Origin of the sequence: Micromonospora sp. DT46 (assembly GCF_049841735.1) — a bacterium.
Taxonomy (GTDB): Bacteria; Actinomycetota; Actinomycetes; order Mycobacteriales; family Micromonosporaceae; genus Micromonospora; species Micromonospora reichwaldensis.
Window position 1 is genome coordinate 460,011 of record NZ_JBNCKW010000007.1, and the last position, 55,814, is coordinate 515,824.

General features: G+C 72.7%; 53 protein-coding genes (2 of these 53 cut by a window edge). 17 read left to right on the forward strand and 36 right to left on the reverse strand.

Annotation, left to right across the window (positions count from 1 at the left end; translation table 11 throughout):
- From ACLQ20_RS21855 to ngcE, 12 genes are all read right to left on the reverse strand, one after another.
- A protein-coding gene (locus ACLQ20_RS21855; RefSeq protein ID WP_425857491.1) for a prolyl oligopeptidase family serine peptidase crosses the window boundary here: on the reverse strand, positions 1-1,181 show its 5' portion. It extends 913 nt beyond the left edge of the window; only the first 1,181 of its 2,094 coding nucleotides appear in the window; the start codon lies at positions 1,179-1,181; its stop codon lies off the left edge, out of view.
- Positions 1,174-1,593, reverse strand: a complete 420-nt coding sequence (locus ACLQ20_RS21860) for a VOC family protein (protein WP_151453233.1) — start codon at positions 1,591-1,593, stop codon at positions 1,174-1,176. Before ACLQ20_RS21860 ends, ACLQ20_RS21855 begins: the two co-directional genes overlap by 8 nt.
- Positions 1,590-2,897, reverse strand: coding sequence for a hypothetical protein (locus tag ACLQ20_RS21865; protein WP_425857493.1), 1,308 nt, complete (start codon positions 2,895-2,897; stop codon positions 1,590-1,592). Before ACLQ20_RS21865 ends, ACLQ20_RS21860 begins: the two co-directional genes overlap by 4 nt.
- A complete protein-coding gene (locus ACLQ20_RS21870) occupies positions 2,894-3,124 on the reverse strand; it encodes a hypothetical protein (RefSeq protein ID WP_151453235.1) in 231 nt (76 codons plus the stop codon). The genes ACLQ20_RS21865 and ACLQ20_RS21870 overlap by 4 nt, the downstream gene beginning before the upstream one ends.
- Positions 3,121-4,359 (reverse strand): MFS transporter, encoded by a 1,239-nt coding sequence (locus tag ACLQ20_RS21875; RefSeq protein WP_151453236.1) that lies wholly within the window; start codon positions 4,357-4,359, stop codon positions 3,121-3,123. Before ACLQ20_RS21875 ends, ACLQ20_RS21870 begins: the two co-directional genes overlap by 4 nt.
- On the reverse strand, positions 4,359-4,943 hold the full coding sequence (locus tag ACLQ20_RS21880; RefSeq protein ID WP_151453237.1) for a hypothetical protein: 585 nt from the start codon (positions 4,941-4,943) through the stop codon (positions 4,359-4,361). Before ACLQ20_RS21880 ends, ACLQ20_RS21875 begins: the two co-directional genes overlap by 1 nt.
- A complete protein-coding gene (locus tag ACLQ20_RS21885; protein WP_425857496.1) occupies positions 4,934-6,382 on the reverse strand; it encodes an MBL fold metallo-hydrolase in 1,449 nt (482 codons plus the stop codon). Before ACLQ20_RS21885 ends, ACLQ20_RS21880 begins: the two co-directional genes overlap by 10 nt.
- Entirely contained in the window at positions 6,382-7,842 is a 1,461-nt protein-coding gene (locus ACLQ20_RS21890) for an MBL fold metallo-hydrolase (protein ID WP_425857498.1), read from the reverse strand. The genes ACLQ20_RS21885 and ACLQ20_RS21890 overlap by 1 nt, the downstream gene beginning before the upstream one ends.
- A 78-nt stretch (positions 7,843-7,920) precedes the next feature.
- Positions 7,921-8,061 (reverse strand): hypothetical protein, encoded by a 141-nt coding sequence (locus ACLQ20_RS21895; protein WP_192581290.1) that lies wholly within the window; start codon positions 8,059-8,061, stop codon positions 7,921-7,923.
- Between the two features lie 649 nt (positions 8,062-8,710).
- A complete protein-coding gene (locus ACLQ20_RS21900) occupies positions 8,711-9,616 on the reverse strand; it encodes a carbohydrate ABC transporter permease (protein WP_425857501.1) in 906 nt (301 codons plus the stop codon).
- Entirely contained in the window at positions 9,613-10,521 is a 909-nt protein-coding gene (locus ACLQ20_RS21905; protein WP_425857503.1) for a carbohydrate ABC transporter permease, read from the reverse strand. Before ACLQ20_RS21905 ends, ACLQ20_RS21900 begins: the two co-directional genes overlap by 4 nt.
- A 73-nt stretch (positions 10,522-10,594) precedes the next feature.
- A complete protein-coding gene (ngcE, locus tag ACLQ20_RS21910; protein ID WP_425857505.1) occupies positions 10,595-12,013 on the reverse strand; it encodes an N-acetylglucosamine/diacetylchitobiose ABC transporter substrate-binding protein in 1,419 nt (472 codons plus the stop codon).
- A gap of 195 nt (positions 12,014-12,208) precedes the next feature.
- Here ngcE and ACLQ20_RS21915 point away from each other — a divergent pair, with 195 nt between their 5' ends.
- A complete protein-coding gene (locus ACLQ20_RS21915) occupies positions 12,209-13,660 on the forward strand; it encodes an acyltransferase family protein (protein WP_358121704.1) in 1,452 nt (483 codons plus the stop codon).
- Here the strand turns inward: ACLQ20_RS21915 and ACLQ20_RS21920 are convergent.
- Positions 13,632-15,122, reverse strand: coding sequence for a CoA-acylating methylmalonate-semialdehyde dehydrogenase (locus tag ACLQ20_RS21920; RefSeq protein ID WP_425857580.1), 1,491 nt, complete (start codon positions 15,120-15,122; stop codon positions 13,632-13,634). The genes ACLQ20_RS21915 and ACLQ20_RS21920 overlap by 29 nt on opposite strands.
- Positions 15,123-15,139: 17 nt before the next feature.
- Positions 15,140-16,447, reverse strand: a complete 1,308-nt coding sequence (locus ACLQ20_RS21925) for an aspartate aminotransferase family protein (protein ID WP_425857507.1) — start codon at positions 16,445-16,447, stop codon at positions 15,140-15,142.
- Between the two features lie 203 nt (positions 16,448-16,650).
- Here ACLQ20_RS21925 and ACLQ20_RS21930 point away from each other — a divergent pair, with 203 nt between their 5' ends.
- Positions 16,651-17,646 (forward strand): hypothetical protein, encoded by a 996-nt coding sequence (locus ACLQ20_RS21930; RefSeq protein WP_327028996.1) that lies wholly within the window; start codon positions 16,651-16,653, stop codon positions 17,644-17,646.
- Between the two features lie 62 nt (positions 17,647-17,708).
- On the opposite strand, the gene ACLQ20_RS21935 is transcribed toward ACLQ20_RS21930, so the two are convergent.
- The gene (locus ACLQ20_RS21935) at positions 17,709-18,404 is read right to left on the reverse strand and encodes a Tat pathway signal sequence domain protein (RefSeq protein WP_425857509.1); all 696 of its coding nucleotides are present in this window, start codon (positions 18,402-18,404) and stop codon (positions 17,709-17,711) included.
- 378 nt (positions 18,405-18,782) lie between these two features.
- On the opposite strand from ACLQ20_RS21935, the gene ACLQ20_RS21940 reads away from it, so the two are divergent.
- The 3 genes from ACLQ20_RS21940 to ACLQ20_RS21950 all read left to right on the forward strand — a co-directional run bounded on the left by ACLQ20_RS21940 (position 18,783) and on the right by ACLQ20_RS21950 (position 20,936).
- Positions 18,783-19,550, forward strand: a complete 768-nt coding sequence (locus ACLQ20_RS21940; protein WP_327028997.1) for a TetR/AcrR family transcriptional regulator — start codon at positions 18,783-18,785, stop codon at positions 19,548-19,550.
- 212 nt (positions 19,551-19,762) lie between these two features.
- Positions 19,763-20,392 (forward strand): DUF6230 family protein, encoded by a 630-nt coding sequence (locus tag ACLQ20_RS21945; protein WP_151457472.1) that lies wholly within the window; start codon positions 19,763-19,765, stop codon positions 20,390-20,392.
- 1 nt (position 20,393) lies between these two features.
- A complete protein-coding gene (locus ACLQ20_RS21950; protein ID WP_425857512.1) occupies positions 20,394-20,936 on the forward strand; it encodes a DUF6114 domain-containing protein in 543 nt (180 codons plus the stop codon).
- Position 20,937: 1 nt separating this feature from the next.
- Here the strand turns inward: ACLQ20_RS21950 and murD are convergent, their stop codons facing one another.
- A complete protein-coding gene (murD, locus tag ACLQ20_RS21955) occupies positions 20,938-22,284 on the reverse strand; it encodes a UDP-N-acetylmuramoyl-L-alanine--D-glutamate ligase (RefSeq protein ID WP_327028999.1) in 1,347 nt (448 codons plus the stop codon).
- A 91-nt stretch (positions 22,285-22,375) separates the two neighbouring features.
- On the opposite strand from murD, the gene ACLQ20_RS21960 reads away from it, so the two are divergent.
- Positions 22,376-23,725 (forward strand): hypothetical protein, encoded by a 1,350-nt coding sequence (locus tag ACLQ20_RS21960; protein WP_425857514.1) that lies wholly within the window; start codon positions 22,376-22,378, stop codon positions 23,723-23,725.
- A gap of 146 nt (positions 23,726-23,871) precedes the next feature.
- Here the strand turns inward: ACLQ20_RS21960 and ACLQ20_RS21965 are convergent, their stop codons facing one another.
- Positions 23,872-25,806, reverse strand: a complete 1,935-nt coding sequence (locus ACLQ20_RS21965) for a PucR family transcriptional regulator (protein ID WP_425857516.1) — start codon at positions 25,804-25,806, stop codon at positions 23,872-23,874.
- A 127-nt stretch (positions 25,807-25,933) separates the two neighbouring features.
- Here ACLQ20_RS21965 and ACLQ20_RS21970 point away from each other — a divergent pair, with 127 nt between their 5' ends.
- Positions 25,934-26,506: a DUF6892 domain-containing protein gene (locus tag ACLQ20_RS21970; protein WP_425857518.1), complete on the forward strand. Its 573-nt coding sequence runs from the start codon at positions 25,934-25,936 to the stop codon at positions 26,504-26,506.
- Positions 26,507-26,620: 114 nt separating this feature from the next.
- Here the strand turns inward: ACLQ20_RS21970 and ACLQ20_RS21975 are convergent, their stop codons facing one another.
- Complete coding sequence (locus ACLQ20_RS21975; protein ID WP_151455755.1) at positions 26,621-27,043, reverse strand: MarR family winged helix-turn-helix transcriptional regulator; 423 nt, start codon at positions 27,041-27,043, stop codon at positions 26,621-26,623.
- An 87-nt stretch (positions 27,044-27,130) separates the two neighbouring features.
- Between ACLQ20_RS21975 and ACLQ20_RS21980 the strand changes: the two genes are divergently transcribed.
- On the forward strand, positions 27,131-28,129 hold the full coding sequence (locus ACLQ20_RS21980; RefSeq protein WP_425857521.1) for a quinone oxidoreductase family protein: 999 nt from the start codon (positions 27,131-27,133) through the stop codon (positions 28,127-28,129).
- A 102-nt stretch (positions 28,130-28,231) separates the two neighbouring features.
- Here the strand turns inward: ACLQ20_RS21980 and argG are convergent, their stop codons facing one another.
- From argG to ACLQ20_RS21995, 3 genes are all read right to left on the reverse strand, one after another.
- Positions 28,232-29,683: an argininosuccinate synthase gene (gene argG, locus ACLQ20_RS21985; RefSeq protein WP_132238770.1), complete on the reverse strand. Its 1,452-nt coding sequence runs from the start codon at positions 29,681-29,683 to the stop codon at positions 28,232-28,234.
- Positions 29,684-29,789: 106 nt separating this feature from the next.
- A complete protein-coding gene (locus ACLQ20_RS21990) occupies positions 29,790-30,215 on the reverse strand; it encodes a nucleoside deaminase (RefSeq protein WP_151455753.1) in 426 nt (141 codons plus the stop codon).
- Positions 30,212-31,012, reverse strand: a complete 801-nt coding sequence (locus ACLQ20_RS21995) for an LLM class flavin-dependent oxidoreductase (protein ID WP_327029006.1) — start codon at positions 31,010-31,012, stop codon at positions 30,212-30,214. The genes ACLQ20_RS21990 and ACLQ20_RS21995 overlap by 4 nt, the downstream gene beginning before the upstream one ends.
- Before the next feature lie 145 nt (positions 31,013-31,157).
- Here ACLQ20_RS21995 and ACLQ20_RS22000 point away from each other — a divergent pair, with 145 nt between their 5' ends.
- The gene (locus ACLQ20_RS22000) at positions 31,158-31,616 is read left to right on the forward strand and encodes an Lrp/AsnC family transcriptional regulator (protein ID WP_151455751.1); all 459 of its coding nucleotides are present in this window, start codon (positions 31,158-31,160) and stop codon (positions 31,614-31,616) included.
- A 37-nt stretch (positions 31,617-31,653) separates the two neighbouring features.
- Here ACLQ20_RS22000 and ACLQ20_RS22005 read toward each other — a convergent pair whose 3' ends face one another.
- Positions 31,654-32,511, reverse strand: a complete 858-nt coding sequence (locus ACLQ20_RS22005) for a TrmH family RNA methyltransferase (protein WP_425857524.1) — start codon at positions 32,509-32,511, stop codon at positions 31,654-31,656.
- 94 nt (positions 32,512-32,605) lie between these two features.
- Here ACLQ20_RS22005 and ACLQ20_RS22010 point away from each other — a divergent pair, with 94 nt between their 5' ends.
- Positions 32,606-34,477 (forward strand): thiamine pyrophosphate-requiring protein, encoded by a 1,872-nt coding sequence (locus tag ACLQ20_RS22010; protein WP_151455761.1) that lies wholly within the window; start codon positions 32,606-32,608, stop codon positions 34,475-34,477.
- A gap of 159 nt (positions 34,478-34,636) precedes the next feature.
- Here the strand turns inward: ACLQ20_RS22010 and ACLQ20_RS22015 are convergent, their stop codons facing one another.
- Positions 34,637-35,200 carry a dihydrofolate reductase family protein gene (locus tag ACLQ20_RS22015; RefSeq protein ID WP_425857526.1) on the reverse strand — a complete coding sequence of 188 codons (564 nt, stop codon included), beginning with the start codon at positions 35,198-35,200 and terminating at the stop codon, positions 34,637-34,639.
- A 142-nt stretch (positions 35,201-35,342) separates the two neighbouring features.
- Here ACLQ20_RS22015 and ACLQ20_RS22020 point away from each other — a divergent pair, with 142 nt between their 5' ends.
- The gene (locus ACLQ20_RS22020) at positions 35,343-35,951 is read left to right on the forward strand and encodes a thymidylate kinase (RefSeq protein ID WP_425857528.1); all 609 of its coding nucleotides are present in this window, start codon (positions 35,343-35,345) and stop codon (positions 35,949-35,951) included.
- A gap of 217 nt (positions 35,952-36,168) precedes the next feature.
- Here the strand turns inward: ACLQ20_RS22020 and ACLQ20_RS22025 are convergent, their stop codons facing one another.
- The 4 genes from ACLQ20_RS22025 to ACLQ20_RS22040 all read right to left on the reverse strand — a co-directional run bounded on the left by ACLQ20_RS22025 (position 36,169) and on the right by ACLQ20_RS22040 (position 41,064).
- Entirely contained in the window at positions 36,169-38,385 is a 2,217-nt protein-coding gene (locus tag ACLQ20_RS22025) for a transglycosylase domain-containing protein (RefSeq protein WP_425857530.1), read from the reverse strand.
- 145 nt (positions 38,386-38,530) lie between these two features.
- Positions 38,531-39,331 (reverse strand): hypothetical protein, encoded by an 801-nt coding sequence (locus tag ACLQ20_RS22030; protein WP_425857532.1) that lies wholly within the window; start codon positions 39,329-39,331, stop codon positions 38,531-38,533.
- 148 nt (positions 39,332-39,479) lie between these two features.
- Positions 39,480-40,586, reverse strand: coding sequence for an SPFH domain-containing protein (locus ACLQ20_RS22035; RefSeq protein WP_425857534.1), 1,107 nt, complete (start codon positions 40,584-40,586; stop codon positions 39,480-39,482).
- A gap of 4 nt (positions 40,587-40,590) precedes the next feature.
- Complete coding sequence (locus ACLQ20_RS22040) at positions 40,591-41,064, reverse strand: NfeD family protein (RefSeq protein WP_151457518.1); 474 nt, start codon at positions 41,062-41,064, stop codon at positions 40,591-40,593.
- Positions 41,065-41,175: 111 nt separating this feature from the next.
- Between ACLQ20_RS22040 and ACLQ20_RS22045 the strand changes: the two genes are divergently transcribed.
- The gene (locus ACLQ20_RS22045) at positions 41,176-42,492 is read left to right on the forward strand and encodes a serine hydrolase domain-containing protein (protein WP_425857536.1); all 1,317 of its coding nucleotides are present in this window, start codon (positions 41,176-41,178) and stop codon (positions 42,490-42,492) included.
- 195 nt (positions 42,493-42,687) lie between these two features.
- Here the strand turns inward: ACLQ20_RS22045 and ACLQ20_RS22050 are convergent, their stop codons facing one another.
- Positions 42,688-43,497, reverse strand: a complete 810-nt coding sequence (locus ACLQ20_RS22050) for a DUF3097 domain-containing protein (protein WP_425857538.1) — start codon at positions 43,495-43,497, stop codon at positions 42,688-42,690.
- A gap of 228 nt (positions 43,498-43,725) precedes the next feature.
- Here ACLQ20_RS22050 and ACLQ20_RS22055 point away from each other — a divergent pair, with 228 nt between their 5' ends.
- Positions 43,726-44,520: a hypothetical protein gene (locus tag ACLQ20_RS22055; protein ID WP_311413869.1), complete on the forward strand. Its 795-nt coding sequence runs from the start codon at positions 43,726-43,728 to the stop codon at positions 44,518-44,520.
- Positions 44,521-44,527: 7 nt separating this feature from the next.
- Here the strand turns inward: ACLQ20_RS22055 and ACLQ20_RS22060 are convergent, their stop codons facing one another.
- From ACLQ20_RS22060 to ACLQ20_RS22090, 7 genes are all read right to left on the reverse strand, one after another.
- Positions 44,528-45,307, reverse strand: a complete 780-nt coding sequence (locus ACLQ20_RS22060; RefSeq protein WP_151457586.1) for an HAD-IIA family hydrolase — start codon at positions 45,305-45,307, stop codon at positions 44,528-44,530.
- Positions 45,308-45,355: 48 nt separating this feature from the next.
- Complete coding sequence (locus tag ACLQ20_RS22065) at positions 45,356-46,417, reverse strand: ferrochelatase (RefSeq protein ID WP_151457583.1); 1,062 nt, start codon at positions 46,415-46,417, stop codon at positions 45,356-45,358.
- A 113-nt stretch (positions 46,418-46,530) separates the two neighbouring features.
- A complete protein-coding gene (gene fabI / locus ACLQ20_RS22070) occupies positions 46,531-47,298 on the reverse strand; it encodes an enoyl-ACP reductase FabI (protein ID WP_151457584.1) in 768 nt (255 codons plus the stop codon).
- A gap of 35 nt (positions 47,299-47,333) precedes the next feature.
- Positions 47,334-48,038: a 3-oxoacyl-ACP reductase FabG gene (fabG, locus tag ACLQ20_RS22075; protein ID WP_151457585.1), complete on the reverse strand. Its 705-nt coding sequence runs from the start codon at positions 48,036-48,038 to the stop codon at positions 47,334-47,336.
- Positions 48,039-48,780: 742 nt separating this feature from the next.
- Positions 48,781-49,731 carry a VWA domain-containing protein gene (locus ACLQ20_RS22080; RefSeq protein ID WP_425857541.1) on the reverse strand — a complete coding sequence of 317 codons (951 nt, stop codon included), beginning with the start codon at positions 49,729-49,731 and terminating at the stop codon, positions 48,781-48,783.
- The gene (locus ACLQ20_RS22085; protein ID WP_132238734.1) at positions 49,728-50,732 is read right to left on the reverse strand and encodes a DUF58 domain-containing protein; all 1,005 of its coding nucleotides are present in this window, start codon (positions 50,730-50,732) and stop codon (positions 49,728-49,730) included. The genes ACLQ20_RS22080 and ACLQ20_RS22085 overlap by 4 nt, the downstream gene beginning before the upstream one ends.
- Positions 50,711-51,823, reverse strand: a complete 1,113-nt coding sequence (locus tag ACLQ20_RS22090) for an AAA family ATPase (RefSeq protein WP_132238733.1) — start codon at positions 51,821-51,823, stop codon at positions 50,711-50,713. The genes ACLQ20_RS22085 and ACLQ20_RS22090 overlap by 22 nt, the downstream gene beginning before the upstream one ends.
- A gap of 279 nt (positions 51,824-52,102) precedes the next feature.
- On the opposite strand from ACLQ20_RS22090, the gene ACLQ20_RS22095 reads away from it, so the two are divergent.
- The 3 genes from ACLQ20_RS22095 to ACLQ20_RS22105 are packed head-to-tail and all read left to right on the forward strand — an operon-like array spanning position 52,103 to position 54,451.
- Positions 52,103-52,333 carry a hypothetical protein gene (locus ACLQ20_RS22095; protein ID WP_425857543.1) on the forward strand — a complete coding sequence of 77 codons (231 nt, stop codon included), beginning with the start codon at positions 52,103-52,105 and terminating at the stop codon, positions 52,331-52,333.
- A gap of 13 nt (positions 52,334-52,346) precedes the next feature.
- Positions 52,347-52,895 (forward strand): PH domain-containing protein, encoded by a 549-nt coding sequence (locus ACLQ20_RS22100; RefSeq protein WP_327029017.1) that lies wholly within the window; start codon positions 52,347-52,349, stop codon positions 52,893-52,895.
- Positions 52,892-54,451 (forward strand): PH domain-containing protein, encoded by a 1,560-nt coding sequence (locus ACLQ20_RS22105; protein ID WP_425857546.1) that lies wholly within the window; start codon positions 52,892-52,894, stop codon positions 54,449-54,451. The genes ACLQ20_RS22100 and ACLQ20_RS22105 overlap by 4 nt, the downstream gene beginning before the upstream one ends.
- A gap of 25 nt (positions 54,452-54,476) precedes the next feature.
- Here the strand turns inward: ACLQ20_RS22105 and ACLQ20_RS22110 are convergent, their stop codons facing one another.
- Positions 54,477-55,520 (reverse strand): phosphatase PAP2 family protein, encoded by a 1,044-nt coding sequence (locus ACLQ20_RS22110; protein WP_425857548.1) that lies wholly within the window; start codon positions 55,518-55,520, stop codon positions 54,477-54,479.
- A 259-nt stretch (positions 55,521-55,779) separates the two neighbouring features.
- Between ACLQ20_RS22110 and ACLQ20_RS22115 the strand changes: the two genes are divergently transcribed.
- Positions 55,780-55,814, forward strand: the 5' end (the start) of a protein-coding gene (locus ACLQ20_RS22115; protein ID WP_151457646.1) for a thioesterase family protein. It continues 370 nt past the right edge of the window; the window shows 35 of its 405 coding nt (coding positions 1-35); the start codon lies at positions 55,780-55,782; its stop codon lies off the right edge, out of view.

Genomic DNA, 55,814 nt, shown 5'->3' on the forward strand with positions numbered 1-55,814 from the left:
GTGAACCGTACGAGCCGCGAGTGGTGGTCCGGATTGCCGTTCACACTCACCCACGTCGTCGCGGCGGGCAGCGCCAGGTCGGTCACGACGTTGTCGGCGTCGATGACCCGTATCCCCCGGTGGCCGGGCGAGTACGTCTGCAGGACCACGTGTCCGGCGAACGCGTCGACGGTCAGCAGCTTCGTCTCCCGCGCGTCGCCGAACACCACCTCGGTCGGCTCTGCCGGGGCCCCGGCCGGGCAGTGCCACAGCCGGGAGGTCTCGTCACCGGAGTTGGCCAGGATCCAGAACTGCCCCTCCCGGTGGTCGGCCTGGAGATGCGTGCCGGCACGTCGTGCCGGCCCCAGGAGGAACGGTTCGGACCGTGGCGCCAGTGCGTCGATCACGGAGATCTGGTTGCCGACGTGGCTGTCCGACTCGATGAAGACGTACCTCTCACTACGTGACAGGTCGACGGTGAGCCACGACGACTCGTCCGGCTCCTCGTACACCAGGGTCCGCTCGCCCGTCGCCAGCGTGAGACGCCATACCTGGAAGGCCCGGCCGGTGGCGTCCGTGACGAGGTGGAAGTAGTGCTCGCCGGCGGCGTCCCAGGCGCCGCCGTACGTGACCCCGTCGACCTGGACGGGCAGCTCGGAGCCGGCGGCGACGTCCCGGAAACGCAGGTGGAACCGCTCGTCGCCGACAAGGTCGACGGCGTACGCCAGGAGCCGACCGTCCGGCGAGACGTCGTAGACACCGAGCGCGAAGTGCGGCTGCCCGGCTGACAGCGCGGCCTCGTCGAGCACGACCTGTTCGGTCTGTGGCACGGCCTCGCCCGAGTCGGGGTCGACCAGGCTGCGGCAGCGGAGCACCGCCGCGGACCCATCGGCCGTACGGCTGTAGTAGAGCCACTGCCCCTTCGCGACGGGCACCGAGCGCGTGCCCTGCGGCGTCCAGGACCTGATCTGCGCCTCGGCGTCCGCGGCCGTGCTCTCCAGCGGCTCCAGGATCGCCGTGGTGTAGGCGTTGTTGGCCTGGACGACGGCGAAGACCTCGGGGGTGAACAGGTCTTCCATCCACTGCCACGGGTCGCTGCGGGTCTGCCCGTGGTGCCGGGCGAGGTGCTCCCTCGGCGGTGCAGCGGGTGGGTCGACGTCGGCCACCCTCCAGGTCGCCGCGACGCGGGCGCCTTCACTCATAGAGTTCCCTCAGCTCACGCATCTCCTGCACCACCTCCGGCCACAGCTCGTCCGGCCCGGACAGGGCGCCCTCGATGCCGAAGATGTTGCCGAAGGGATCGCGGAACTGGGTGATCTGCCTGCCACCCTGCACGGCCAGCGGCCGGTGTATCTCCAGGCAGCCCCGGTTGGCGAGTTCACGGCGGGCGTCGTTGAAGTCCGCCACCCACAGGTACGGCAGCGGCGAACCGCCGGGAGGATTGCGTTCGTCCGTCGGGGAGAACACGATCTCTACCCCGGCCAGGTCGATCGACGCCGAACGGGGGAAGCGGACCAGCGGCTGCCGCGTGAGGTTGGCCCACCAGTGCGCGATCGCAAGCCATTCCTCGGAGAAGATGACGACGGACGAGACGCGGCTGATCGATACCGTCATGAGGTCCCACCCGGTTCCCGCACCTCGAGCAGTGCCGCTGGCGCCCACCCGGCCACGAGCGCGTTGGCCTGGGATATCAGCACACGTCTGAGGAGCTGCGGTCGGGCGACGCTGAACAGGTCCGCCAGTGTCCGCCGGACGTCTTCGGGATCCGCGTCACGGCTCCACACGTGGGACGACGCGAACACGTCCGCGGCGTACAGCTCACCTCGCAGGATGGCGACGAAATCGTCGAAGCAGAGGGTGAGTCCACACGGGAACCGGTCCCGGGCCGTCTCGGCGGCTTCATACAACGGCACGAACCCGGACCGCGTGACGTCGAGCGCGTACTGGCAGCGGGTACCCGCCGGACCTTCGATGAGGGTGAGCAGGAAGGTCTTGGGCCCGAGGCCGTCGTGGGTGCCCTGCGCCCAGTGCGCGCGCCGTGGACCGCCCGGCGGGTACAGCGTCAGGTCCCTCGCCAGGCCGGGAAGCTCGTCGAGCACGAGTTCGTGGCGGTCGCGTCCTTCGCGGTCGCTTCTCGGCCGTGCGGACAGGGGGAGCACGAGCTCACCCAGCTCCTGTTCGTGGCCGGGCGAGACCCACTCCGCGGCGGCTGCCGGCTTCACGACCACGTCGATGTCCCAGGCGTCACCGGCACGGACCACGCACGGTGCGGCGGCCCCGGGCCCGGAGCCCTGCGCCACCCAACCGTCGAACACCGACCGGTCGACCGCCGGGTGCCGCACGCCGCTGCCAAGGTGCAGCCCGTCGCCATCTGACGCGGGCGCCCGCTCGGCCCCGCCGTGGCGCACCTCGAACACCGAGCCCTCGTCCGAAGGCACTCCATCGGCTCGACAGGGACCGTCGCCGCGCAGGTAGAACGCCGATGGGCAGCCGGTTTCGCGGACCATCAGCCCGGCGGTCGGCAGGGCCGCGGTACTGACCGGCGCTGGCGCCACGAATCGCAGCACGAGGTCACCGACGGAGACGTCGTGGTCGACGTACCCGCGGATCGCGACGAACCCCAGGACCTCGATCGCTTCGGCGGCCACCGCCGGCAGCAGCGGGCTCACCACCACCAACACCTGCCGATCGAGCTCGTGGAGCGTCTGCAGGTCCAGCTGTTCCGGGCGGGCACCGGTGATGACCACCGCGTCGACCGGCGGCATCGCGCCGTGGTCGAGGTGTCTGGGTGGGTGGAACACGTAGCGGTAGGAGTCGGTCCATCCCACGTCATCGAGCCAGGCCGGGTCCACCGCCACCCTGACCCCGCCGGTGGAGTGGACGCGCCAGCTGCGGCCACCCTCGAAGATGGCCTTCACCGCGGTTCTCCGTCAGCCTCGGACAGGTAGACGGCGTGCAGCAGCCGGGTGGCGGTGGCGTCCCGCCAGGATGCGGTGAGCGAGGGCATCTCGTTCGGCTGGGGCCACCACACGGCGACTTCCGTGTCGGCGGGGGCGGGCGCCACCATCATCGGCAGGTCCCTGTAGAGCACCGGTTCCAGGCCGAGGAGACGATTGGCTTCCGGGTGCCGCCCGGTTCCGCTCATCGCCCCACACCCTCGACCGCCAGATCGGGCACCCGTTCCTCCTCCATGCCCAGCCGGCGCAGCCCTGGCAGCGGAAGCACCATCAGGGTCGACACCACCAGGATCACCGTCGCCACCCAACCCAGGGTGGCGGGACCCAGCCTCTCCAGGAGCCAGCCGGCAAGGAGGTATCCCACGGGCATCAGACCGAAGACGGTCAGCTGATCGATGGAGAACACCCGCCCGAGCCGCCCACGCGGGACGGTCCTCTGCAGAGCGGTGGTCCACAGCACCGCGAACGTGGCCAGTCCGAACCCGGTCAGCGCGGAGGCGACGAGAATCAACGCCGGATGCCCGTCCATCGCCAGCAGGACGGTCTGCGGAAGCTGGAGCAGCAGCACGAAGGTCGCCACCCAGCCCGGCGAACGCGTACGGATCGACGAGGCCAGCATCGCGCCCAGGAAGGCCCCGCCCCCCTCAGCCGCCGAGATGTAGCCGAACCAGCCCTCGGGCCCGGTCAGGATGGGCAGCATCACCGCGACGGGTGCCGCCACCATCGCCATGTGCAACGTGCCCTGCAGCATCACACCGGCCATCCACGGCAGCCGGATGACGTACGCGAAACCGTCCTTGATGTCGGCTGCGAGCGACGAGCCCTGGCCCTCCGGGCTGGGCGCTGGCTCGTTCAGTCGGAGCAGCGTGACGATGCTGACGAGGAAGGTGACGATGTTGATTCCGAGCGCCCAGGTCGGGCTGAACGCCGCTGCCACGGCCCCGCCGAGCGCGGCGCCGACGATGACACCGAAGCGGTTCACCAGGGACCGCAGGCCGTTGGCGCTCGCCAACATCTCCTCGGGCACCAGCGACGGCAGGATCGCCCCGTACGCGGGACGGTAGAAACCGCTGCCGATGCCGAGCACCGCGGCCAGCACGCCGAGCACCACCAGCGGCGCGTCGTTGCCGACGAGGATGATGCCCAGAACGGCGGCGGCGCGGATCAGGTCAGAAATGATGATCATGCGAGAGCGGCGGTGCCGGTCCGCCAGGGCACCACCGATCAACAGCGAGACGACGCCGCCCAGAGCCGTCATCCCGAGTACCAGACCCACCGCCTGAGCGGCATCCTCGCGTGGCAGCAGGAACAGCGCGACCGCCACGGTGTAGAGGGCGTCACCGACGACGTTGGTGAGCTGGCCGATCCAGACCCGCCGGAACTTCGGCAACCGCAGCGGAGTGAGAAGGGACGCGTTGAACATCAAGTTACCTCGGAAGTAGCGGGCCGTAGCCGATGCCGCTCATGAAATTCGCCGTTGGCCGTGTCGATCAGCAGGTCCACGCTCTCCTTCAGCGCCAGCGAAGCCCGGATCAGACCTTGGAGCAGCGCAACACCGTCCGGCTGGTGCCAGTCGCCCGGCATGCCACCCGGTTCACGGGACAGAAGACGTTGCGCCAGAACATCTGCCGCCTGATCCGGATCCTCCAGATGAGGACAGACCAGGACGGCGAAATCCGCCCGGTCGAGGGCGCTACGGAGCATACGTTCCTCGATCGACCCGCCGCGCTGGAGGGCGACGCCCCCGCCCGTGTCGACCACCCCCTCGGTGGCCGTGACCGCCTCAGCCAGTGCGCGCACCTCGTAGCGGGCGGTATAGGCGTGCCAAGCGGAAAGGCCACCGCTGGCGTACGCGTCATCGGCGGCCTGCTCGGTGTATCCGAACCTTCCGTACCAGCGCGGAGGATCCTCGTCGAAGCAGGCGACCTCCAGGCCCCGGCGAGCGGCCAGGACACCAGCGACAGTCGACTTGCCTGCGGCAGGTGGACCCACGACCACTATCGCCACGCAAGGGCCCGTACGTTGCGGTAGAGCTCGGCGGCCAGTTCCGGCCGCACCTGCTCGCTGTAGTAGCCGTACAGGAAGCCCACGGGGCTGTCCATCTTCTCGCACAGGTACCACTGGCGCATGCGGCTGACCGCGAGTTCCCAGATGTGGATCCTGCCCCGGAGTACGGCGACAAGGTCCACAGCGTTGACATCGATGCCGGACGGCACGGAGAACAGGCAGTCGCGGAGGTCCAGCGGCTGCTCCTCGAAACGGCCGTTGTTGAAGTTCAACACGAAGGTTCGGCCGTCATCCGCCTCACCGGAGGCGTCGAAGCCGCGCAGGTGGACAGCGAACCTGTGCGGGCCGACCGGCTTGTCGAGATAGGTGTTCTGGGTGATCAGGTGCCGCCCCAGGTTCGCCTGCATCAGCAGCGGAGCCATGAGCTGGAGTTCCGACTCGACGAGAGCCCGGTCCTCGTCCGCGAGCTGTTCGTCGAACAGGGGCAGCAGCGGCTCGGACAGGTCCGGCTCGGCAACGGCCTCCTTGTCACTGGGGGCGACGGGACGCGACGGCTCGGCAGGATCGATCCATTCCGCCTGGCTGTAGCGCACCTCCGTCCCGTCGTCGACCAGCACGGTCTGGCCGGGACTCATTCCCAGCACCCGGGTGGTCAGCGAGAGCCGGCTGGCGATACCGGCCAACTGCTCGAAGTTTCCCCACAGGAACTCACCGTGCTTGGCGGGAACCTGCACGTAGCCGCCACCGCTGAAGGTCACGTACCGGACCGAGGGGAAGCTCGCCACGACGTCGGACAGCACCCCGTGCAGCAGGCGGAGGCCGGTGACCTCAGCGAAGTCGGCACTGCCGAGCGGCAGCATGTTGTCGAACGCGCCGAGGTGACCCGCCGGCGGCACCTGCCCGTTGTGGGTGGCCACGACGATGTCCGGATCGCATCCGCCTTCCAGCGAAGGGGGCGCGATCGACGTGTCGGACTGGATGAAGACTCCGCCGACCCTCTCCTCCGCATGCCGCACGAAGACGCTGGCGACACGGTTCTCCCACATCGGCGCATCCGGGCCGCCCGGGACGAACACCACGTCGACCGCGCCGATCCTCTGCACCGCGCCGAGCTCGACCAACTCGACCTGGCGGCCCGCCTCCTCCAGGGCGCGAACGCACACCTTCGGCATCATCCGTGGCATCAGAATCCGGGTTTCCGGAGGCAGCAGGTCCAGCGAGTTGAGGTGGAAGTGGTCCAGATGCTCGTTGGTGACCAGCACGGCATCCAGCGACGGCATCTTCTCCACCACCACCTGGCGCGCGGGATGGATCTCGAAACGCAGCCTGTCCGAGTGGCCGAAGGAGTCGGTCAGCACCGGATCGACGAGGACACGGGTATCCCCGATCTCCACCAGCCACGACTGGTGGCCCAGGAACGTCAGGGATGCGGGGGACATCAGGCGTTCTCCTTCTCGAGGTACTCGAGCTGCTGCTGGTAGACCCGGCACGACAGGTCCGGCCGTACCTGCTCGCCGAGGGCGTCGTAGAACAGCGCCACCGGCGAGGACAGCGCGTCTCCGTCGAACCACGTGCGCATCGCGATGCCGACGACGTCCCAGTACTGCAGGTCGCCACGGAGTACGGCGGCGAAGTCGACGGCGTGGATGAAGATTCCCTCGGGGTACGCGGCGACAGAGTCGTCAAGCGGCAGATCCGCTGCCTCCTCGAACGCCCCGGCGGCCAGATCGAAGCGAAAGCTGCGGTCCGGACGGGTCAGATACTTGAGCTTGAGGACGAACGGGTGTGCCGACGGCGAAACGGCCATCCGCCGGCCGAAGTCACTGAGCAGCAGGACGCGGCTCAGATACGTAAGCTCGCGTTCGATGCAGGCCAGCGCCGCGTCCTCGGATTCTTCGTCGGCGTTCTCGATGCAGCGCATGGCGATGCTGTCCCGCCTGGCCAGAAAGCTCTCCCGCCGGTGGATCAGCTCGGCGAAGCGGTCATGGTCGACGCCGAGCCACGACAGCTCCCCGACCTTCTCGATGCCGTGCTCACGCACTTCGACGACGTCGCCGGGAACGGGACCCACCACATCCATGTGCCGCACCAACTGCTTGGCCAGGCGCGCCATCTCCTGCTGCTCCGAGAACGGGAACGGGCCCATCTGCTCGTAGTCCTTCAGGAATCCGCCGCCGCAGAGCAGGATGTGTGCCCCGCGGAAGATCTCCGACTGCTCCACCGCCGAGGCGACAACTTCCCCCAGGATGTCCAGGCCCGGAAAGCCCTGACCGCGGTAGCGGACGGCGGTCTGCCCGGCGGGCCGGTAGCAGTCCAGCGACCCGAACACACCGGGCGGGGTCACCTGCGCGTTGTTGCTCATGGCCACCACGCCGGGAGCCGGCAGCCGTCCCGAGGAAACGGCGTCGATGAAGTCGGTGGAGGTGGCGGCGTCGATTCCCAGGAAGACGCCGCCCCGGTCCGGCTCGGACGCGTCGAGCACGTAGACCTGCGACACGCGGCTCTCCCAGAGCACCGTGTCGGGGCCAGGGGGGAAGAGGGTGACGATGACCGACCCGAACCTGGTCGGCTCCCCGAACGGCAACCGGGTGACGGTCAGGCCGAGCGACTCGATGCAGTCGACGACGGTGTCGATCATGGTGGGCCCGACGATGACGGGCGTCGACTTGTCGAGCTTGTTCAGGGAGGGCAGGTGAAAGTGGTCGGAGTGCTCGTGACTGATGATCACGGCAGCAGGCGGTGGCATCCGGTCGACGTCTATCAGTCGCGGCGGATAGATCTCGACCGGGCTCGAGGTGTACTCCTCACCGTAGCGGCGGTACAGGATCGGATCCACGAGGACCGGGGAATCCTCGGCCCCGAGAGCAAAGCCGTTGTGTCCAAGGAAACCGATCTTCATATCGCCTCTTCCAAGGGCTGCGATGGGCACGGTGACCAGGGCGGTGGGCGACGTCAGACGTCACCCACCGCCACGGCACTAGCGGGTGTAGGTGACGGTCCCCATGTGAACGCGGGATCCGCCCGCCTTGGCGGTGGTCGCCTTCGGCGTGACCTTGCCGACGGCCTGCTTCAGCGCGTCGAGGTCGGCCTTGGTGATGGGCTTCGCTTCCTTCTTCATGCTCACCTCCCGTGCGTGGATCGGCAGCGCTCCGCCATGCGGACCCGCAGGTCTTCACGCGAGCAACTGCACCTGCCTGTTCCTTTTCGGAGCAGCCGGAGGCGACCATGGAAGTCTTGCGACGAACCGCTGATCGACTCATGACTGCCTATGGGCGAGTGTTTCATCGATCGACAGATCCCGCTATACCATCAACATCAACAAGGGATCGCGGGCGCGGCGCACCGGCATCGGTGACACCGCCGTACCCGCCCCCACCAGCCAAAAGGGCTCCTGCGGCGCAGTCCGCCACGTCGGCGCCACCGCCGCGACTCAAGCCGTTTACAAGCGTGCGTGTAGTGGCAGCCCGACGCGGCGGGAGCGGCTCGTCCGCTGGACCTCGATCAACCGGAACGTGATCGAGCGGCCGGGTCAGCGCGTCGCGTGGAGGCACACCACGGCCGCTCGTGTGCGCCGGTGTGCCGTGGCACCGCAGCCGCGGTCCGTCGCAGACGTACGACCTCGCCGCGCCGGCGGCGGGCCCGGCCGCCCTCGCCGCGCGGCAGGCGACGTCGCGCGGGAGCGAGCCACGGGGCCGGCGCCCTTCTGCCCGTCGAGGCGGGTGCGGCCGCCGGCGCGCTCGACAAGACCTGATCGGTAGCGGACGCGACTACTTGAGCTGGCCGGCGGTCAGGCCGGACTGGACCTGGCGCTGGAAGAGGATGTAGACCAGCAGCACCGGGACCACCGCGATGGTGAGGCCGGCGAAGAGCTGCGCGTAGTCGCCGGCGTAGCCCTGGTTGACCGAGAGCGCGGCGAGCCCCTGGGCGAGCACCCACTTGGACTCGTCGCCCTGCATGAGCACCTGGGGCAGCAGGAACTGGTTCCAGTGGCTGAGGAAGTTGAAGATCGCGACGCTGATCAGTCCCGGACGCGCCATCGGCAGCATCACCTGGAAGAAGAGCCGGAAGTGACCGCAGCCGTCGACCAGTGCCGCCTCCGCGACAGCCGTGGGCAGGGTACGGAAGAAGGCGGTCAGGAAGAACACCGTGAACGGCAGCGAGTACGCGGCGTAGACCAGGATCAGCCCGGTCCAGGTGCCGAACAGGCCGGCGTTGCGCACCACGAAGAACAGCGGCACCAGGGCCAGGAAGACGGGGAACATCAGCCCGCCGACGAACAGGTAGTAGACGACCTGCTTGCCCCGGAACTCGTAGCGCGCGAAGACGTACGCGGCGGTGGCGCCCATCAGCATGGTCAGGGTGACCGAGCCCGCGACCACCACCAGGCTGTTCAGGAAGTACTGGCCGATGTGTGCACCGCTCCACGCGCGCGACCAGTTGTCGAAGCGCAGCGCGCCGGGCAGCGACCACGGGTCGGCCAGGATCTCCGCGTTGCTCTTGAACGAGCTGATGAACATCCAGAGCAGCGGCAGTACGGTCAGCGCACCCCAGAACAGCAGGAAGCCGTGCGACAGCACGTTGGCGACGCCGAGTTCGCGGCGTACCGGGCGGTCGGCGGGGCCGGGAGGCTCGTCGGGCAGCGCCACGGACGCGGGCTTGTCCAGAGTCGTCACGAGTACTCGATCCTGTCTCGCTTGCTGGCCCGCAGCGCCAGCACCGCCACCGTGAGGGTCAGGAAGAACATCACCACGCCGATCGCCGAGGCGTAGCCGAACTTGGTCTCGCTGCCGAACGCCGTGTCGTACATCCGCACGCCGATGACGTCGGTGGAGAAGTTGGGACCGCCGTTGGTCATCAGCTGCACCAGGATGAACCCGTCCAGGGCGAAGATGGCCAGGTAGACCCAGGCGACCTGGACGGTGTCCCAGAGCAGCGGGATGGTCACCTTCCACAGCGTGGTCAGCCGGGAGGCGCCGTCGAGCATGACCGCCTCGTAGATCTCCTTGGGGATGGCCGACATGGCTGCGCCGAAGAGCACCACGTAGAAGCCGACGTTGCTCCAGATCATCACGGCGAGCACGCACCAGAAGGCGGTCCGCGGATCCCCCAGCCAGGTGGGCGCGCCCAGACCGATGCTGTTCAGGGCGCTGGTGAGCAGGCCCTTGTTCGGGTGGTAGACCTCCTTCCACAGCAGCGCGATGATCACGACGGAGAGCACCTGGGGGAAGAAGTAGACCGTGCGGTAGAACGACGAGCCGCGCACCCCGCTGACCCCCGCCCGGCCCTTGCGCCCGCCCATGTTGAGCATGGCGGCGAAGAAGAGGCCGAGCACGATCGTCAGCACCGGAACCAGCGCCAGCAGGATCGCGTTGTTCTTCAACGCGTTCCAGACGTAGTCGTCGTTCCAGAGCGTCTTGAAGTTCGCCAGCCCGACCGAGTTGGCGTCGGCCGAGTAGCCGAGCCAGTCGGTGGTGGAGATCTGGAACGCCTGCAGGTACGGCGACACGACGAAGATGACGTAGAGCAGCACCGGCGGCACCAGGAAGGTGACGATCAGCGGGTACTTGCCATGTCTCACGATGAGGTCCTACCTCTTCAGCGGCGGTCCGGTGAGGGCGGGGCGGTCCGCCCCGCCCTCACCGGCCGGGGTGTCAGGCGGCCCGCTTGTACTTCTTGATCGAGCTGTCCTGGGCGATCGAGTCCGCGCCCTTCTGGCACTGGTCGAGGAACTCCGCCGGGCCGATCCGCCCGCTGAAGAACTCGCCGCACGCGGCGTCGATGAGGTTGCGCTCCAGCTTGCGGTAGTAGTTGTTGTAGACCCAGTTGAAGCCGTTGCTGCCGGAGGCCTCCAGCGCCTTGACGACCGTGTTCAGCCCGAACGGCAGCTCGACGCCCTCGCTGGCACCGGCCACCACGGTCAGGCTGGAGACCTTCTTGGTGAAGTCCTGCGCGCCCTTCTTGGAGAGCATGACCCGGAAGAACTCCAGGCCGCCGGCGACGTTCTTGGCCTTCGCCGGGACCATGAACGGCTCCCCGGCGGTGCCCCGGACGGCCTCGAACGGCAGCTTGTCGCCGCTGCCCAGGCTCGGGGTCGGCTGGATGGTCATGTTGAACCCGGCCGGCGTGACGTCCTTCTGCTCGCTCTCCAGCCAGGAACCGCAGGAGATGAAGGCCGCCTTGCCCTGGCACCACGCGGTCTGCGACTGCTTGTGGTCGAGGCCGGGCGAGCCCTCGAGGATGAACTTGTCCTTGACGATCTGGTGCCAGGCGTCGGCCGCGGTCTTCATCGCGTCGGACTTCCAGGCGTTGGGCTCCAGGTTGTCGATCGCCGTGGCGACCGAGGGGCCGCCGAACTTGATGGCGGTCGAGATGACCGGCCAGCTCATGTAGCGCGGGTGCGCGCCCGCGTACGTCCAGGGGGCGATGCCGGCGGCCTTGATCTGCTTGCACAGCGCGATGTGCTCGTCCCAGGTCTTGGCGTACTCCCACTTGCGCTCGGTGAAGAGCTTGGTGGAGTGCCAGATGCCGTAGACGGTGTAGGTGTAGTTCATGACCAGGAACTTGCCGTCGTACGAGCCGACCTCGACGGCGCCCGGCAGCAGGGTGTCCTTGACCGTCTTGCCCGGGATGTCGAGGCTCGGGGCGGCCAGCAGCTCGCCCAGGTCGGCGATGGCGTTCTGCGACACCAGGCCGTTGAAGTCGATCTGGTTGGCGCCGGAGTTGTTGACCACGTCCGGCGGGGTGTTGTCGACGAAGCGCGGCTGGAGGGTCTTCGCGATCTCCTGCGTCGCCGAGTGGTTGATCTTCACCTTCGGGTACTTCTCGGTGTACATGGCCTCGTGGGCCTTCGCGTACTCCTCGCCGAAGCCGCCGTTGAAGATCACCACCTCGAGGGGCGCGTCCTCCTTGACACCGAGCGGGTTCTGCTCGCTCTTGGTGCCCTTGTAGGTGCCGGCGTCGCCCTTGTCGTCGTCACCGCCGCCCGTGGCGCAGCCGGTCAGCAGGCCGGCGGCGGGGGTGGCCAGGAGGCCGGCGGCGGCGGTGCGCCGCAGGATGTCACGCCTGTTCATGGTCTCTCCTCGGATCGGTCCGGGCGGTCGCCGGATGGGGGATGGTGACCGCCGCACGAGGCGCAGGGGGAATTTGTCTTCAGTTCGCAATATGTTGCTGAAGAATTTCTACGGCAGGAGGGCGCGGACTTCAACCCCCGGGGACCGAACCGTTATCAGCAGCGGCCAGTCCACGCCTGACGTACCCTCGGGGCCATGCGCCGCCTGCGGCAACTCGCCGCGCGCACCCCCGCTGGTCGGCAACGTTACGTCGACCTGCTCCGGGCGCTCGCGATCGGCATGGTCGTTCTCGGCCACTGGGCGGTCGCCACGATCGGCGAGGACGCCGCCGGCCGGCCGACGGGGCGCTCGGCGCTGCCCGACCTGCCGTGGGCGTACCCGCTCACCTGGGTCGCCCAGGTCATGCCGATCTTCTTCCTGGTCGGCGGGTACGCCAACGCCGCCTCGCTGGCCGCCCGCCGGGCCGCCGGCGTCGACGCCACCGCGTGGCTGCTGGACCGGGGCGCCCGGCTGCTGCGCCCGACGACCGCGCTGCTGCTGGTGATCGCCGGCGGCGCCGCGCTCGCGTCGCTCGTCGGCGTCGGGGCGACGCTGGTGCGTACCGTCGCCTGGTTCGCCACGATCCCGCTCTGGTTCCTCGCCGCCTACCTGATCGTGGTGCCGCTGACCCCGGCGATGCTCGCCCTGCACCGGCGCTTCGGCCTGCTCGTGCCGGCGGCGCTGGCCGCGTTGGTCGTCGCCGGCGACGTGGGGCGGGCGCTGGGCCCGGCGGAGCTGGCGCTGCCGAACTACGTCCTCGGCTGGCTGGCCGTGCACCAGCTCGGCATCGCCTGGCGCGACGCCGACGCCGGGCGTCACGACGCCCACCCGGACGGGACGGGCGGGCACCCGCCACGCCCCGCGGCCGCGCGCGACCGGGCGGGGCCACGTCGGCTGCCGCTGTCGCGGCGCGCGGGCGCGGCGGCGCTGCTGGGCGGCCTGGCCGCGACGGTGCTACTGACCACCGTCGGACCGTACCCGGTGAGCATGCTCAACGTCCCGGGCGAGCGGCTGGACAACGCCGCCCCGCCCAGCCTGGCCCTGCTGACGCTGACCGCCGCCCAGTTCGGGCTGATCCTGCTGCTGCGCGACCCGGCGGAGCGCTGGCTGCGCCGCCCCCGCCCGTGGCAGGCGGTGATCGCGGTGAACGCCGTCGTGCTCACCGTCTTCCTCTGGCACCTCACCGCCGCGATCCTGCTGGTCGGCGCGCTGGACGCGGCCGGGAGGCTGCCGACCCCACCCGCGGGGTCGGCGGCCTGGCTGGCCTGGCGGGTGCCGTGGGTGCTGATGCTGACCGTGGTGCTGGCCGCCCTGGTCGCCGTCTTCGGCCCCGTCGAGGCCCGCACCGGCCGCGCCGGGCAGGGTCGGCCGGCCGGCGGCGGGGCCGCGTCGGGCCGCGCGCCGGCCGGCGGCGGGTGGCGGGCCACCGTGCGCAGCGCGCTCACCGCCGCCGGTTTCGCCGCCGTGGTGTACGCCCTGGTGGTCAACGCCCAGACGCCGAGGGCGGCGCCCGAGCCGCTGGGGCTGCCGGCGGCGGCGCTGGTGGCGTACCTGGCTGGGGCCGGCACCCTGCGCCTGCTCAGGTCTGGGTGGGGAAGCCGAGGTTGACCCCGCCGTGCCGGGGGTCCAGCCAGCGGCTGGTGACCACCTTGCCCCGGGTGAAGAAGCGCACCCCGTCCTCGCCGTGCGCGTGCAGGTCGCCGAAGAGCGAGGCCTTCCAGCCGCCGAAGGAGTAGTACGCCATCGGCACCGGGATCGGCACGTTGACGCCGACCATGCCGACCTCCACCTCGTGCTGGTAGCGCCGGGCCGCGCCGCCGTCGTTGGTGAAGATCGCCGTGCCGTTGCCGTACGGGTTGGCGTTGACCAGCTCCACCGCCTCGTCGTACGAGCCGACCCGCAGCACGCCGAGCACCGGGCCGAAGATCTCGTCGGTGTAGATCGACATGTCCGGGGTGACGCGGTCGAACAGCGTCGGGCCCAGCCAGAACCCGTTCGGGTCCCCGTCCGGCTCGACGTCGCGGCCGTCCACCACCGGCACCGCGCCGGCGGCCACCCCCGCCTCGACGTACGCGCGCACCCGGGCGGCGTGCGCGGCGGTGACCAGCGGGCCCATGTCGCAGCCGCGCCGGCCGTCGCCGGTGCGCAGCCGGCCCATCCGCTCGGCGATCCGGGCGACCAGGGCGTCGGCGACCGGCTCCACCGCGACCAGTGCCGAGATCGCCATGCACCGCTCCCCCGCCGAGCCGAACCCCGCGTTGACCGCCGCGTCGGCGGCCAGGTCCAGGTCGGCGTCGGGGAGCACCACCATGTGGTTCTTCGCCCCGCCCAGCGCCTGCACCCGCTTGCCGGCGGCGGTGCCGCGCTGGTGGACGTGCCGGGCGACCGGGGTGGAGCCGACGAACGACACCGCCTTCACGCCCGGGTGGTCCAGCAGCGCGTCCACGGCCTCGGCGTCGCCGTTGACGACGTTGAGCACCCCGTCGGGCAGGCCGGCCTCGGCGAACCACTCCGCCAGCAGCAGCGCCGCGCTCGGGTCCTTCTCGCTCGGCTTGAGCACCACCGCGTTGCCGCAGGCCACCGCGATCGGCAGGAACCACAGCGGCACCATCGCCGGGAAGTTGAACGGGGAGATCACCGCGACGACGCCGAGCGGCTGCCGCAGGCTGTACGAGTCGACCTCGGTGGAGACGTTCTCGCTGAACCCGCCGCGCAGCGCGGAGGGGATGCCGCAGGCGTACTCGATGATCTCCAGGCCCCGCTGCACCTCGCCGGCGGCGTCGGCGAGCACCTTGCCGTGCTCGGCGGTGATCACCCCGGCGAGCCGGTCCCGCCGCGCGTGCACCAGCTCCCGGAAGGCGAACAGCACGGCCGTCCGCCTCGCCAGCGACGCGTCCCGCCAGAGCCGGGCCGCGCGCCCGGCAGCCTCCACCGCGACCGCGACGTCCGCCGCCGAGGCCAGCTCCACCCGGGCGGTACGCCGACCGGTCGCCGGGTCGAAGACGTCCCCGTGCCGCCCGGACGAGCCGCTGAACGGCTTGCCGTCGACGAAGTGGCCGATGACGTCCACGCCGTGCTCCGCCGCGCTCACGCCGCCACCTCCGCCGCCACGCAGGAGCGGATGGCGTCGACCAGGATGGCCAGGCCCTCGCGGGCCTCGTCCTCGGTCAGCGTCAGTGGCGGGCCCATCCGCAGCACGTTGCCGTACAGGCCGCCCTTGCCGGTCAGCAGCCCGCCGGCCCGGCACGCCTCGAAGACCCGACCGGTCAGCGCCGGATCCGGCTCGGCGGTGCCCGGCCGGACGAACTCGACGCCGAGCATCAGCCCCTTGCCGCGCACCTCCGCGACGCCGTCGAGACCGCCCACGGCGGCGCGCAGGCCGTCGGCGAGGATCGCGCCGGTGCGGGCCGCGTTGGCTTGGAGGTCGTGGTCGAGCAGGTAGTCGAGCACCGCGTTGCCGGCCGCCGTCGAGACCGGGTTGCCGCCGAAGGTGGAAAAGCTGATGCCCGGCACCGACTCCAGCACGTCCGCGCGGCCGACCACGCCGGCCAGGGCGAAGCCGTTGCCGATGCCCTTGGCGAAGGTGAGCAGGTCCGGGGTCACGCCGTGCGCCTGGTAGCCCCAGAAGTGCTCCCCGGTACGCCCCCAGCCGGTCTGCACCTCGTCGCAGACGAACAGGATGCCGTGGGAGTCGAGGACCCTCTTCCAGGCGGAGAAGAGCCCGTCCGGCGGGTGCACGAAGCCGCCCACGCCCTGGATCGGCTCGGCGATCAGGCAGGCCACGTCACCGGAGGTCTGGGTGGCGAGCACCTCGTGCAGGTCCTCCACGGCCGCCTCGACCCGCTCGGCCTCGCCCAGCCGGGCCAGCAGGCCGCGCAGCCGCTCGCCGGAGTGCAGCCAGGCCACCTGGAGCGGGTTGAGCGCGCTGGCCGACCAGCCCCGGTTGCCGGTCACGCCCATCGCCGCGTACGACCGGCCGTGGTAGCTGTTGCGCACGGCGAGGATCTGGTGCGAGCGGCGGTGGTTGGTGGCGACCAGCAGCGCCGCCTCGTTCGCCTCGGTGCCCGAGTTGGTGAAGAAGACCCGCGCGTCGGGGATGCCGGAGAGGCGGGCGACCTTCTCGGCCAGCCCGACCTGCTGCCGGATCAGGTAGAGGGTGGAGCTGTGCACGATGCCGGTGCGCAGCTGCCGCTCGACGGCCTCCCGGATCTCCGGGACGTCGTAGCCGATCATGTTGGTCAGCACGCCGCCGAAGAAGTCGAGGTAGGTGCGGCCCCGGGCGTCGGTGACCCGACGGCCGGAGCCGGAGACCAGCTCGATCGGCTCGTCGTAGTAGAGCGGCATCCAGGACGGGAGCACGGCCCGGTGCCGGGCCAGCAGATCGTCGGTGGTCATCGTCGCACCCTCTCAGCGGCGTTCGCGGTAACCGCACGCTGCCACCAGCCGGCGGCGGGGACAAGGGGCGGTGGGTGGCGCGGCACCGCGGCCGCCCCACACCGTCGCCCGGCCCGGCCCGGTCCGGTCGTCGCCCGGCCCGGTCGTCGCCGCCGGCCCGGTCGTTCGCCGCCCGGGCACCCGGCCGCCGGTACGATCCGGCGGTGCGGACCGGTGAGGAAGCGCCGCGTGGGGCGCCGGCGCTGCCGACCGGCGCGGCGGGCACGAGCGTCGAGACGATCGCGGCCGGCGTACGGGCCTGGGTGGGCTCCGGACCGCTGCGCGACCTCGTCGGGCACTTCGGCGGCACGTGGCCGGACGGGGACGTGGCGGGAGTGCTGGCCGGCCTCGACGACTTCTCCGCCCGGCACTGGGACTTCCGGGGTGGCCGGGAGCGGCCGGACGCCCGGGAACCGGCCGTCGACGCGGCCACCGCGCGGCTGGTGCTCGCCACCGCCGCCGCGCTCGGCATGGTGCGTCCGGCGGCGCCGGCCCGCTCGCGGTACGCCCACCTGGTCGTGCTCGGCGGGTTGGCGCACGCCTGCCAGCGCCGGGTCGCGTACGCGGCGCACCTGCTGCGCGGCGGCACCCGGGTCGGCGGCGAGGTGGCGGTGCTGGGCAGCTTCCGCCCGCTGTCGGACGCGGAGTGCCGGGCCCTGGAGGTGGCCGGCGTCCCGCCCTGCGACACCGAGGTGGCGGCGCTGGACGCGGCGGTGCGGCGGGAGTTCGCGGTGACCGTCCCGGCCGAGGAGGACGGCCACGACGCCGACCACCCCCACCGCTCCTGGTCGTCGCGCACGTACCGGCCCGAGGGCGGCCCGCCGGTGCGCGTACTGGCCGCCCCGTCCGGCGATCCCGCGCGGCGCCGCGCGCACACCGCAGACACCCAGCGGTTCTGGGCCGAGCACGTCCGCCTGCGCGCGGGCGACGCGGTGCTGATGGTGACCGCGCCGATCTACGTGCCGTTCCAGCACTGCGACGCGCTGCGCACCCTCGCCGTGCCGTACGGCTGCGCGATCGAGACCGTCGGCGTCGACCCGGCCCTGCCCGACCTGGCCGGGCTGCCCGAACCGGCGCTCACCCCGGGTCGCTACCTCCAGGAGATCCGCTCGGCCATCCGGTCCGTGCGGGCCCTGCACACGGCGCTGGGCGACGGCTGACCGGCGCACGACCGGTGGCCGACGCACGACGGATCGCCGCGCGCCGGCCCCGTGGACCGCGATCAGTTGACGTAGACGGGGGCGTTGCCCTTGCTGGAGTCCTGCACGGGCGAGTACGCCGCGGAGAAGTACGCCGTGCCGAAGCAGAGGCTGGGGCCGGAGAACTTCGTCAGCGTCTGGTTGGTGAAGGTGATCGAGTTGTTGGCGTTGGTCGCCGTGCCGGTCAGGCTGTTGGTGCTGGTCCGGTAGACGCAGGTGATCGCGCCGAGCAGCGAGTTCAGCACGACGGTGCTCTGGATCGGCGCCGTCGCCGTGCCGCTGATCTTGACCACGCCGGCGCTGGTGACCGAGGTGGCGTACGGCAGGTTCTGCACGGTCACGCTCTGCACCCCGGTGGTGCCGATGACGTTGGTGGTGCAGTTGGTGAAGGACTGGGCGGTCAGGCTCTCGGTGGCGGTGCCCGGGGCCGCCGGGTTGCTCAGCACCTTGGCGCTGAAGGTGGACGCGGCGCACTTCACGCCGGTGGTGCCCGAGGCGGAGGAGTAGAAGGTGGCGTTGGTGCCGGCCCTGAGGCTGGCCCGGATCACGTCGTTGACGGCGACGGCGGTGCCGCCCGGCGTCGGGTAGGTCAGCACGTTGTTGGCGAACGGTGCCGGGGTGGCGGAGCGCGGAGCGGCGGCCGAGCCCGGGGCGGCGGCGAGGCCGGTCAGCAGCGCGAGGGTGGTGAGACCCACGCCGATTCGTCCGTACCTGAGCATGGTTCTTCCTTTCCGGGGCGGGGGAGGTCGACTCGCGTGGGCGGGGGGTGCCCGCGCGGCGACCGGGGCCGTCGCGTCATGGACGGCGGTGGGGGTTGCCGGGCGGCCGTCGGGGCCGGACGGCGGTGGCGGTGGTGGTGCGGCGACGTCAGCGGGCAGGCCGGCGTGGCACGCCGCGGCGCAGCGGCGTCACCTGCGTCTTTCCGGCCTTGGGAGGGCGCTCCTGTTCCGCGATAATGGCAGCCATCGAGCCCTCCTTCGATGAGTCAACGGGTGACCATCCGGAAGATCACCCATGGTGACGGGATCCCAACTGAGCGTGCAGCAAGTTATAAACCCCGGAGGGTCGTAAAGTCAATGAATGGAGAGGCAGGCACGTTGACCACGCAGCGCCGCCCGCATCCGGCACCCCTGCCGGGCGCACGCCCCGGTCGCGACCCCGATCGCGCGATCAAGCGTGGCCCGCGCCGGCTCTCCGCCGAGGCGGTGGCCGCCACCCAGCGCGACCGCCTCTTCGACGGGCTCGTGCGGGAGGTGGCGACGAAGGGCTACGACAACGCCCGGGTCACCGACATCTGCCACGCCGCCGGGGTGACCCGACCGGCCTTCTACGCCCTCTTCAGCGGCAAGGAGGACGCCTTCCTCGCCGCGTACCGGCACGGCGTCGCCGTGCTGTCGCAGCTCATGGAGAGCGCCTACCGGGAGGCCGGGCCGACGTGGTCGGACGCCGCCCGCGCCGCCCTGCGCACCCTGCTGGAGGTACTGGCGAGCGTGCCCGCCTTCGCCCGGATGGCGCTCGTCGAGGTGGACGCGGCCGGCCCGGACGCCCGCCGGGAGCGCGACGCCCTGCTCGGCAGCTTCCGCCGGTTCTTCGCCGACGCCGGCCCCGGCCCGACGGTGGACGTGGACCGGGACGCGCTGGTCTCCACCGTGGTCGGCGGGATCCACGCCACCGTGCGCAGCCGGGTGGCCCAGGGCCGGGCGACGGAGCTGCCCCAGCTGCTGCCGGTGCTCACCTACGCGGCCACCGCGCCCTTCCTCGGCACCGACGACGCGGCCCGGGCGACGCGGCTGGCACGCCCGGCCGACGGCCCGGGCACGACCGCGCCGTGCGCGCCGGCCGGCGAGGCGGCCACCCTGTCCTGACGGCGCCCCCGCCTCCCGGCCGGGCAGCCCGCCGCCCCGCGGTCGGAAACCGCAGCGGTTTTTCACTTTGGCCGTATTTGGCAGATACCGCCTCAACCAGCCCCCACCGGCCGTTGACCCGGCATTTACTCGGCGGTAACTTCAGCCTGCGCAGAACCTTGAGTCGATTTCCCATTGTCGCCGATCAATTGATCTTCGAAAGGGAGCCCGCCATGTCGGAGCAGATCGCACCGATCGAACCCGATCCGCCGCGCAGCGGCGTGCGCTGGCGCCGGTTCGCCGCCACGCTGGGCACCGTCGTGGCGGGTGCCGCCGGCATGGTCGTGCTGACCGCCCAGGGCGTACTGGGCGCGCAGTTCGCCATCTCCGGGATGCCGTTCACCGTCACCGCCGACAAGCTCACCGGCACGGGATTCGAGCAGTTCGCCACCATCGACCAGATGATTCCGGACAGCCCCAACCAGGGCGACACCGGCGGACAGGTCCTGGTGATGGTGTCGGCGATCGACAAGGCCGAGCTGACGAACCTCTGCCAGAGCATCAACCTGGGCGGCGTCTACCTGAAGATCACCGCCGGCGGCGCCGGCACACCGGTCACCGCCCGCACCCTGGTCGTCGACGGCGACGAGGTCGCCGGCAACGCCTCCTTCAAGAACATCAACGTCGGGCAGGACGCCAGCACCCTCGACCAGGTCCCCGGGGTCAAAGGCAACCCCGGCGTCTTCGCCCAGCAGTCGGACACGGTGATCATCACCAACCTGCGGCAGAACAACTACGCCACCACGGCGGCCGTCTTCAACCTGCCCGACCTGCGCATGGCGTTCACCTCCGACGGATGCTGACGTGACCGCCGCGGGACACCACCCGGTGCCAGCCGCCCGCCGACCCGGCGGGCGCTGGCGCCGCTGGCGGCGGGGCCGCCCGTTCACCGCCGGGGTGCTGATCGCGCTCGGCGGCACGGAGATGCTCGTGACCCTACGCGCGCCGCTCGGGGTGCTGCTGCACGTCGGGCCGCAGGGGCTGGCCGCGTACCTGGTGCCGGCCGTCCTGGTGCTCTGCGGGGTGCTGCTGGTCGCCACTCCGCAGCAGCGGGTCTTCTACGCCGTGCTCTCGCTGCTGCTCGGGCTGGTCTCCTGGCTGACCTCGAACCTGGGCGGCTTCCTGGTCGGGATGCTCCTGGCCCTCGTCGGCGGGGCACTCGCCTTCGCCTGGACGCCCGACAAGCGGCGCCAACCGGGCGGCGCCACCGGGGTGCCCGCAGCACCGGCCCCGCAGACCGGTGACCCGGACGACGACGCGGCCGGGGACCCGGACGACGACACGGACGACGACGAGCTGCTGCCGGGCCTGGGCACGACGCACCCGACGCCCGCCGACCGGGGCTGAGTCAGCCGGCGGTGTCGCGTACCGCCTGGGCGAAGACCTCGGAGCGGTGCTCGAAGTTGCGGAACCGCCCGTAGCTCGGCGCCGCCGGGGAGAGCAGCACCACCCCGTCGGCCGGGGTCACCTCGCGGGCCAGCCGGACGGCGTCGACCAGGTCGTCGACCACCTCGGTACGCACCTTCGGCAGGCCGGCAAGCGCCTCGACGATCCGGGCGCCGCTGTCGGGGATGCCGAGCACGGTGAGCTCGCGCTCCGCGAGGTGCTCGCGCAGCGGCGCGTAGTCCAGGCCCCGGTCGGTGCCGCCGACGATCACCGTCAACGGCCGCCCCTCGTACGCGTCGATCGCGTGCATGGCCGCGTACGGGCTGGTGGCGAGGGTGTCGTCGACGAAGGTCAGGCCGGACGGGTCGGCGATCTCGGTGAGGCGGTGGGCCAGCCCCTGGAACTCGGCGACCGCCACGGCCAGGGTGTCCCGGCGTTCCACCACGTCGACGCCGAGCGCGTCGAGCACGGCGAGCGCGACGCAGAGGTTGCCCTCGTTGTGCCGGCCGACCAGGGGTAGCACCGCGCGCGGGAACAGCGGCCGGTCGCCGAGGTGGAACCAGGGCGTACCGTCCGCGCCGCCGGCCACGTGGGCGGTGTCCGGCAGTCCGGCGCGCACCGCCGCGCGGTCGCCCAGTTCGAGGGCGAGCCTCGGGTCGGCGCCGTTGACCACCACGGTCCGTGGCCCGTGCGCCAGCAGGTTGAGCTTGTCCCGGTAGTACTCGGCCTCGCCGCCGTGCGCGTCGAGGTGCTCGGGGAAGAGCGCGGTGACGACCGCGACCCGGGGCGAGTCGGTCAGGTCGCTGCACTGGTAGCTGGACAGCTCGAGCACGTACAGCTCCGCCTCGGGCAGGTCCAGCGTCGGCACGCCGATGTTGCCGCCGAAGACGTTCGGCCGGTCGACGGCGGCGAGCAGGTGGCTGATCAGGCTGGAGGTGGTGCTCTTGCCCTTGCTGCCGGTGACGCCGATCGTGCGGGCGGCGTGGTCGGCCATCCACAGGGCGGTGCCCTGGGTGACGGTCACCCCGCGTCGGCGCAGCTCCACCAGCCACGGGTGGGTCTGCGGCACGCCGGGCGAGCGGACCACCACGTCGGCGGCGGCCAGCCGGGCGAAGCCCTCCTCGCCGGTGACCAGCGGCGCGGCCTCGGCCAGCGGCCCCTCCCAGGGCAGGCTGAGGAAGTTGGCGCTGTCGTCGACGGCGACCAGGTCGGCCGGGCCGTGCGCGGCGATCGCGGTCACCGCGGCCCGGCCCTCCCGGCCGGCCCCCCAGACGGCGACGGTACGTCCGCGCAGGTCAGACAGGCGCACGGGCTCTCCTCAGGGGGTGTTGTCGGGCGTGGCAGGGGCGGGGTCCGGCGCAGCCGGACACGGCCGGACGAACCAGGGCCTAGTATGGCGTGTGCCCAACGAGCAGCTCCGGCGGATGGACGCCTTCACCTTCCCGTCCTACTCGATCGACCTCTCCACCGGGGAGGTGTTGTTCGACTACGCCCTCACCGGCCCCGACGGCGAGCAGCGGTTCACCGAGGTGGTCACCCTTCCCCTGCCGGACGCGCCGCCCTCGGACGAGACCGTGGCGACCCTGGGCCGGGTGCTGGAACTGCTGCACGTGGTCGCCGGCGTCAGCTACTACAAGGCCGCCGCGCCGCCCCGCCTGGTGCTGCCGGCGCCGCTGGGCCCGGCCGCCGCCGAGCTGATCACCGCCGTCTACACCAAGGGCCTCGCGGAGTACGCGTACCGCAACCAGCTGCCGCACGTGCTCGAGCTGCGCCCGGAGGTGCCGGCCGGCACGGTCTCCCCGGCCCGGGAGTACGACGACTCCGACCGGCGTCCGCTCTCGGCGGTCGGCGGCGGCAAGGACTCCATCGTCAGCCTGGAGGCCCTGCGCCGGGCGGGCTTCGACCCGGTGCCCTTCTCGGTCAACCCGAACCACGTGATCGTCGCGGTGAACGAGGCGTCCGGGCTGGCCCCGCTGGCCGCCCGGCGGCGCATCGATCCGGTGCTGTTCGAGCTCAACGCCGCCGGGGCGCTCAACGGCCACATCCCGGTCACCGCGATCAACTCGCTGATCGCCGTCGCCACGGCGGTGCTGCACGGCCTGGGCCCGGTGGTGATGTCCAACGAGCGCTCGGCGTCGGACCCGAACCTGGTCTGGAACGGCCACGAGATCAACCACCAGTGGTCCAAGGGTGTGGAGGCGGAGGGGCTGCTCCGGGCCGCGCTGGCCTCGCACGCCGGGCTCACCGAGCCCTACTTCTCGCTGCTTCGCTCGCTGTCGGAGCTGCACATCGCCCGGTCGTTCGCCGAGATCGACCGCTACGACGACGTGGTGACGAGCTGCAACGCCGCGTTCAAGCTGCGCGACGCCAGCGAGCGCTGGTGCCGCGACTGCCCGAAGTGCCGGTTCGTCTTCCTGGCCATGGCGCCGTTCATGCCCCGCGAGCGGGTCACCCACATCTTCGGCGGCGACCTGCTCGCCGACGAGTCGCAGATCCCCGGCTACCGGGAGCTGCTGGGCGTGGACGGGCACAAGCCGTTCGAGTGCGTCGGCGAGGTGGAGGAGTCGGTGGTGGCCCTGAGCCTGCTGGCCGAGCAGGACCAGTGGCGCGACGCCCCGGTCGTCCGCGCCCTGGTCGACGCGGTCCCGGCCACGGCCTGGTCGACGGCGGCCACCTCGGACGTCTTCACCCCGGGCGGCCCGAACCACATCCCCCCGCCCTACGCCAAGGCCCTCACCGCCCTCACCTGACCCCTCCCCCTCCCCCTCCCCTCCCCGCCCTCTCCCCACCCCCGCCCTCTCCCCACCCCCGCCCTCTCCCCGTTGATCATGAAGTTGTTGCGCTTCGCCTCGGCGTGTCGCGGCAACAACTTCATGATCAACGGGGTGACCAGGGGTCAGCGGGGCGACGCGGGGTGGGTGCGGATGGCGTCCAAGGCCAGCAGGGCGACGTGCAGGGAGAGGCAGGCCTCGACCGAGTCGAGGTCCACGTCCAGGACACGGCGGATCCGGGCCAGCCGCTCGTAGAAGGCCGGTCGGGACAGGTGTGCCGCCCCGGCCGCCGCCGACTTGTTGCGGCCCTGCTCCAGGTACGCCCGCAGGGTGCCCAGCAACTGCTCCCGCGGGTGCTGCGCGTCGTGGGTCAGCAGTGCGCCCAGTTCCCGCTCGACGAAGGTCTGCAACCGGGGCTCGTCGCGCAGCAGGTGCAGCAGCCCCGCCAGCCCGACGTGCGGCAGCCGGAAGACCGGCAGGTCCCGCCGGTCCCGCCGGGCAGCGTCGGCGATCTGCCGGGCCTCGACCAGCGACCGGCGCGCCTCCCGCAGGCTGGGCACGCCAGAACCGGCCGCGACGAGCAGTCCGCCGCCTGCCGGCCGGGCCACGCCGTTCGTCCGCCCGTGGGACCGGGCCGGTCCGTCACCACGGACGGGGCCGCCCGGGCGGGCCTGGCCGTCGGGACGAGCCGAGCCGCCCGGGCGAGGAAGACTCTCCGAGCGCACGAGCCCGTCCGGGCGGGCGGAGGTGTCCGCGCGGGCGGGGGCGTCCGGGCGGGTGCGGTGCAGCGCGGTGGCGAACGCGGCCAGCGACCGCTCCTCGGCCGCCGGCTCCGGCAGGGCGAGCAGCACGCCGACGGCATGGTCGTCGATGGCGCTGGACAGCCCGGTCAGCTTCGCCTCGTGCAACGCCTGCCCGACCGCCTCGGCGAGATCACGCAGCCGAGCAGGACCGGCCTCCGGACCGCCCGGGTGCCTCTGGTCCGGGGCCGGGCCGCCCTCCCCCGCCGGGTCGTCGGCCCGGTGCCGGACCACCACCCCGACCAGGTGCCGGCGCTCCAGCAGCACGCCGAGCGCCCGGGCCCGCAGGGCGACCTCGTCGACCGGCAGCGAGTGGTCGAGCAGGGCGGTGAGCAGCGTACGGTGGATCTGCCGTTCCAGGCCTTCGGCGTCGCGCCGGATGAGCCGGCCCAGGGCCAGCGTCGAGGCGGCCCGCTCGACGAGGATGGTCAGCCGGGTGGGCGGGACCACGGGCGGCGCGGCGACGCCGACAGGCGCACCGCCCTCCTCGGCGGGGTCGAACACGCGCTGGCCCGCCGCCAGGTCGCCCCCGCCGGGCCAGCGCAGCAGCAGCCGCCCCCAGTCCTGCCCCCGGGCGCCCACCGTGGTCACCAGCCACCCGTTGTCGCCGTCGTACGCGGTGCGCCCCGCCGGCCGGATCCGCCGCGAGTGCTGCTCCCAGCAGTCCAGCAGCAGCTCGGCGCTCTCCCCCGCCGGGTCGTACGCGAGCACCTGCCGGGAGAGGTTCTCCAGCACCACCGGGCAGCCGGAGAGGTCGGCGGCCTGCCGCACCACCTCGCTGGGGCCGGCGCCCTCCACCGACAGCTCCGTGAAGCGCTGGTGGATCTCCTCCGTCGCCCGCAGCTCGGTCAGCTGGGCGTCGACGATCAGCGCGTGCACGGCCTCGGTGATCCGGACGAACGGGGTGGCCCGCCGCAGCTCGACCAGGGGCAGGCCGCGCCGCTCGGCGGCGGCGGCCATCACCCGGGGCACCCCGCTGACGTACCGGCGGCCCAGCTCGACGACCAGGCCGGAGACGCCCACGTCGGCCAGGTCGCCGATGAAGGCGCGCAGCCCGGCGTCGTCGGCGGGCAGCCCGATCCCGGTGGTGAGCACCAGCTCGCCGCCGCCGAGCAGCGGGGCGATGTCGGGCACCTCGGTCACGTGCACCCAGCGCACCGGGCGGTCGAGACCGGCGTCCCCGGCGACCAGGCGCGGAGCGCCGTGGCGGACCGGGCCCAGCGCGAGGACCTCACGGACGGTAGGGAACACGGGCGACACGCTACCGTCCGTGACATAGATTCCGCACGGGCGGCCACCCGGTTGCGGGCCCCGCCCGCCCTGCCTGACTCGAACGACGGCCGCTCCGCGTCGGGAGACAAATCAGTAACGAGATACGGTCGGGATCATGACCCTCATCTTCCCCGACCTCGGCCTGCACCTGGGCGTCCTGGACGCCCTGCTGGACGACGCGATCGCCGCCGACGACCTCAAGGCGCTCATCGAGTCGACCGGCCCCGACGGTCCGGAGGACGGCTACCCAGGTCCAGGCCCGCGCCTGGAGGCGTCACTGAAGCTGTTACATGCCGTCACGGTGCCGCCGGCCGAGGCTGCAGCGATCACCGACTTGCAGTTCGACGGCGGCAGCGACATCTACATGCTGATCGAGCAGACCCTGGACATCGACACCGGCGGCGAGTCCGACGACTACAACGTGACGTCGCTGGAGGGCATTGACGCACTGTCCAGCCTGCGGTCCCTGGACCTGGACGGCCACGGCTATCGCCCAGGTCCGTTGGACCTGACCCCCCTGACCGGCCACCCGGCCCTGTCGGAACTGGTACTGACCGGGAAGTGCACGGGAGCGGCGGCGCTGGAGTCGCTGCCTGCGCTACACACCCTGGACGTCTCGCTGGCGCACCTCGACGACCCCGATGTCCTGACCCGCCTGGAGGCCCGCGGAACGACGATCAACCGCTGACCGCGCCACCGCAGAGGCCGTTGCCCCGCAGAGGCCGGGAGTCCTGGGCTTGATATGGCCCGCCCGCGTGAAGCCGTTGAATCCTGCTCGATCGGGTCAGGGCGCAGGCACGGGTCAGCCGAGTGCCTTGCGCAGCAGCGCCGTCAAGTGGTCCTGCTCGTCGGGCGAGAGTCGTCCGACCGCCGTGCGGGCGAAGGTGAAGGCCGTTGCGAACCGGTGGTTGATCTCGTCTCCCCGGGGGGTTCTCGCGACGAGCCGTGCGCGGCGGTCCCGGGGGTTCGGTTCGCGGGTCACAAGGCCGAGCGCTTCGAGACGCACGACGATCTGGGTGATGTTGGAGGCATCGCAGCCGAGTTCCTCGGCCAGGGCGCCCATGCCCCGTCGCTCATCGAGTCGCCCGAGCACACATGCCTGCGCCGGGCTGAGCGACAGCTCGGCTGCCGCCGTCTCGTAGGCGCGGTCGTACACGTCGACCAGGTCGAACAGGGCTGCTTCGGCCTCGGACGAGGGAGTCACGGGTCCGTTCGGCAGCGCCATGTCCCCCAGCCTAGATGAGTTGTTTGATTCGCTCAAATAGCTGCGATCCAATGATCCTTGACGCACTCAAGTAAACGAGGGGGGACGATGGGGAGCAGAGCCGAGCGCACAGCGGGCGACGCGATCGTGGCACCGCAGATGAACGCGGTCGTCCTTGACCGGTTCGGCGGAGTCGACGAACTCTCGTCGCGCCGGATACCGCTCCCGCAGGTCGGCGACGACGACGTCCTCGTCCGGGTGGAGTACGCAGGCGTCGGGTCCTGGGACGCGGGCGAGCGGGAGGGGGGATACGACGGCGTCTTCGGCGTCGCCTCGACCTTCCCCTACGTCCTCGGCTGGGACGCGGCGGGCACGGTGGCCGCGGTCGGGCGCAACGTCACGCGGTTCGGCGTGGGCGAGCGGGTCTACGCCGCGACGATGCCGGTACCGCGTGGTGGCTCCTACGCCGAGTACGCCGTCGTCGAGGCGGAGTTCGTGGCTCGCGTGCCCGACCGGCTGCCGACCGAACAGGCCGGCGCGATGGCGTGGGATGCCCTGACCGCACTGAGCGGTCTCGACCTGCTCGGGCTGCGGCCGGACGAGACGCTCATGGTCTTCGGAGCCAGCGGGGGTATCGGCCACATGGCCGTGCAGCTGGCGCGACACAGCGGCATCCGGGTGTTGGCCGTGGCTTCTGGGGACGACGGTGTCGCCCTGGCCCGGCGGCTGGGCGCCGACGACGCCGTCGACGGTCGTCGAGACGACGTGTTGGCCGCGGCGTTCGAGTTCGCACCGGGCGGGCTCGCTGCGGCTCTGGTCACCGTGGGGGGCGAGATCGCCGAACGATCTCTGCGCGCGATCAGGAAGTCGGGACGGATCGCCTGGCCGAACGGTGTCCTGCCCGCGCCGGTGACGTCGCCGGGTGCGACGGTGTCGCACTACGACGGGGACCGGAGCCGCACCGCCACCGATCGGCTGAACGCGATCATCGAGGCGAGTTCCTTCGAGGTCCACGTCGCCCGGGCCTTCCCGTTGGCCCGAGCCGGGGATGCGCACCGCGCCCTGAATGATCACTATGTCGGGAAGCTGGCCCTCAAGGTCGGATAGGACCCGACAGACGGCCCGAGGTCCCCTGAGCGACACGGCCCGGAAGCCCCTCGACGTGAGGGACTTCCGGGCCGCATGACGATCGTGTCCAGGAGCCGTCGCTCAGTCGACGCCGAACTCCATCGCGGCGCGGTCGAGGGCCTCGTCAGCGGCGGAGGGGACGCCCCGGGAGGCGATGGCCTCCGCGCCGCCCTGCGGCATCGCGCCGATCAGCCCGGTCGAGGCGGCCTGCGCGGCGCCGACCATCCGCTGCGGGGCCGCGCCGCCGACCATGCCGAGGGTCGCGTACTGCTCAAGCTTCGCCCGCGAGTCGGCGATGTCCAGGTTGCGCATGGTGAGCTGGCCGATCCGGTCCGACGGGCCGAACGCCGAGTCCTCGGTACGCTCCATCGACAGCTTGTCGGGGTGGTAGCTGAACGCCGGGCCGGTGGTGTCGAGGATCGAGTAGTCCTCGCCCCGACGCAGCCGCAACGTCACCTCGCCGGTGACCGCCGTGCCCACCCAGCGCTGCAACGACTCGCGCAGCATCAGCGCCTGCGGGTCCAGCCAGCGCCCCTCGTACATCAGCCGACCGAGGCGGCGGCCCTCGTTGTGGTAGTTCGCCAGGGTGTCCTCGTTGTGGATGGCGTTGACCAGCCGCTCGTACGCGGCGTGCAGCAGCGCCATGCCGGGGGCCTCGTAGATGCCCCGGCTCTTGGCCTCGATGATCCGGTTCTCGATCTGGTCCGACATGCCCATGCCGTGCCGGCCGCCGATGGCGTTGGCCTCCAGCACCAGGTCGACGGGGCTGCCGAACTCCTTGCCGTTGATCGTCACCGGGCGTCCCTGGTCGAAGCCGATCGTGACGTCCTCGGTCGGGATCTCCACCGACGGGTCCCAGAACCGGACTCCCATGATCGGGTTGACCGTCTCGATGCCGGTGTCGAGGTGTTCGAGGGTCTTCGCCTCGTGCGTGGCGCCCCAGATGTTGGCGTCGGTGGAGTACGCCTTCTCGGTGCTGTCCCGGTACGGCAGGCCGCGTTCGAGCAGCCACTCCGACATCTCCTTGCGCCCACCGAGTTCGGTGACGAAGTCGGTGTCGAGCCACGGCTTGTAGATGCGCAGCTGCGGGTTGGCCAGCAGGCCGTAGCGGTAGAACCGCTCGATGTCGTTGCCCTTGAAGGTCGAGCCGTCGCCCCAGATCTGGACGTCGTCGGAGATCATCGCCCGGACCAGCAGGGTCCCGGTCACGGCCCGGCCGAGCGGGGTGGTGTTGAAGTACGCCCGCCCGCCCGAGCGGATGTGGAAGGCCCCACAGGTCAACGCCGCCAGGCCCTCCTCGACCAGGGCGGCGCGGCAGTCGACCAGTCGGGCGACCTCGGCGCCGTAGCTGAGCGCGCGACCGGGCACCGAGGCGATGTCCGGCTCGTCGTACTGGCCGATGTCGGCGGTGTAGGCGCAGGGAACGGCGCCCTTGTCGCGCATCCACGCGACCGCGACCGAGGTGTCGAGGCCGCCGGAGAAGGCGATGCCGACACGTTCGCCGATGGGCAGGGAGGTGAGAACCTTGGACACAAGGAAGATTATGCACTAGGCCGCATGGCCATGCAAACCCAGGGTAGGGACATGACCAGCGACAGCGGGACCCGCCGCACGCCCGCACCGCCGCAAGGGTCCCGCTCTAGTAATAGTTGTCGATCGGCTGGCGCGCCTCGTCGAACAGCGCCGGCCCCTCGTACCGCACCGGGGGCAGCGGCGGGGTGACCGGCTTGACCTCCTCGAACTGTTCGGCGGACAGGGCGTACACCACCCGGCCGAGGCCGGACCGGTCGATCGCGGTCGCGCACATCGGGCAGGGCTGGCAACTGGTGAACATGGTGGTGCCGGCGGCCACGTCGGGAGCGAGTTCCCGAGCGGCCCAGCGGGCCAGCTTCAGTTCCGGGTGGGCGGTGATGTCCGAGTCGGAGACCACGGTGTTGTGGTCCTCGATCAGGACGGTGCCGTCCGCACCGACCAGCAACGAGCCGAACGGCCGTTCGCCGGATGCCCCGGCCTCGCTGGCGAGTTCCACCGCACGGCGGAGAAATCTCTCGTCGTCAGGGGTCATCGGTCCTCCTGGGATCTGTGGTACGCGGCCACGGCCGCAAGGGTCTGCCAGGCGCGTTCGGGCTGGCGGATCTCGGTCAGGTCGCCGTTGAACGGGTCGAGCACCACCGTTTCCGCCCCGAGCAGACGGATCTGGTCGATGTCAGCGATGATCTGCTCGATGGTGCCGACACCGGCGAGCCGGTCCGGGGCGGTGACCACTTCTCGGGTCTCCCGGAGTCCGATGCGTGGCATCAACGCGGGCACCGGCCGGCCCAGTTCGTCGGCGGTGGCCTTCAGCCGCCCCGCTGCGTCCGCCAGCCATCCGGGCGTGACCCGCAGCGGGTGCCAGGCGTCACCGAGCAGTACCGCGCGACGAATGCCGGCGTCGCTGTTGCCGCCGACCCAGATCGGGATCGGGGTCGTATCGTAGTCGTCGGTGTTCCGCCAGGCGTCGCGCATGACGTGCAGGTACTCATCGGTCAGCGCGCCGCGCCGCCGGAACGGCACGCCGAGCGCCTCGAACTCCTGCCGGGCCCAGCCGACGCCGACGCCGAGGACGAGCCGGCCGCCGCTGAGCCGGTTGAGGTTCGCCGCCATCCGGGCGGTGAGCAGCGGGTGCCGGTACGGGACGATGAGCACCGTGGTGCCCAGCCGGACCCGGCGGGTCACCCCGGCCAGCCAGGACAGCGTGGTGAACGGCTCGTAGAACGGCGCCGGATACTGCTCGGCCACGTCCGGGGTCACCGCGATGTGATCGGAGACCATCAGCAGGTCGAAGCCGAGGCCCTCGACCGTCTGCGCCCACCGTCGCAGCATTTCGGGGTCGGTACCCGGGGCAAAGTTCGGTACGTTGACGCCAATTTGCACGGGTTCCACGCTAGCCGGGGTGGGTTCCGTGTGTGAACATCGCGTTCCCTGCCTTTGCTGGCTTTTGCCGTGGATCCACCGGCAAGATGGCCCGATGGCCGAGAATCTTGACGCTGTCGATTGGTCCATCCTGATCGAGTTGCAGGGCGACGGCCGGCTGCCGATCACCGAGCTCAGCCGCCGGGTCAAGCTGAGCGCGTCGGCCACCAGCGAACGGGTGAGGCGGCTGGAGGCGACCGGTGTGATCAGCGGCTACCGCGCCGAGGTCGACCTAGCCAAGGCGGGCTTCGCCGTGCTCGCGGTGGTCCGGCTGAAGTACCCCGGCAGCCGGCACGAACCGCTGCGCCAGCTGCTGGAGCGACGGTCGGAGATTCTGGAGTGCCTGCGCACGACGGGAGACGACTGTTACGTGCTGAAGGTGGCCGCGACGTCGATGGCGCACCTCGAACAGGTCGTCGACGATCTCGCCGGGTTCGGCAGCACCACCACCAACGTGGTCTACAGCGCCACCCTGCCCTATCGCGGCCCGCGCCTGTCGCCGCCCCGCTCGTGACCGGGGCACGAACGCCCCCCGCGGCTGAAGCGGAGCACTAGGCCGGGTCGTCGCGGCCCAACTCCCAGCAGGCCACGGCGGTGGCGGCGGCGACGTTGAGCGAGTCGACGCCGCGGCGCATCGGGATCACCACCCGGACGTCGCTGCCGTCCATCGCCGCCCGGGTCAGGCCGGCGCCCTCGGCCCCCATGAGCAGCGCCGCGCGGGCCCGCTGCGACACTTCGAGCCGCTGGATCGGCACCGCGTCCGGCGCCGGGGTCATCGCCAGCACCGTGAAGCCGGCCGCGCGGACGTCACCGAGCGCGTCCGGCCAGGGCTCCAGCTTCGCGTACGGGATTGCGAAGACCTCGCCCATGCTGACCCGGACGCTGCGCCGGTAGAGCGGGTCGGCGCAGGTCGGCGAGAGCAGCACGGCGTCCACGCCGAGCGCGGCGACCGCCCTGAAGATGGCCCCCAGGTTCGTGTGGTTGTTCACGTCCTCCAGGATCACCACCCGCCGCGCGGCGGCCAGCACCTCGGCGGCGGACGGCAGCGGCTTGCGCCGGAACGACGCCAGCACGCCCCGGTGCACGTGGAACCCCGTGGCCCGTTGCAGCACGTCCTGCGTGGCGGCGTAGACGGGGGCGTCGCCGGTGTCCAGGTCGGCGAGCTGGTCGACCCGCTTGGAGTCCACCAGGTACGACCGGGCCGGATAGCCGGCGCGCAGCGCCCGGCGCAGCACCAGCTCGCCCTCGGCGATGAACAGGCCGTGCGGCGGTTCCCAGCGGGTACGCAGCTCGACGTCGGTCAGCGCGCGGTAGTCGGCGATCCGGTCGTCGTCGGGGTCGGTGATCGGGTGGATGGGCACCCGCCGATTCTGCCGGACGCGCCGCAGCCGCCCCGGGCCGCCCGACACCGGCGCACCCCGTGGCGTTTTGTCCCGGGAAAGACGGGAATGGCGGGCCGGAGCGGCGGAGCGACGGAAGGACAGTCAGGTGAACGCACGTCCCATGGGCACGCCGGGGCCGGCCCGCATCGACCAGCCGGACGGATGGCGCGTCGACCTGGGTCCGCTGCCCCGCGACGCCACCGTCGCGGACCACATCGTGCACCGGTTGGCCGGCTGGGGCGTCCGCCGCTACTTCGGCTATCCCGGCGACGGCATCAACGGCCTGACCTCGGCGCTGCAACGCACCCGGGACCGGGCTCAGTTCGTCCAGGTCCGCCACGAGGAGACCGCCGGCTTCGCGGCGTCGGCGCACGTCAAGTACGGCGGCGGGCCGCTCGGCTGCGCGCTGGTGACCAGCGGCCCCGGCGCGATCCACCTGCTCAACGGGCTGTACGACGCCAAGCTGGACCACCAGCCGGTGGTCGCCCTGGTCGGCCACACCGCGCTCACCGCCGAGGGCGGCGGCTACTACCAGGAGGTGGACCTGCTCGCCCTCTACAAGGACGTCGCGGCCGCCTTCCTGGCCCAGCTCGACCACCCCAGCCAGGTCCGCCACCTGGTCGACCGGGCCTGCCGCACGGCACTGGCCCGGCGTACCGTCACCGCGCTGGTGCTGCCGTCCGACATCCAGGACAAGCCGGCCGTGCCGGAGCCACCGCACGCGCACGGCTACTACCGCACGAGCGACGTGCCCAGCAGCGCCCCGACGGTGCCGCCGGAGGCGGACCTGCGCCGGGCCGCCGAGGTGCTGGGCGGCGGCGAGCGGGTCGCCATGCTGGTCGGGCAGGGCGCGCTCGGCGCGGTGGACGAGGTCCGCGCGGTCGCCGACCGGCTCGGCGCGGGGGTGGCGGCGGCGCTGCTCGGGTTCGCCGCGGTCGACCACCGGGAGCCGTGGGTGACCGGCGCGATCGGCCTGCTCGGCACCCGGCCCAGTTGGCAGCTGATGAACGAGTGCGACCGGCTGCTGATCGTGGGCAGCAACATGCCGTACTCGGAGTTCTACCCGCCGCAGGAGCAGGCCCGGGCGGTGCAGATCGACCGGGACGGCACCCAGTTGGGGCTGCGGTACCCGACCGAGGTGAACCTGACCGGGGACGCCGCCCCCACCCTGCGGGCCCTGCTGCGCGAGCTCGGCCCCGGCCCGGGACCGACCCGCTGGCGGGCGACGATCGGCAAGGCCACCACCGCCTGGCGCCGTACCCAGCGGGAACTGGCCGGGCAGGCCGCCGACCCGGTCAACCCGCAGCTGCTCTTCGCCACCCTCAGCGACCGGCTCCCCGACGACGTGATGATCTCGGTCGACTGCGGCACCACGACCGCCTGGTACGCCCGGCACCTCCAGGTCCGCCCCGGCATGCTGGCCAGCCTCTCCGGCACCCTGCTCTCGATGGGCGGCGCGATGCCGTACGCGCTGGCCGCCAAGTTCGCCCACCCGGACCGTCCGCTGGTGGCCCTGATCGGCGACGGCGCGATGCAGATGAACGGGGTCAACGAGCTGATCACGGTGGCCAAGTACTGGCGGAGCTGGTCGGACCCCCGCTTCGTGGTGCTCGTGCTCAACAACCGGGACCTGGCCTTCGTCAGCTGGGAGCAACGCTCCAGCGAGGGCACGCCGATGTTCCCGGACAGCCAGCAGCTGCCCGACATCGGCTACCACCGGTGGGCGGAGGTACTGGGCCTGCACGGCGAGCTGGTCGACGCGCCGGAGCAGGTGCCGGGCGTCTGGGACCGGGCGCTGGGCGCGGACCGGCCCGTGGTCGTCAACGCGCTGGTCGACCCGGCCGAGCTGATGCTGCCGCCGCACTTCACCGCCGAGCAGGCCCGCAACACCGCCGCGGCCGTGCTGCGCGGCGACACCGACTGGGCGGGCATCATCCGGCGGGGCCTGCCCACGGCGGTCGCCACCCTCAGGCCGGGGCGCGGCCGAGGCTGACCGGCAGGCCCGGGCGCCGCCGGGGCGGACCGGGAGGCCCCCCGCCGAGGCTGACCGGGGAGGCCGTGCCGCCGCCGAGGCTGACCGGGGAGGCCGTGCCGCCGCCGGGACTGACCGGACGGAGGGGTGCGCCCCGGACGGGTCCCGCGCGGCCAGGCGTCAGCCGGCTCGGTGGTACCGCAGCAGCACCGACGTGCCGTCGAAGGTCCGCGACTCCGCCAGGCGGAACTTCATCCGCTCGATGGCGGCGAAGACCGGCTTGCCGCCGCCCAGCACCACCGGGTGCACGAAGATCTGGTACTCGTCGATCAGGCCGAGGTCGGTCAGCGCGGCGGCGGCCTCGGCGCCACCGTTGAGCAGCAGGTCACCGCCCGGCTGCTCCTTGAGCGCGGTCACCTCCCTGGCGAGGTCCCCGCCGCCGACCACCCGGGCGCCGTGATCGGCCCCGGTGAGCGTGCGCGAGAGCACCACCTTCGGCGTCCGCCGCCAGATCGGCACGAACGCGAGGTCGTGCGGGTGGTCGGAGATCGACTCCGCCTGCGGCCAGTAGGCGGCCATGAACTCCCAGACCCGGCGGCCGTAGACGAGCGCGCCGGCCCGGTCGCACTGCTCCAGCGAGAACGCGGACAGCTCCGGGCCCATCTCCGGCCAGTCGAACTCGCCGTTCGGGCCCTCGATGAACCCGTCGAGCGACTGGTGCACCCCGTAGACGATCTTCCGCATGGCGCTGCTCCTCCTGACCCCTGACGCCCCCTCGTGGGCGCTTTCGCCAGGTGGTCGGAGCGGCCCCGCCCGATCCGACAGCCCGGCACCACCTTCTCAAGATTTTTCCTGGGGCTTGTTCGGGGCGGATACCGTGCCGCTCATGCGCCGTCCGATGATCATTGCTCTGATCGGCGTCGACGGGGCCGGAAAGACCACCCAGGCAAGGGCGCTGGCCGCCCGGCTGAGGGCGGCCGGGGTGCCGGCCAGCTACTTCGAGAACGCTGGCGGCCGGCCCGTCTGGAACCGGCTCGCGCAGGCGCTGGGCCGCCGCGACGGGCCGCACCTGTTCGGCCGCACCGGCTACGTGACCATCGAGGCGACCGTACGCTGGCTCGCCATCGCCCGGGCGGTGCTGGCCGCCCGGCTGACCGGCAGGACGGCGGTCATGGACCGCTGGTCCTGGTGCCAGTACGTGGTGATGCGGGCCCGCGGCGACCGGGGCGGGCGGTTGGTCCGCCTGGCGTACGCGATCTTCCCGCGACCGGAGCTGGTCTGCTTCCTGGCGGTCTCGCCCGAACGGGCGCAACAACGGGTGCTGGCCCGGGGCATCGACACCGAGGAGTTGACCCACCTGCGGGCCCTGGACACCGGCTACCGAGGGCTGCCGGAGTTCGGCTCGTTCACCGTCATCGAAGCGGATGGCGACCCGGTCGATGTCGGCGCTGCCCTCGACCAGGTGGTCCGGGCCGCTCTCGCCCGCTCCCGCTGACCTCCGGTCCCCGTCGGCCGACCGACCGACATCGGGACCGGGACCGGGACCGATGTCGGCGTCCCTGCTGGCGCAGTAGGGCGGCGGGCAGCCCGGGGGCGCGTATCCCCGGTCGTGCCCTGTCGGGGAAGGACGGCAGCCGACGAGCGCACCGGGGTGCGGATCGGCGGTCAGCACGAGCCAGCCGGTCAGCACAGACCAGCGGCGGGGCAGCCGGTCAGCCGCGGCCCTGGAGCCAGCGGCGCAGGTCGGACAGGCGCTGATCGTCCGGGGCCGACGGCCGCCGCTCCTCGGACGGGCGGCGCTGTTCGACCGGCGGACGCTCCACCGGGCGGCGCGGGTCGCCGACCAGCTCGCGGCTGGGGGCGGCGAACTTCTTCTCCGGCTCGCCCGCGACGGCGGTGCCGATGACCCGGGCGACCGCGTCGATCACCCGCGCCTGCACGGCCGCGCCCACCGAGTCGGTCGGGTCGTCCGGGTTGGCAGCGATGCCCGCGACCGCCACCTGCGGGGTGAAGCCGACGAAGGTCTCGGTGGCGTTCTTCTCCGAGCTGCCGGTCTTGCCGGCCACCGGCCGGCCGTCGAGGATCCGGTTCACCGAGGTGGCCGTGCCACCGTTGCACTGCGCGAGCGTGGACTGCTGGCCGACCGGGCAACGGGCGGCGTCGGTCGCGGCCCGGGCCACGTCGGCGTCGAGCACCCGGCGGCAGGACGGGTCGCCGACCGGCACCCGCTGGCCGTCGGCGGCGGTCACCGAGACCACCGGCAGCGGCGCGCAGTACGTGCCCTCGGCGGCCACCGTGGCGTACGCGTTCGCCAGGTCGAGCGGGGTGGTGGCGGTGACGCCCAGGGTGAACGAGCCCCAGTTGGCGGCGTCGTTCTCGGCGAACGTGGCGTCGGCGTCGGCCCGGAAGGTGATGCCGAGGCGCTTCGCCATCTCGACCACCTTCTCCTGCCCGACCTGCTCGGCCAGCCACACGAAGTACGTGTTCACCGAGCGGCCGAAGCCGTCCCACATCATCCGGTAGCCGTCCATCCACTCCGGGTTGGCGTTGGCCGGGCACCACCGGCCGTCGCAGCTGCCCTCGCCCTCGGCGGCGTACCGGGTGGACAGCCGGCTGGGCGCGTCGAAGCCGGTGGACAGCGGCTTGCCGGCCTCCAGCGCGGCGAGCATGGTGAAGAGCTTGAACGTCGAGCCGGCCTGGTAGCCGGCCACGCTGTCGCCGCCGGAGATCAGCGGGTTGACGGTGTTGGGGCGGTTGGCCTGCCCGTCCGGGTTCGCGTCGAGGCTGTAGTGCCGGTTGACCGCCATCGCCAGCACCCGGCCGGTGCCCGGTTCGACGGCGGCGATCGGCAGGGCGCGCTTGTTGTCGTAGGAGTAGACGCTGGTGGCCTGCTTCTGCGCGGTGGCCTGGATCTTCGGGTCCAGCGAGGTCACCACGGTGTAGCCGCCGCGGCGCAGGGCCTGCTCGCGCTCCTCGACGGTCGCGCCGAACTCCGGCTGCGCGAGCCACCACTGCCGCAGGTAGTCGCAGAAGAAGCCCCAGTCGTCGTGGCCCTCGGCCACGGCGGTGCAGCCGTTGGGCTGGGCCGTGGGGCGCAGCGTCAGCTTCTCGGCCCGGGCCCGCGCGGCCTCGTCGGCGCCGATCGCGCCGGTGGAGACCATCGAGTCCAGCACGTAGCCGCGCCGCTCCAGCGCGGCGTCCGCGTCGCCGTCGATCGGGCTGTACGCCTCCGGCGACTGCACCAGGCCCGCCAGCAGCGCCGCCTCGCCGAGGGTCAGCTCCGCCGGGGACTTGGCGAAGTAGCGCTGGCTGGCCGCCGCGATGCCGTACGCCCCGGAGCCGAAGTACGCGATGTTCAGGTAGCGGTTGAGGATCTCGTCCTTGCTCAGGCGCTGCTCCAGCGCCGAGGCGTACCGGATCTCCTGGATCTTGCGCCCGACGGTCTGCTCGGTGGCCGCGGCGCGCTCCTCGGCGGTGCGGGTGGGGTCGGTCTTGAGCACGTTGCGGACGTACTGCATGGTCAGCGTGGAGCCGCCCTGCTGGCCGCCGCCGGAGACGTTCGACACCACGGCCCGCAGCAGCCCGCGCAGGTCGGCGCCGCCGTGGTCGTAGAAGCGCCGGTCCTCGGCCGCCACGATCGCCTGCCGCATCACCGGGGCGATCTCGTCGAGCGGCACGTCGGTGCGGTTGACGTCGTAGAACGTGGTGATCAGCGTCCTGCCGTCGTTGGCGTAGAGGTAGGAACGCTGCGGCGTGACCGGGGTGCGCAGGGCCTCGGGCAGCCCCGCGTACGACCCGACCGCGGCCTTGGCGGCGAACCCGAGCAGCAGGTTTCCCGGCAGCGCGGCGACCGCCAGGACGAGGCCGGCGAGCACGCCGGCGAGCAGCACGGTGAACAGCCGCGACAGCGGCGGGCGGGGTGGGGCCATGGTCCCCAGGATTGCCACGTAACGGGCCAACCGACCACCCCCGCGGCCCGGTTGTCAGCAATTTCACCGCCCGTGACCAGCGACTTCCCATCCCACCGCTCTCGCCGGCACCGCTGGCCCCGGAGGCCCCGAGCACCCCGGCGGGTCAGGTGGGCAGGGGGCCGTTCGGGCCGGGGGTGGCCGGGGCGGCGGCGGTGGCGAGGCTCGCGCTGGCGGCGTCGCGGGCGATGTCCCGGGGCACCAGGCGGCCGGAGCGGTACCCGACGCCGATGCCGGCGATCAGCACGAAGATCGCGCCGAAGGTCTGCAACGAGCCGATCAGCGCGCCGCCGACGCCCAGCAGCGGGGCGGCGATCATCAGCATGACGCCGTCACCAATGCTGAACGTGCCGGACCGGGCCACCGACCAGCCGGTCAGCAGCCAGCCCAGGCTGTAGCAGGTGGCGCCGATGAGCACGAGCACGCGCGCGGTGGTGCCGAAGACGGGGGTCTGCTCCGCCAGCCCCGCGAAGGGGAGCATGAGCACCGTGCCGGCGATGGAGACGAGCAGGCCGGCGACGGCCGCCCGGCGGCTGCGGGTCGCCGCCAGCAGCCCGGTCAGCGCCAGCAGGGCGAGCAGCCCGAGCCACACCGCCGCCACCCAGCCCACCAGGTAGAGCGGCCGGCCGTCGGCCGGGTACGGGTCGTTGCCCACCCCGCCGTCGCTGCCCATCGCCACGACGGCGTAGAGGATGGCGTACGCGGGGAGCAGCCACACCGCGCCCCGGGCGAGCCGGCGCAGCGACCAGGCCCAGGTGGCGTTCGTGGCCGGCCCGATCGGCGTCGGCTCGACGAAGGGCAGCACCCCGAACCCTCCGCCGGTACGCCGGCTGCCGAGCGGCCCGGCGGGATCGTGCGCACCGGGCACCGGGGCCGAGGACCGTACCCGCTTCGCCGGATCCTTCATGCGTCACCTCGCTCGTCCGACGAGCGGTGCGGAACGCGCCGGGGCGCCCCGATGCCTGCTCACCGCCCGTCCTAGGACCGATGGTGGCAGGCGACGGAGCGCCCCATGAGTGGTTCTCACATTTCCGGGCAATCGCGCCCGGACCCGGTCAGGCCCGTTCGCGCTGGTCGGCCGGGTCGTTGAGCAGGCTCCCCGGGGAGACCGGCTCCGGCGCCGGCAGCCCCTGCGGCGTGCCGCCCGTGGCCTGCGCCTCGGCGACGCGTACCTCGTCGTGGATCTGCTGGGCGGCGGCCGCCGCGGCCTGCGCGGCCTCGGCCGCCTCGCGCTCCACCTCGCCCGCGCTGCCGGCCGCCTCCGGGGCCGGCTCGTCGCCGACCATCCGGCTCAGCCCGCCGAGCGCGCCGCCCATGCCCTCCAGCGCCTTGGTCAGCTCGGCCGGCACGATCCAGACCTTGTTCGCGGTGCCGTTGGCGATCTGCGGCAGGGCCTGGAGGTACTGGTAGGCGAGCACCTTCTGGCTCGGGTTCGCCTGGTGGATCGCGTCGAACACCGTCTTGATCGCCTTCGCCTGACCCTCGGCCTGGAGGATCCGGGCCTGCCGGTCACCGTCGGCGCGCAGCACCGCGGACTGCTTCTCACCCTCGGCCGTGAGGATCTGCGACTGCTTGTGCCCCTCGGCGTTCAGGATCGCCGCCCGGCGGTCGCGCTCGGCGCGCATCTGCTTCTCCATCGAGTCGCGGATGCTCGCCGGCGGCTCGATCGCCTTGAGCTCCACCCGGGTGACCTTGATGCCCCACCGCCCGGTGGTCTCGTCCAGCACGCCGGACAGGTGCCGGTTGATCTGGTCGCGGCTGGTCAGCGCCCGCTCCAGGTCCAGCGAGCCGATCACGTTACGCAGCGTCGTGACGGTGAGCTGCTCGATGGCCTGGAGGAAGTTCGAGATCTCGTACGTGGCCCGAACCGAGTCGACGACCTTGAAGTAGAGCACCGTGTCGATCGAGACGACCAGGTTGTCGGAGGTGATCACCGGCTGGGGCGGGAAGCTGACCACCTGCTCCCGCAGGTCGACCTTGGTACGCACCGCGTCGACGAACGGGACCAGGATGTTGAGCCCCGGGTTGAGGGTGCGCTTGTACTTGCCGAGCCGCTCCACAACGTCCTGGCGCTGCTGCGGCACGATCCGCACGGCCTTGGCCAGGGTGATCACCCCGATCAGGGCGATGGCCATCAGTAGGACCGGGATCACAAGTTCCATGTACTCACCTTTTCGCTTCGGGTAGCTCCCCGGAAGGAGAAACGTCGTCCCGCCACACCAGGGCGGTGGCGCCCCGCACCTGGATCACCTGCACCCGGTCGCCCGGGGCGAAGTGCTGGCTCGCGTCGTAGGAGCGGGCCTGCCACAGCTCGCCGTCGATCTTCACCATGCCCTGCCCGGCGTCGACCTGCTCCAGCACCAGCGCCGTGCTGCCCTCGATCGCCTCCACGCCGAAGGGCTGCTCGCCGCTCTCCAGCGCCGAGCGGCGGTGCCTGCGCAGCGTGGGCCGTACGCCCAGCACCGTCAGCGCCGACACGCCGGCGAAGACGATCGCCTGCACCTCGACCGGCGCGCCGAGCGCCGCCGCTCCCGCGGCGGCCAGGGCCCCGACCGCGAACATGATCAGAAATAGCGTCGTCGTGAAGATCTCAGCGACCGCCAGAACGACACCCAGCACGATCCAGAACACGGCGTCCACCCCCCGATCGTGACACGTCAAAGCACGTGGAGCCCACCCGCGAAGATCAGTAAGCTCGGCGGCACGCCGGCGGCCCACCCCGACGGCACCGGAATCCCCCGAGGAGAGCCCGTGTCCCTGCTGCCCGAGACCACCCGCCAGGTCGATGCCCTCGTCGCCGGGGCGCAGTCCGCCGGCCGTACGCCGTCGCTGCTGATCGGCGTGGTGCGGGACGGCGCGCTGACCCACCTCGCCACCGCCGGCGAGCACCCGCGCCCCGACGCCGACCTCCAGTACCGCCTCGGGTCGATCAGCAAGACCATGACCGCGACCCTGGTCATGCAGGAGCGCGACGCCGGCCGGCTGGCCCTGGACGACCCGCTGGAGAAGCACCTGCCCGGCACCGGTGTGGGCACACTCACCCTGCGGCAGCTGCTCGGCCACGCCAGCGGCCTGCGCCGCGAGCCGGACGGGCAGTGGTGGGAGCGCGCCGAGGTCGGAGACCTGGCGACGCTGCTGGCCGGGGTGAGCGCCGAGAAGATTGCCTATCCCCCGCACCGGGTCTACCACTACTCCAACCTGGCGTACGGGCTGCTGGGCGGGGTGCTCGAACGGATCACCGGCACCCCCTGGGCCGACCTGCTCCGCCAGCGCGTGCTGGAGCCGCTCGGCATGGGCCGCACCACGTACGCGGCCACCGAGCCGTTCGCCCGCGGTTACGTGGTGCACCCCTGGCACGACACGCTGCGGGAGGAGCCGCGTACCGACACCGGGGCGATGGCCCCGGCCGGGCAGCTCTGGTCCACCGCCGAGGACCTGGCCCGGTGGGCGGCCTTCCTGGCCGACCCCGCGCCGCAGGTGCTGGCGGCGGAGACGCTGGCCGAGATGTGCGTCCCCGTGTCGATCAGCGACGTCGACTCGTGGACCGGCGGGCACGGCCTCGGGCTGGAGCTCTACCGGCAGGGCGAGCGGGTGTACGTCGGGCACGGCGGCTCGATGCCCGGCTACGTGGCCGCCCTGGCGGTGCACCGCCCGTCGCGCACCGGCGTGATCGGCTTCGCCAACTCGTACGGCTTCCGCACCGGCGGGATCGGTGGGCTCGCGTTACGGATCCTCACCACCGTCCTGGACGCCGAACCGGCGTTCCCGCAGCCCTGGCGGCCCGCCGCCGCTCCCCCGCCCGCCGAGGTCGACGAGGTGACCGGTCGCTGGTGGTGGATGGGGGCGTCGCTCGACGTCACCTGGGACGCGGCCAGGGGCGAGCTGGTCGTGTACGTGCGCGGCGAGCGGGTCAGCGTGTTCGTCCCGGAGGGGCCGGACCGCTGGCGGGGTCGCTCCGGCCCCGAGAACGGCGAGATCCTGTCGGTGCTGCGCGACGGGTCGGGACGGGCGGTGGCGCTCGACATCGCCACCTTCGTCTTCACCCGCACCCCCGACCAGGAGCCCTGACGGCGCCCGCAGCCGCCGGCGGAGGATCCACATGCGAGACGCTGTCGGGCTGATGTCGCAGACGATTCAGGGGCCGTCTGGCGTCGCAGCGGCCACAAGCACCGCTGATGTCACAGACGACTCAGCTCGACAGCGTCGTACGACCCCTTCGCCCACGAACCAGGCCGCCGCCGACGGGCCGGACCGCGCTCGCGCTCAGGCCGGCTCGGTGACGAAGTCGATCAGGCGTTCCATCGCGTTGATCAGCGGGGTCTCCACGTCGGCGAAGCTGTCGACCCGGGACAGGATGTGCCGCCACATGTCCGCCGGCTCGGCGACCCCGAGCGCGGCGCAGACGCCCTCCTTCCACGGGCGTCCCGGCGGCACCACCGGCCACGCCCGGATGCCCAGCGCCGCCGGCTTGACCGCCTGCCACACGTCGACGTACGGGTGCCCGGTGACCAGCACGTGCGGGGAGGTCACCTTCGCGACGATCCGGCTCTCCTTGGAGCCGGCGACCAGGTGGTCGACGAGCACGCCGAGGCGCCGGTTGGGGCCCGGGGCGAAGTCGCGCACCTCGGCGTCGAGCGCGTCGATGCCGTCCAGCGGCTCCACCACCACGCCCTCGATGCGCAGGTCGTCGCCCCAGATCCGCTCGACCAGGGCGGCGTCGTGGATGCCCTCCACCCAGATCCTGCTGGCCCGGGCGACCTGGGCGCGTACGCCGTCGACGGCGATCGAGCCGGAGGCGGTGCGGCGGCGGGCGGCGGGCACCGGGGCGCGGGTCGGCCGGCGCAGCGTCACCGGCCGCCCGTCGAGCAGGAACGCCGCCGGCAGCAGCGGAAAGTTGCGCCGGCGTCCGTGCCGGTCCTCCAGCACCACCGCGCCGGCCTCGAAGCCGACCACCGCCCCGCAGAAGCCGGAGTCGGCGTCCTCGACCACGAGGTCCGGCTCGGCGTCCACCTCGGGCGTGACCTTCCGCCGCCGCCAGTCCCCCGCCAGCACATCGTCCGCGTACCGCCCCATGCCGATCAAGCTAACCTCCCACCTCTCCCCCCGCACCCGACACGCCGCCTCCGCCGCTCCCGCCGCGGCGATCTTGCAGTTGTGGTGTCCCGCGAAAGGGGCAGAGGTCGACGATCCACCCACCACAACTCCATGATCGACGGGACGGGGGGCGCATGATCAGCGGGGCGGCGGACAGTCGGAGCGGCAGTCGAGACAGGGGCGGCGGTGACCACGTACCCTTTCGGCATGTCCACCCCCGCAGCGGGCGCGGCCACTCTCACACCGCGCCGGTCCAGCCGGTTCGTGGCCTGGGTGCGCGCGTGGCGCGCCGGGCTGGTGCCCTTCGACGAGCTTGCCGACGCCATCGCCGGCGACGAGGAGCACCTGGTCGCCGACGCGCCCGGCACCTGGACCGACGTTCCCCTGCCCCAGGCGCTACCCACCCTCGCGAAGCTCTCGCCCGACGAGATCCGGCTCGTGCTGCCCGCGCCCGGCGACCCGCGCGGGCTGCCCGGGCCGGGCGACTTCGCCGGCGCGGCGCTGGTCGCCGGCGAGGCGGTCGTCGCCGGAGGGCTCGGGCTCATCCCGCACGTGCGCACGCACACGTCCGGCTCCGGCGACACCTTCGAGACGGTCCTCTGGCGGGTCTACCCGCTGCCGGCCGACGCCCCGGCCGCCTCCCTCGCGTTGCCCGGCGCGGCCGAGGCCGAGGCGGAGCTGGCGGTGGCCCTGGCCGACACGACCGCCGCGCTGACCCGGCTGGACGTCGCGCAGTGGCGACCCGAGTTGGCCGGGGCGCTGGAGGCGTTGCGCCGGCCGGACGGCGCCACCGACCTGCCGCCCGGGTTCGACCCGCGGGCCCGGCGGCTCTTCGCCCGGGCCGCCGTGCTCGACCGGGTGCTCGCGCTGGCCGGGCACGCGGCGCCGGGCGGCGCGATCAACAACTACGAGGCCCAGCAGCGCGACGCCGCGCTGCGCCCGCTGACCACCGCCTGCCGGCAGGCGCTGGTGGCCGCCTGCAACGCCCCGCTGCGCCCCTGATCGCAGGTCAGATCTCGTCGACCAGGTCGGCGACGGAGTTGACGATCCGCGACGGACGGTACGGGTAGCGCTCCGCCTCGGCGCGGCTGCTGATGCCGGTCAGCACCAGGATCGTCTCCAGCCCGGCCTCCAGCCCGCAGAGGATGTCGGTGTCCATCCGGTCGCCGATCATCGCGGTCGTCTCGGAGTGCGCGTTGATCGTGTTCAGCGCCGAGCGCATCATCATCGGATTGGGCTTGCCGACGAAGTACGGCTCGATCCCCGTCGCCTTGGAGATCATCGCGGCGACGGAGCCGGCGGCCGGCAGCGCGCCTTCCACCGACGGGCCGGTCACGTCGGGGTTGGTGCAGATGAACCGGGCCCCGTCGTTGATCAGCCGGACCGCCTTGGTGATCGCCTCGAAGCTGTAGGTGCGGGTCTCGCCCAGGACCACGTAGTCCGGGGCGAAGTCGGTCAGCACGTAGCCGACCGCGTGCAGCGCCGTGGTGAGCCCGGCCTCCCCGATCACGTACGCGGTGCCGCCCGGGCGCTGGTCGGCCAGGAACTGGGCGGTGGCCAGCGCGGAGGACCAGATCGCCTGCTCCGGCACGTCCAGGCCCATCCGGCTCAGCCGGGCCGTGAGGTCGCGGGGCGTGTAGATCGAGTTGTTGGTGAGCACCAGGAACGGCTTGCCGGAGGCGCGCAGCCGGGAGACGAACTCCGGTGCCCCGGGCACGGGCTGGCCCTCGTGCACCAGCACGCCGTCCATGTCGGTCAGCCAGCTCTCCACCGGCTTGCGGTCCTGCATCGTCACTCGTTCCAGGGTGTCGGGCCGCCGGCGGGGCCGGCGCGGCGGTCAGGAGGCCGGGTTCCCGGCTTCCTGGGCGGCGGTGGGGCGGCGTGCCGGGACGCAGCACACCGTGGGGCAGGTGTCCCACATGGGCAGCTCGCCGAGGCGGCGGCGCAGGCCGGTCCCGTCCGGGTCGGTCCGCTCGCGGACCAGCTCGCGCACCATCGCCACGAACCGGGGGTCGGTGCCGGGGGTGGCGGCCCGGACGAAGTCCAGCCCGAGCTGCCTGGCCGTCTCCCGCGCCTCGGTGTCCAGGTCCCACACCACCTCCAGGTGATCGGAGACGAACCCGATCGGGCTGACCACCACGCCGGTGGTGCCGGCGTCGGCAAGCGTACGCAGGTGGTCGTTGACGTCCGGCTCCAGCCACGGCACCTGTGGCGGGCCGGAACGGCTCTGCCAGACCAGGTCCCAGGGCAGGTCCGGGGCGGCCGCGGCGTGGACCAGCCGGGCGACCTCGGCGAGCTGCGCCTCGTACCGGCCGCCGTGCGGGCCGGCGTTCGCGGCCATCGAGTTCGGGACCGAGTGCGCGGTGAACACGAGTCGGGTGCCGTCCCGCTTCGCCGGGTCGAGGCGGCGGAGCGCCGCCCGCACCGCGTCGGCGTGCGGCTCGACGAAGCCGGGGTGGTCCCAGAACTGGCGGAGCTTGTCGATCAGCGGGGCGTCGGGGCCGACCGCCGCGCGGGCGGCGGCGATGTCCTCCTGGTACTGCCGGCAGGAGGAGTAGCCGCCGAAGGCGCTGGTCACGAAAGCCAGGGCGTGGGTGACGCCGTCGTCGCGCATCTGCGCCACGGTGTCGGCGAGCATCGGGTCCCAGTTCCGGTTGCCCCAGTAGACCGGCAGGTCGAGGCCGTTGGCGGCGAAGTCCTCCCGGACCGCCGCGAGCAGCTCCCGGCACTGCTGGTTGATCGGCGAGACGCCACCGAAGTGCTGGTAGTGCTCGGCGACCTCCGCCAGCCGCTCCGGCGGCACGCCCCGCCCCCGGGTCACGTTCTGCAGGAACGGCATCACGTCCTCGGGCCGTTCCGGTCCGCCGAAGGACACCAGGACCACCGCGTCGTACGCCATGGCTCCCATTCTTCCCGGTGCCCGTTCCCGCCGGGCGCGGCCCCCTGGTCCGGGGTGTGAGGAAGGGCCCCCTGCTATGCAGAATGCGATTGCAGGGGGCCCTTCCTCACACGTCAGGCGCCGATGGCGTGGTAGCCGCCGTCGACGTGCACGATCTCGCCGGTGGTGGCCGGGAACCAGTCGGACAGCAGCGCCAGGCAGGCCCGCGCCGCCGGCTCCTGGTCGGTGAGGCTCCAACCCAGCGGCGCGCGCTCGGCCCAGGCCTCCTCGAACTGATCGAAGCCGGGGATCGACTTGGCGGCGATGGTGCGCAGCGGCCCGGCGGCGACCAGGTTGCTGCGGATGCCCTGCTTGCCCAGGTGCAGCGCCAGGTAGCGGGAGGCGGACTCCAGCCCGGCCTTGGCCACGCCCATCCAGTCGTAGACGGGCCACGCCTTCGTGGCGTCGAAGGTCAGGCCGACCACCGCGCCGCCGGCGGACATCAGCGGCAGCGCCGCCATCGCGAGGGATTTGTAGGAGTACGTGGAGACGTGCAGCGCGGTCGCCACGTCCTCCCAGGGGGCGTCGAGGAAGCCGCCGCCGAGGCAGCTCTGCGGGGCGAAGCCGATCGAGTGCACCACCCCGTCCAGGCCGTCGACGTGCTCGCGCACGCGGTCGCCGAGCCCGGCGAGATGGTCGGCGTCGGTCACGTCCAGCTCGATCACCGGGGCGGGCTCGGGCAGTCGCCTGGCGATCCGCTCCACGAGGGAGAGCCGGCCGTAGCCGGTGAGCACGACCTGCGCCCCGTTCTCCTGGGCGAGCTTCGCCACGGAGAAGGCGATCGAGGCGTCGGTGATGACGCCGGTGACCAGCAGCCGCTTACCGGCGAGCAGTCCGGACATGCAGGGATTCCTCCGTAGTTCTCAGTGACCGCTTGTCAGTGGCCCATGCCGAGGCCGCCGTCGACCGGGATGACGGCGCCGGAGACGTAGCCGGCGGCGTCGCCGGCCAGCCAGGTGACCACGCCCGCGATCTCGTCCGGCTGGGCGAACCGGTTGGCGGGGATGGCCTTGCGGTACTCGGTCCTGCGGTCCTCGGGCAGGCCGGCGGTCATGTCGGTCTCCACGTAGCCGGGCGCGACCACGTTGGCCGTGATGTTGCGGCTGCCCAGCTCGCGGGTGATCGAGCGGGCCACGCCCACCAGGCCGGCCTTGCTCGCCGCGTAGTTGACCTGGCCGGGGCCGCCGTAGAGGCCGACCACCGAGGAGATGAAGATCATCCGGCCCCACTTCGCGCGCAGCATCTTGCCCGAGGCGCGCTTGGCGCACCGGAACGCGCCCGTCAGGTTCGTGTCCAGCACGCGGGTGAACTGCTCCTCCGACATGCGCAGCAGCAGCGTGTCGTCGGTGATCCCGGCGTTGGCGACGAGCACCTCCACCGGCCCCAGCTCGGCCTCGATCGCGGTGAACGCCGCGTCGACCGACGCGGAGTCGGTCACGTCGCAGCGGACCCCGAACAGCCCCTCGGGTGGCTCGCCGCTGCGGTGGGTCACCGCCACCCGGTCGCCCTGCTTGGCGAAGGCCTGCGCGATGGCCAGGCCGATCCCCCGGTTGCCGCCGGTCACCAGGACGGTACGGGCCACGGTTCCCCCTGTAGTTCAGTGATCTCCCGGTCGGTCGGAGCCTAGGCGTTACCGGCAGGTAAGCGCTAACGCCGTGCACGTCCGGGCCGGCGCGGCGTCGCCCGGCACCGGCCCCTGCCCCGTCCCTCCGGCGACGCGGCGGGCCCCTCGGCCGAGGTCCGTGCGGCCGCTCGGCCGAGTGCGGCGACGGCGACCGGCGGGTGTACGATGATCCGCGTTTGCGGGCCGTGCGGCCCGCTTCCGGGCCCCGCCGACCGCAGGAGGTGATCGCTGTGCGAGATAGCGATCCTCCCAGTCGTGGCCGGGCCGAACGTCAGCCCCGCTGAGCCACGACTCAGCAGGTGAGCTGACCCAGCTCCGCTCCCCGCCCCGCCCGGTCACCGGCCCCGCGCCGGTCGGCCGCGCCGCGCCGGGAGCCGCCCGGTCACGACTTCGTGTGCGCGTCCCGACCCACCCCTCTGCGGTCCGCCCCCGCACGCGCGGACCGTCCAGTCGCCGCCCGGAGCCGTCCATGAGCCGCTACGTCGCCCCGCTGGGCTTCACCCTCGCCGCCGTCTGGGTGGCCGTCGTCTTCGTCCTCGCCGGCGGCGCCGCGCACTGACCACCGGCGACGGCACGCACCGACCGTCGGCACGCACCGACCGCCTGCGACGGCGCGGACCGACCGCCGGCACGCACCGACCGCCGCGCCGTCGCCGGCCGTCGGGGCGCGCCCGGCCGCCGGCCACCCCGCACCCGCGCGTCAGAGCATCCGCGAGGACCACAGCAGGTTGAGGGCCCCCGCGCAGAGTGCCAGCAGCAGGGCCACCCCCGCGTACCACTGGGTGACCTCGCGGGGTTCCGTGCGGAACCCGATCGAGCTGCCCATGTCCTGGTAGACCCTCTTCAGCTCGCTCACCGACGCCGCCTCGTAGAAGTAGCCCTCGGTGGCCTCGGCCAGGTCGGCCAGGGCCAGCCGGTCCACCGGCACCCGTTGCAGCTGGCCGCCGATGTCCACCTGCCCGGAGTCGGTGCCGAAGGCGATGGTGGAGACCGGCACGTTCGCCGCCTGCGCCGCGGCGGCCGCCTCCTCCACCGACCGGCCCGAGGTGCGGTACCCGTCGGAGAGCAGCACGATGCGGGCCGGCGGGATCCCCGCCGCGCCGTCGGCCGGCACCGACCGGATCGCCTCCAGGCAGGTGAAGACCGCCTCGCCCGTCGCCGTCGCCTCGGCCAGCACCAGCCCGTCGATCGCGGCGGTCACCGCGTCCCGGTCCTTGCCCGGCGGCACCAGCACGTTCGCCGACTTGGCGAACGAGACCAGCCCCAGGTTGTAGCTCTCCGGCAGCTCGCCGACGAACTGCTTGGCCGCCTCCTGCGCCGCCTCCAGCCGGTTCGGCGCCACGTCGTCGGCCTGCATGGACAGCGACACGTCGATGGCGAGCATCACGGTGGCCCGCTCCAGCGGCTCCCGGGTGTCGACCGACGGCCGGGCCAGCGCGGTCGCCAGCACCAGCAGGCAGAGCAGGAACGCCGTAGCCGGCACGTGCCGCCGCCAGCCCAGCCCCTTCGGCGCCAGGGTGCGCAGCAGGTCCACGTTGGTGAACCGCATCGCGTACGCCCGGCGGTGCAGCTGCCGCCAGACGTAGAGCGCGGCGAGGGCGAGCACCGGCAGCACGGCCAGCAGCCACCACGGTTGCAGAAAGCGGATCATCGTGTCGTCCCCCTGGTGCGCGCGTGCCGCTGCGCGGCCACGAAACGCACCATGTCGAGCAGCCAGTCTCGGTCCGTACGCAGTCGCAGGTGGGCCGCGCCGGCGCCGCGCAGCGCCGCGGAGATCTCCGCCCGCTGGGCGGCCGCCGCCTCGGCGTAGCGGTGGCGCAGCCGCGGGTCGGCGGTCTGCACCTCGTGCAGCTCGCCGGTCTCCGGGTCGACCACCGGCAGCACCCCGACGTCGGGCAGCTCCAGCTCCCGGGGATCGACCACCTCGATCGCCACCACGTCGTGCCGGACGCGCAGCTTACGCAGCGGCCGGGACCACCGCTGCGGCGGGGCGAGGAAGTCGGAGATGACCACCGCCACGCCCCGGCGGCGGGGCGGCCGGTTGAGCATGTCGACAAGCGTGCCCAGGTCGCTGCGCCCGGGGCGGATCTCGGTGCCGGCGATCGCCCGCAGCAGCGCGTGGGCCTCCTTGCGGCCGGAGCGCGCGGGCAGCCGGGTGTAGACGTCCGGGCCGGCGACCGGCGGCGCGGCGCGCCACCGGCGGGCCGGCGCGCTCGTGCCGCCGCCGCTGCCGATCACCGCGCCGATCCGGTTGCCGCCCCGGACGGTCAGGTGGGCCAGCGCCGCCGCGGCGGCCACCACGACGTCGCGCTTGAGCCACCGGCCGGTGCCGAAGTCCAGGCTCGCCGAGAGGTCCACCGCCAGCCACGTCTCCAGCTCCCGGTCGGCCACCGTACGCCGGACGTGCGGCATCGTCGTGCGGGCGGTGACCGGCCAGTCCATCCGGCGTACGTCGTCGCCGGGGCGGTACTCCCGGGACTCCCCCGCCTCGCTGCCCGGCCCGGGCAGCAGGCCGGCGTAGTCGCCCTGGAGCAGGCCGTCGAGCTTGCGGGTGACCATCAGTTGCAGCCGCGACAGGACGGCCTCGGTGCGGTCGGAGGGGACGTCGGCAGGCCGACGGGCGGGTGAGGTCACGGACGCTGCCCGGGCCAACCGGCGCCGGGCGGCGCGGAGGTCGGCATGGGTGCGGGGGTGGCCTGCTGCCGGGGCGCGACCGAGGGCAGCGGGATGGTGGACATCACCCGGTGCACCACGTGGTCGGCGGGCACGTCGTCGGCGAGCGCGTCGTAGCTGAGCACGAGCCGGTGGCGCAGGATGTCCGGCGCGATGTCCTGCACGTCCTGCGGCAGGGCGTAGTCCCGGCCGCGCAGCAGTGCCAGCGCGCGGGTGGCCCGGACCAGGCCGAGCGAGGCGCGCGGGCTCGCGCCGTACTGGATGAGCTGGGCGACGTCCGGCATCCCGTGCTCCGCCGGGGCGCGGGTGGCCAGCACCAGCCGGACCGCGTAGTCGACCAGGGCGTTGTGCACGAAGACCTGGTCCGCCTTGCGTTGCAGGGCGATCAGGTCGGGGGTGGTGAAGACCGGCGCCGGCTGCGGCGGGGCGACCCCCATCCGGTAGACGATCTCCCGCTCCTCGGCGTCGGTCGGGTAACCGACGACGATCTTCATGAGGAAGCGGTCCCGCTGGGCCTCGGGCAGCGGGTAGACCCCCTCCTGCTCGATCGGGTTCTGCGTCGCCATCACCAGGAACGGGTCGGGCACCCGGTGGCTCTCGCCGCCGATGGAGACCTGCCGCTCGCTCATCACCTCCAGCAGCGCCGACTGCACCTTGGCCGGCGCCCGGTTGATCTCGTCGGCGAGCAGGAAGTTGACGAACACCGGGCCCAGTTCGACGTCGAACTTCTCGCTCGACTGCCGGTAGATGCGGGTGCCCATGATGTCGGCGGGCACCAGGTCGGGGGTGAACTGCACCCGGGCGAAGGAGCCGCCGACCACCCTCGCGAGGGTCTCCACCGCGAGGGTCTTCGCGACCCCCGGCACGCCCTCCAGCAGGCAGTGGCCGCGCGCGAGCAGCGCGACGAACATCCGCTCCACCATCCGGTCCTGCCCGACGATCACCCGTTTGATCTCGAACAGCGCCCGCTCGAGCAGGGTCGCGTCCTCGGCCGGCGTGGTCACCGGCTCGGGTGTCTCCGGGCCCGTCCCGTTCGGCGTCGGGGCGTCGGGCGTGGTCGGCTGGGCCACCGGTCCTCCACAGCATGATCGGTTGTCGCGCGGCGTGGTGCGTATCAAGACTCGCATGCCCGGCTGAGTGCCGAGGTGGGGAGAAGCCGATTCTCGCCGCCCCGTCCCCGATGCCGGGTCGTGGGCCCCGCCACGCCGTCGCGCGGTACGGAATCGCCGCTCACGGGTGGACAGGGACCGGCCCGGCGCGTGTACCATTCACCCGTCGCCGGGCGGCTCCCCCCGTGGCCGCCCGGCGCTCAAACTTCCGGTGCCGCCACCGCCCCTAGACTGGTCGGGATGAGCAGCCCCCTTCCCGCCGACGAGCCGCTGGTCTGCTCGTCCCGCGGATGTCGTGCCCCCGCCCACTGGGCGCTGAGGTGGAACAATCCCCGGCTGCACGACACCGACCGGCGCAAGACCTGGCTCGCGTGCACCGCGCACCGCACCACCCTCGGCGAGTTCCTCGACGCCCGTGGCTTCCTCCGGGAGGTCGTACCGGCGCCCGGATCGCCTACGCTCGAAGGGTGAGCGCGCACAACGGATGTCCCCGGTGAACAGTGACGGGTCCGCCGGCCCGCCGCCGGCGCCACCCCTACCGCCGGCGGGCCCCCTGGAGCCGTGGCCGGACACCGTCCGCTGGCAGTCGATCTCGTCCGACCTGATCTGGGTGGAGCTGATCCGCCTGGCGCTGGTGCTGGTCGTCCTCGCCCTCGGGCTGGGCGTCGGCTGGGCGTTCAGCGGCAGCGGCTTCCTCGGCGCGGCACTCGGCGTGGTGCTGCTCTTCGGCGTCCTGCGGGGCGTGACGATCGTCCGCGCCGTACGGGCCTGGGGCTACGCGGAGCGGGAGGACGACCTGCTGGTCCGGCACGGGCTGCTGGTGCGGCGGCTCTCCATCGTGCCGTACTCGCGGATGCAGTTCGTCGACGTCAGCGCGGGGCCGCTGGAGCGCGCGTTCGAGCTCGCCACCGTGCAGTTGCACACGGCCGCCGCGGCGAGCGACGCCCGGGTGCCCGGGCTGCGCCCGGCGGAGGCGTCCCGGCTGCGCGACCGGCTCACCGCGCTGGGCGAGGACCGGGCGGAGGGCCTGTGAGCGACCCGGCCGCCCGGGGCACGGACCACGCCGGCCCGTCCCCGGCGGAGCCGGGCGTCCCACCGGAGCCGACCGGGCCCGGCGCACCGCCGGAGACCGCCGGACCCAGTGCGCCGCCGGAGACCGCCGGTCCCGGTGTGCCGCCGGAGGCGGCATGGCGCGACGCCGGGTCCGGCTTCCCGCCCCCGGCGACCGGGCCCGTCCCGCCGGGCCCGGTCCGGTCTGCCGGGGCGCCCGAGGGCGCCGAGCCGCGGCAGCGGCTGCACCCCCTCAGCCCCGCCCTGCACGGCGCCAAGTCCCTGGTCGTGGTGATCGCCGGCCTGTCGTGGTCGACGCTGTCGCGGGTCGGCTTCGGCTGGTTCGCGCTGATGGCGGTGGTGCTGGCCCTGGGTGCCACCGTGCTGGCCGTGGTGAGCTGGTACTACACCGGCTACCACGTGGTGGGCCGCGAACTGCGGGTGCACGAGGGTCTCCTCTGGCGACGCACCCGGGCGATCCCGCTGGAGCGGCTCCAGGCCGTCGAGGTGGTCCGTCCGCTGCTCGCCCAGCTCACCGGCCTGGCCGAGCTGCGGCTGGAGGTGGTGGGCGGGGGCAAGACGGAGGCGCCGCTGGCCTACCTGAGCGTCGCCGAGGCGACCGCGCTGCGCCAGCGGCTGCTCGCCCTCGCCGGACGGATCGCGGCCGAGCCGGGCGCGCCGCCAGCGGGAGTGGCCGCGGGACCGGCGGGGACCCCGGCACCACCGCCCGGCCGGCCCCTGCACGCCGTGGCCAACAACGACCTGCTGGTCAGCCAGCTGCTGACCCCGCAGGCGTTCATGATCCCGTTCGGCGTCGCGTTCGTGGTGGCGCAGTTCCTCTCCGAGGACTCCTGGTCGTTCGTCGCGGTGGCGAGCACCCTCACCGCCATGGCCGGTGTGCTGCTGCAACCGGTGCGGCGGGTGCTCGACGACTGGAACTTCCGGCTCGCCCGGGACGAGGGCACGCTGCGGATCCGCAACGGCCTGCTGGAGACCCGCGCGCAGACCGTGCCGCTGGACCGGGTGCAGGCCGTCGGGGTGACCTGGCCGCTGCTGTGGCGGGTCAAGGGCTGGCTGCGGCTGCGCCTGGAGGTGGCCGGCTACTCCGCCGGCGAGGCCGACGAGCGCAACCGGCCGGACCGGCTGCTCCCCGTCGGTGACGTGGCGACCGGCGAGGCGATCGTGGCCGAGGTGCTGCCGGGGGTGCGGCTGGCCGCGCTGCCGCTGAGCCCGCCGCCGACCCGGGCCCGCTGGCTCAACCCGCTGAGCCGGGGCGTGCTCGGCGCCGGGCTCGACGACCGGGTCTTCGCCGTCCGCTCCGGCCTGCTCACCCGGCAGTTGGCGCTCGTGCCGTACGCCCGGATCCAGAGCGTGCGGGTCGTGCAGGGGCCGGCGCAGCGGCGGCTGCGGCTGGCGACGGTGCACGCCGACACCGCCGGTGGCGCCGGCGCGGCCGCCCGGGACCGGGACCTCGCCGAGGCGTGGGCCCTGGCGGCGGAGCTGACGGCCCGCTCGCGCGCGGCCCGCCGGGCGGGCTGACCGCGCCCGTCCGCACGCGGGTTGTTCAGCGGGTGGCCGTGACCGGCGGCGGCTCGGCGGCGGCCGGCGGGTCGGTCGGCTCGGCCTCAGCGTCGGGGTCGGGCTCCGCCGGGGACCGCCGGGCCTTGCGGGCCGCCCACCAGCGCTCCGCCAGGCCGACCACCAGGAAGGCCATCCCGACGTACGCCCAGCCGACGAGCACGTCGATGACGTAGTGCTCGCCGCTGTAGACCAGGGTGAACGTCATCGCCAGCGGGTAGGCCAGCAGCAGCGGCCACCAACGGCGGCGGGTCTGCCGCAGGAAGAACAGCACCACGAAGAGCGCGAACGCGGTGTGCAGCGAGGGCATCGCGGCCACCGGGTTGGAGGCGATCTGCCCGGCGTTGAGCAGGTTGCCGGCGCCGTGCATGCCGAACGCCTTCCAGCCGCGCGTGGATATCCGCGCGACCTCCTCCAGCAGCCCGTTCTGCGCCGCCCACCAGGGCGGGGCGGCCGGGTAGAGGAAGTAGGTGACCAGGCCGGTGGCGCACAGGAAGCCCCAGCGGCGCATGAAGGCCGCCCACCGCCCCCGGTCCCGCAGCCAGAGCACCGCCGCGGCGGCCAGCGCCACCACGAAGTGCGAGAAGTAGACCCAGCTGACCGCGACGTCCCACCAGTGCACCTCGGGCCGGTAGAGGTGCTCCTGGAGCCAGGTCGTCGGCACCTGACCGCCCGTCGCCCAGCCGAACATCACCCGGTCGGCGACGATCAGCTCGTACGCGTGCGGGGTGGCACCGTTGTCGGCGAAGCCCCGGGACAGGTTGTAGACGGCGAGCAGCAGCACCACCGGCACCCAGTCCCGCGCGAAGCGCAGATGGCTGCGCCACGGCCGGCTGCTGTTCCAGGCGATCGTCCCCGCCCAGATCCACAGGAACGCGTACGCCGGGTCGGTCGGCAGGCCGATGCCGAGCCAGCCGGCGACGAAGGCGACCCCCCAGAGTGTCATCGCGACCACGCGACGACGCCCGCCGTCGGGTGCGGCGGGTGGCTCGGTCCGGGCGGGGGGCTGGGGGTCGGTCGCGACAGACATCGCGGTCAAGGTTAGCGGCGCGGGCGGCATCGCCCCACGCCGACCACCCGGCCGCGCCGTCCTTCCGGGCGCGGCGGGACCGGCAGGCGCGGCAGACCGGTACGGCGGGCGCGGCGGGACCGGCAGGCGCAGCGGGACCGGCGCGGAACCGGCGGCCCGGTGCGCCGGTGCCCGCGTCGCCCAGGGGCGGTGTGCGCCGGTGGGGGCGACCGACGCGCACGCGCCGCCGCCCGCCGCCCGCCTCGTCTAGGCTTTGGCCATGCAGGAGCAGCCGGAGCCCGCGCTGACCCCGGG

Excerpts from the sequence above, each read along its gene's own strand:
- ACLQ20_RS21860 (WP_151453233.1), bottom strand. The coding sequence starts at position 1,593 with ATGACGGTATCGATCAGCCGCGTCTCGTCCGTCGTCATCTTCTCCGAG.
- ACLQ20_RS21870 (WP_151453235.1), bottom strand. The coding sequence starts at position 3,124 with ATGAGCGGAACCGGGCGGCACCCGGAAGCCAATCGTCTCCTCGGCCTG.
- ACLQ20_RS21875 (WP_151453236.1), bottom strand. The coding sequence starts at position 4,359 with ATGTTCAACGCGTCCCTTCTCACTCCGCTGCGGTTGCCGAAGTTCCGG.
- ACLQ20_RS21885 (WP_425857496.1), bottom strand. The coding sequence starts at position 6,382 with ATGTCCCCCGCATCCCTGACGTTCCTGGGCCACCAGTCGTGGCTGGTG.
- ACLQ20_RS21890 (WP_425857498.1), bottom strand. The coding sequence starts at position 7,842 with ATGAAGATCGGTTTCCTTGGACACAACGGCTTTGCTCTCGGGGCCGAG.
- ACLQ20_RS21895 (WP_192581290.1), bottom strand. The coding sequence starts at position 8,061 with ATGAAGAAGGAAGCGAAGCCCATCACCAAGGCCGACCTCGACGCGCTG.
- ngcE (WP_425857505.1), bottom strand. The coding sequence starts at position 12,013 with ATGAACAGGCGTGACATCCTGCGGCGCACCGCCGCCGCCGGCCTCCTG.
- ACLQ20_RS21915 (WP_358121704.1), top strand. The coding sequence starts at position 12,209 with ATGCGCCGCCTGCGGCAACTCGCCGCGCGCACCCCCGCTGGTCGGCAA.
- ACLQ20_RS21925 (WP_425857507.1), bottom strand. The coding sequence starts at position 16,447 with ATGACCACCGACGATCTGCTGGCCCGGCACCGGGCCGTGCTCCCGTCC.
- ACLQ20_RS21935 (WP_425857509.1), bottom strand. The coding sequence starts at position 18,404 with ATGCTCAGGTACGGACGAATCGGCGTGGGTCTCACCACCCTCGCGCTG.
- ACLQ20_RS21945 (WP_151457472.1), top strand. The coding sequence starts at position 19,763 with ATGTCGGAGCAGATCGCACCGATCGAACCCGATCCGCCGCGCAGCGGC.
- ACLQ20_RS21970 (WP_425857518.1), top strand. The coding sequence starts at position 25,934 with ATGACCCTCATCTTCCCCGACCTCGGCCTGCACCTGGGCGTCCTGGAC.
- ACLQ20_RS21975 (WP_151455755.1), bottom strand. The coding sequence starts at position 27,043 with ATGGCGCTGCCGAACGGACCCGTGACTCCCTCGTCCGAGGCCGAAGCA.
- ACLQ20_RS21980 (WP_425857521.1), top strand. The coding sequence starts at position 27,131 with ATGGGGAGCAGAGCCGAGCGCACAGCGGGCGACGCGATCGTGGCACCG.
- ACLQ20_RS21990 (WP_151455753.1), bottom strand. The coding sequence starts at position 30,215 with ATGACCCCTGACGACGAGAGATTTCTCCGCCGTGCGGTGGAACTCGCC.
- ACLQ20_RS21995 (WP_327029006.1), bottom strand. The coding sequence starts at position 31,012 with ATGCTGCGACGGTGGGCGCAGACGGTCGAGGGCCTCGGCTTCGACCTG.
- ACLQ20_RS22000 (WP_151455751.1), top strand. The coding sequence starts at position 31,158 with ATGGCCGAGAATCTTGACGCTGTCGATTGGTCCATCCTGATCGAGTTG.
- ACLQ20_RS22010 (WP_151455761.1), top strand. The coding sequence starts at position 32,606 with ATGGGCACGCCGGGGCCGGCCCGCATCGACCAGCCGGACGGATGGCGC.
- ACLQ20_RS22015 (WP_425857526.1), bottom strand. The coding sequence starts at position 35,200 with ATGCGGAAGATCGTCTACGGGGTGCACCAGTCGCTCGACGGGTTCATC.
- ACLQ20_RS22020 (WP_425857528.1), top strand. The coding sequence starts at position 35,343 with ATGCGCCGTCCGATGATCATTGCTCTGATCGGCGTCGACGGGGCCGGA.
- ACLQ20_RS22025 (WP_425857530.1), bottom strand. The coding sequence starts at position 38,385 with ATGGCCCCACCCCGCCCGCCGCTGTCGCGGCTGTTCACCGTGCTGCTC.
- ACLQ20_RS22030 (WP_425857532.1), bottom strand. The coding sequence starts at position 39,331 with ATGAAGGATCCGGCGAAGCGGGTACGGTCCTCGGCCCCGGTGCCCGGT.
- ACLQ20_RS22035 (WP_425857534.1), bottom strand. The coding sequence starts at position 40,586 with ATGGAACTTGTGATCCCGGTCCTACTGATGGCCATCGCCCTGATCGGG.
- ACLQ20_RS22050 (WP_425857538.1), bottom strand. The coding sequence starts at position 43,497 with ATGGGGCGGTACGCGGACGATGTGCTGGCGGGGGACTGGCGGCGGCGG.
- ACLQ20_RS22055 (WP_311413869.1), top strand. The coding sequence starts at position 43,726 with ATGTCCACCCCCGCAGCGGGCGCGGCCACTCTCACACCGCGCCGGTCC.
- ACLQ20_RS22060 (WP_151457586.1), bottom strand. The coding sequence starts at position 45,307 with ATGCAGGACCGCAAGCCGGTGGAGAGCTGGCTGACCGACATGGACGGC.
- ACLQ20_RS22065 (WP_151457583.1), bottom strand. The coding sequence starts at position 46,417 with ATGGCGTACGACGCGGTGGTCCTGGTGTCCTTCGGCGGACCGGAACGG.
- fabI (WP_151457584.1), bottom strand. The coding sequence starts at position 47,298 with ATGTCCGGACTGCTCGCCGGTAAGCGGCTGCTGGTCACCGGCGTCATC.
- ACLQ20_RS22080 (WP_425857541.1), bottom strand. The coding sequence starts at position 49,731 with ATGATCCGCTTTCTGCAACCGTGGTGGCTGCTGGCCGTGCTGCCGGTG.
- ACLQ20_RS22095 (WP_425857543.1), top strand. The coding sequence starts at position 52,103 with ATGAGCAGCCCCCTTCCCGCCGACGAGCCGCTGGTCTGCTCGTCCCGC.
- ACLQ20_RS22100 (WP_327029017.1), top strand. The coding sequence starts at position 52,347 with ATGTCCCCGGTGAACAGTGACGGGTCCGCCGGCCCGCCGCCGGCGCCA.
- ACLQ20_RS22110 (WP_425857548.1), bottom strand. The coding sequence starts at position 55,520 with ATGTCTGTCGCGACCGACCCCCAGCCCCCCGCCCGGACCGAGCCACCC.